Genomic DNA, 56383 nt, shown 5'->3' with positions numbered 1-56383 from the left:
TCTCCGCGCCATCGTCGGGCACAGGCAAGACCACGGTGATGCTGGGGCTGCTGCGTGCATTGGCCGAGGACGGGCTCAAGGTGCAGCCGTTCAAATCCGGCCCCGATTATATCGATCCGGCGTTTCACCGTGCCGCGTCCGGACGGGCGTCCTTCAATCTCGATACATGGGCGATGGATGAGAAGCTGTTGTCCGCGATTTCGGCCGAGGCGGATGGTGCGGATATTTGCGTCGCGGAAGGCTCTATGGGCCTGTTCGACGGGGTTGCCACGCGGGGGAGGACAGGGTTCGGCTCCAGCGCGGAGACGGCGCGGCGTTTTGGCTGGCCTGTGGTGCTTGTGCTTGATGTGGGCGGGCAGGCGCAAAGTGCGGCGGCCACGGCCTTGGGCTTTCGCAGCTATATGCCGGACCTGCCCTTTGCGGGGGTGATCCTCAACCGCGTGGCCTCTGCGCGCCATGAACGGCTGACGCGGCTGGGCATGGACCGTGCGGGCCTGCCGGTTCTGGGCGTTTTGCCTCGGCGCGGTGATCTGACCCTGCCGGAGCGGCATCTGGGGCTTATTCAGGCGGTGGAACATCCTGATCTGGAGGCGGCGATTGCGGGCTATGCGGAGTTTTTGCGCGAACATGTCGATCTGGAGGCGCTGAAAGCGGCAGCGCGAGGGGGAGAGCCGACAGGTGCGCGTCCACCGTTGCCGCGTCCGCCAGCGCAGAGGATCGCACTGGCGCAGGATGCGGCGTTTTCTTTTACCTACCCCCATCTGCTCGAAGGCTGGCGGCGGGCAGGGGCGGAGATCCTGCCGTTTTCTCCACTGGCCGACGAGCCGCCGGATGCGCAGGCCGATCTCATCTGGCTGCCCGGCGGGTATCCGGAGTTGCACGCCGGACGGCTGGCGGCGGCAGAGCGTTTCAAGGCGGGGCTGCGCCAACATGCCGAACGCGGGCCGGTGCATGGCGAATGCGGCGGCTACATGGCGCTGGGGGAGGCGCTGATCGACAAGAGCGGCGTGCGGCACCAGATGGCGGGGCTGTTGGGCTTGGTCACAAGCTATGAGAAACGCAAGTTCCATTTGGGCTACCGGCGGGCGGTGCTGAGTTCCTCGATGCCGGGACAGGCGGCGGGACAGGCTCTGCGCGGCCATGAGTTCCACTATTCGACCATCCTGAGCCAGCCCGACGCCCCTCTGGCCGAGGTGTTTGATGCGGATGGCGCCCCCGTGCCTGAGACCGGATCGAAACGCGGCGCGGTTACAGGCACGTTCTTTCACCTGATCGCAGCGGAGGAGGACAGCGCATGACCGAGCTTTGGTTGATCGGCATCGGGACGGGCAATCCCGACCATGTGACGCTTGAAGGGCAAAAGGCACTTCGGGACGCGGCCACGGTGCTGATCCCGCGCAAGGGGGCGGGCAAGGAAGATCTGGCCCATCTGCGCCTTGATATTCTCGTGGCTTCAAAGACGCAGGCACGGGTGGTCTATGTCGACATGCCCGAACGGGATGACAGCCTGCCGTATCAGACCCGCGTGGCGCTTTGGCATGACGAGATCGCCCGACGCTGGCAGGTGGCGCTTGAGGCGGTGCCAGAGGGGCCTGTCGCGCTTCTGGTCTGGGGTGATCCGGGCCTCTATGACAGCACCTTGCGGATTGCCGCTCGTCTTGATCCCGCGCCAAAGCTGCGCGTCGTTCCGGGGATCACCGCGCTTCAGGCGCTCACCGCCGCCCATGCGATCCCGTTCAATACGGTAAACGGCGCGGTGACGGTGACCACAGGGCGCAGGCTGCGCGATCACGGCTGGCCCGAGGGGGCGCAAACGGTGATCGTGATGCTGGACGGCGCGTGCAGTTTCCAGAGCCTTGATCCGACAGGTCTGCATATCTGGTGGGGGGCCTTTCTGGGCATGGCGGATCAGGTGCTCGACAGCGGCGCTTTGGCAGAGGCCGGACCGCGCATCGTGGAGCGCCGCGCAAATGCCCGCGCACGTCACGGCTGGATCATGGATACCTATTTGCTACGGCGGGACGCATAGCGACTTTGAAGCTTGGTCTGCGGAGAATTTCTAAATCCATTTTGATTCAAGGTGTTGCGGCGCATTCCTCAATTTATTGAGAGTGTGAATTGTTCGGGCCTCTGTGTTCCCCATGCGATGTTTTGCGCCTTTTTGCTAAAATATCGATATTTATTGACATGAGTTAAATATATCGCCAAAAGTGAGGAAAATTAAGAAAGGAACACGCATGAAACTTTTGGTTGGGACAGTGAACGGCACAACATCGGTCTATCGCGTGGACGGGGAGCAAGCGCTGAACCTGACCGAGGCGCTGGATGGCGTTGGCAGCGATTTGTCGGGATTGATTGCGTGCGACGCCCTGTGTAACGCGGCGCGAAAATTGTCGACAGGGGATGCGACGGTTCCTGTGGCTGACATTACGCCGGAACTTCCGGTCGAACGCCCCGACAAGATCCTGTGTCTTGGGCTGAACTATATCGAGCATATCAAGGAAGGTGGCTACGACATCCCCGATTATCCGGCGATGTTCATGCGCACGCGCCAGTCTGTTATGGCGGCTGGAGCGGCTTTGGTGCGTCCGGGCTGTTCGGAGACACTGGATTACGAAGCGGAACTGATGATTGTGATCGGAAAGGGCGGGCGGCATATCAGCGAAGCCGATGCGCTGGATCACGTCTTTGGCTACACGGTATTCAATGACGGGTCCGTGCGCGAATACCAGCGCAAGACGCATCAATGGACGCCGGGCAAGAATTTCGACCAGACCGGTGCCATCGGCCCCTATGTGGTCACGCCCGAAGACCTGCCCGAAGGGGCTAAGGGGCTCAAGATCGAGAGCCGTGTCGGGGCGGAGATTTTGCAACGGTCCAACACGTCCAACATGATCTGGGGTGTGGCGCAGACCATCGCGATCATGTCCGAATTTACCACGCTTGAGGCGGGAGACCTGATTGCCATGGGCACGCCGCCGGGGGTGGGGCATGCGAAGAAACCGGACCCGCGCTGGCTGCGTCCGGGAGAGGTGGTCGAGATCGAGATCGAAAAAATCGGCATCTGTGCCAGCCCGATTGTCGATGAGGCGGATTTGCCCGCAGCGGGGTAAGACCTTTCCTCTTTGCACGATGACTGTTGCGAGGGGGCAAAAACAAAAAGCGTAAGAGGAGACGCTTTGAAAACGCGACCGCATCCGGAGGAGGTTCGGGTGTGGCTCAACGCAAAACGCGCTGTCCCTGACGGTGCGTTCCATGTCTTTCTGGGAGGAAAATCATGACGAAAACAACATCAGCACTCACGGCAGCACTGGCTGCCCTGACCCTTGGCACGGCCACGGCTCCGGCAATGGCAGCGAATGTGGACGGGCCGTCGGTATTTTGGAAAATCTCGATGTATGGGAACCCCCGCGCTTTGACGTCGGGGATGGAGGCGCTGGCGGAGAAAGTGGCCGAAGAGACGGATGGCAAGTTCCAGATCCGTATTTTCTACGCCGAACAGCTTGGACCTGCGCGGGAAAATCTGGATGGGCTTAAGCTCAACGCTTTCGAGGGCGCGGGGATTTGCAATTTCTACCACCCCGGAAAAAATCCGGCATGGATGGTGTTTTCCCTGCCGTTCCTGCCTGTGCCCAATCCGCAGGCCGACCGATATATCCGCGAGCGCATGTTCGAGCATCCCGCCATTGTGGCCGATATGGAGAAGTGGAATGCGATCCCCTATGTCTCCGGTCTTTTGCCGCAATTCGAGATGATGGGCAAAGGCGAGCCGCCGCGCAGTCTGGAAGACTGGAAAGGGCTACAGGTGCGCGCGGGCGGCGGTCTGGGCGATGCGATGGAACTTCTGGGCGCGACGAAGCAAACCCTCTCGGCGGGTGAGACCCTCACAGCGTTCCAGAACGGCACGGTTGATGTCGCGGCCTTCCCATACACCTATGCGCATGTTGCCTTCAAAATCAACGAAGAGGCGGATTGGTATACGTCGAACATGTCACCGGGAAGCGCGGAATGTGGCTGGGTGCTCAACAAGACCGCTTTCGAGGCGTTGCCGGATCAATACAAGGCGCTGATCTGGGACAACCGCTCTCTGGTGCTGGACAAGCAACAGGAAGCCTATGCCGCGCAGGATGAAAAGAACATCGCGATGTTCCAGCAGACCCTGACCGAAGTCCGATATGACGAGGCGGCGCTGGAGGCCTTCCGCGAGATTGCGGGCAAGCCGGTCTGGGACAAATGGGTCGCGGACAATCCGGAGTTTGATGCGCAAGGCGTTCTGGATGCATTCCTCGGCTATGCCGAAGAAGCCACCAACCCGTAATCCCGTCCATGCTTTCCGGCAGGCGGCGCTCGTAAGGGTGCCGTCGCCGCCCAAAGGGAATTGAACCATGCCCCAAGATATGCCCGCGCGCGGCATTGTTGCCCGTGCCGATCGGTTGTTGTCCCCGGTCGAGGATGCAACAAACATGATTGCCGCGCTTTTCGTATTTGCGCTGATGTGTCTCGGCATTGCGCAGATTGTATTGCGCACGATTTTTGACACGCCTTTGACCGGCTATGTGGACCTTGTTGAACTGTCCATGGCGGGGATGGCCTTTCTCGGTGCGGCTTACACCCAGAGGATGGGGGCGCATATCCGGATGGAGCTTTTGTTGGGCACGCTGCGCGGGCGGGCCTTATGGGGCGCCGAGATTATCGGGGCGCTTCTGGGCATGGCCATTATCGCTGTGCTGATCTGGTATAGCGGGGAGCATTTCTGGCGCTCCTATCAGCTTGGCGATACCACGATGGATGCGGAATTTCCGGTCTGGCCCTCGAAGCTTCTGGTGCCCGTGGCCTTCGCCCTCTGGTTCCTGCGGCTCTCTATCCAGTTGGCAGGCTCCATTCGTCTCTTTGTCGATCCGACCCGCGCTCCGGAAGGGGTGTGCGTTATGAAACATGCTGCAGATGTCGCACGGGAAGAGGCCGTTTTGCCCGGTACGGAGGAGACATAACATGTTGATCGGACTCGGATTTCAACACCCGTTGGCCGTTGGGCTTATCGGTGTCGCCCTGCTGATTTTCCTCGTGGCGCTTGGCGTGCGTGTGGTGTTCGCCGCCGCGCTGGTCGGGCTGTTGGGACTGGTCGAACTGATCGGCTGGGGACCGGCTGCCGGTGTGATCGGGATCGTGCCTCACGCCAAATCCTCCACCTATGCGCTCTCGGTCCTGCCGATGTTTATCTTTATCGGCTTTGTCGCATTTCACGCGGGCATGACATCGCAACTGTTTTCCGCCGCGCGCAAATGGCTCGGGTGGTTGCCCGGCGGCTTGGCCGTGGCCACCGTTTTCGCCACGGCAGGTTTCGCCGCCGTTTCCGGCGCGTCCACGGCCACATCGGCGGTCTTTGCACGCACGGCCATTCCCGAGATGCTGGAGCATGGCTATAGTAAACGGCTGGCGGCGGGCGTGGTTGCGGCAGGAGGCACGCTGGCCACCCTGATCCCGCCGTCGGCCATTCTGGTCATCTATGCGATCATCGTCGAAGAATCCGTCGGGCGGCTTTTGCTGGCAGGGTTTTTGCCGGGTCTGGTCTCCGCGCTTGTCTACGCCGCGATCATCATCATCTGGGCCATGCTCAAGCCGGAACAGGCCCCTTCCGTTCCCATCGAGGAGCGCCCCGGCTGGGGAGAGCGTATCGCAGCACTTCCGCCGCTTTTGCCGATTATGGCCGTGGTCTTCATCATCGTCTCGGCGATCTATCAAGGCTGGGCCACACCGACCGAGGCGGGCTCTCTGGGCGCGGGGATCATCTTTGCCGTGGCTTTGCTGCGCGGGACGGGGATCAAGCCGATTGTGGACAGTCTCATGGAGACGGCCAAGCTCACCGTGATGATCTTTTCGCTGATTTGGGGCGTGACCATCTTTGTGCGTTTTCTGGGATTTTCCGGCCTTGCGGAAGCCTTCACCCAGCTTGTGGTTTCCATTGATGCACCGCCTATGGTGATCATTGTCTGCATCCTTCTGGCCTATGCGGTGCTTGGCATGTTCATGGATGCAATCGGGATGCTTCTGCTCACCTTGCCTGTGGTCTATCCGGCGGTGATTGCATTGGGATTTGACTCGATCTGGTTCGGGATCATCGTGGTGAAAATGGCGGAAATCTGTCTTGTGACCCCACCGATCGGATTGAACTGTTTCGTGGTGGCGGCGGTCAGGCCGGATATATCCCTACCGGATGTGTTTCGCGGTGTGACATGGTTCTTTGTGGCAGATGTCATCACCATTATCGTGCTGCTGATCTTCCCCGAGATCGTCACATGGCTTCCTGACATGATGAATTAACTGGAAAGGCAATCGCTATGAAACTCGCCTCGTCTTTGACCCTCTCTACGGCTGAAACCATTGTCGATGCAGTGCTCGACATCGGCAGGCGCGAGCAGATGAAGCCTCTGACCGTTGTTGTTCTGGACAGTGGCGGGCGGATGGTCTGTATGAAAATGTCGGATGGCTGCGGTTTGCTGCGGTTCGATATTGCCTTGGGCAAGGCCTATGGCGCGCTTGGTATGGGATTTTCCAGCCGCACTATCCGCGACTACCTGTCGGCGCGTCCGACCTTTCAGACCGCCATTTCGGCGGCCGCAGACGGCCGGTTTATTCCGGTGCCCGGCGGTGTTCTCATCGAAGATGATGCAGGTATGGTGATCGGGGCCGTGGGGGTGAGCGGTGATGCGTCGGATCGCGACGAATATTGCGCCATCCATGCCATCCGCGCGGCAGGTCTGACCTCTGATCCCGCAGAAGAATCGCCCGATTGGCGCGCTGCATCGCTTTCCGACAAGCACTAAGGCGCTGTCTCCAAGTCCCGATCCGCAGATCTACGGGCTGCGTAGGGGTATTCGTCAAAACCAAGGCCCGATGCAATGCGCGTCGGGCTTTTGCGGTTTGTGAAAACTGTCCGGTTTGGCGCGGCTTTTATTCACCTGTTTGTGACGAAGAAAAGAAATAAAATCGATATTATTTGTTGTGGTAAATAAATATCGTTGTTAATCTTTTGGCAGGGAGGAACTACAATGCGTAATCTTTTGAAAACTGTTTGCCTGGCAGCGGTGGTCGGCTCGGTGAGTGTCGCGGCCAATGCAGAGGAATACCGGATCGGAACGGCCAGTGTCGGCGGGGCTTTCTTCCCCGTGGGGCAGAGCATCTCCAATCTGGTCAACAAATATGCCGGTGATGATCTGAGCATGGTTCCGATTGTGACACAAGGGTCAGTGCAAAACCCGCGCCTTGTTGCAGCGGGGGAGGTCGAACTCGGCATCACCAGTGCCAATCTCGCCGCTGATGCGGTCAATGGCACGGGGCCATACAAAGACGATCCGATGGAGTTGAAGGCCCTCGGCCCACTGCATCCGAGCGTGCTGCACATGGTGGTGCCCGCAAATTCCGATATCAAAAGCTTTGCAGACCTGCGAGGCAAACGGATCGCGGTAGGTCCGGCCGGTGGCGGCACCTTGGGATTTCTCAACAATATCATGCCGGTCTATGACATGACGCTGGATGATATCACGCCGAGCTTTCTGAGCTATGGCGACGGGTTCAGCCAGCTGTCTGATGGCAATGTGGATGCGGCGCTGGCCCTGTCCGGCTATCCGGCTGCGGCGGTGATGCAGGCCGGGGCCTCGACAGATTTGCGGATGATCACGATGGATCCGGATAAACTGGCAACGATCCTTGAGCAAAATCCGGCCTATAGCACCTTCCAGATCCCTACGGATGTCTATGATATGCCGGAAGAGGCCACTGTGCTGGGGGTGACCAATATGCTGGTGGTGCGCTCTGACATGTCGGCGGATGTGGCCGAACGGATTGCGTCGGCTATCTACGACCATCTGGACGAATTTGCCGCAGAAAACGCCAATGCGGCGCAGATTGACAAGGCGCGGGCCGCAAGCCTCTCCATCGATCTGCACGAGGGTGCTGCGGCGTATTTCGCGCAATAAACCTATGCTCTCCGGCTCCGGTCCTGCGGCTTTCGCAGGGCAGGGGCCGCACAGCACACAGGTTTCTCTATCCTTTCATCCGGAGACCACTGATGCTCAAGTCGCACCGTCTTTTCCAATCCGAAAAGGTCCTTACCGTCGTCGCATTTCTGTTCGGGGCCTATCATTTGCTTGTGGTGTCAGGGGTGATTTCCGTCTCGACGATGGAAATGCGCCTCACCCATTTGATGTTGGCCTTTGTGCTGGTTTTCGCACGCAAACCGATTACGCCGTCTCTGGCGGCAAACCGGCTCGCGCAGGGGATCGACCTTGTGTTGATTACAGCCGGAGTTGTGGCCAGTATCTGGCTCCTGTCGCGCTGGAAAGCCATTGCCTTCAGCGGCGGGATGACCAATGACACCGACTATCTGGCGGGTATTGTCATTGTGGCTCTGGTGTTCGAGGCCGCACGGCGTGGCGTCGGGCTGATCCTTGCGGGGATCACGCTGCTGTTTTTCCTCTATCCTTTTGTCAGCCCCTATCTGCCCGGTATTCTGGAAAGCCGCGGCTACGGGTTTGAGCGGGTTGTGGCCTTTCTCACCACAGATACACAGGGGATATACGGCATCCCTGTCGGTGTTGCGGCGACCTATATCATCGTGTTCACGATTTTCGGCGCCTTGTTGTCGCGGCTGGGAGCAGGGGAGTTCTTTTTTGAAATCTCCTTTCGCCTGACGCGCGGGATGCGTGCGGCCTCTGCCAAGTCGGCGGTGCTGTTTTCGGCGCTGATCGGTATGGTTTCCGGCTCTGCAGCGGGCAATGTGGCTGTCACTGGCACGTTGACCATTCCGCTGATGAAACGCGAAGGCTACGCGCCGCATCAGGCCGCTGCGGTTGAAGCTGTGGCCTCCACGGGCGGACAGATCATGCCGCCGGTGATGGGGGCTGCGGCCTTTATCATGGCGGAGGTTGTGGGGGTCTCCTACACCGAAATCATGGCCACGGGTCTTTTGCCCGCGCTCTTGTTCTTTGCGACGGCTTTCATCGTTGTCCACCTGCGCGCACAGCGCAGCGGGATCGAGCCGCAAACGGAGCCGAGCAGCGACCCGCGCTCGACCGGACGGGTGCTGTTTGACGGGATGCCGTTCATCATCACCTTCGGGTTGCTCGTCGGGCTGATGCTGATCGGCTATTCCCCGTTCAAGGCATCGCTCTGGGCGATGGGGGCCATGATCGTCTCTGTCTGCCTGTGGAAACGCAGGATCGAGCGCGATTTGTTCCGCCAGATTTGCGGATCGATTGTGGACGGGGCCAATGGTGTCGTGACGATTTCTGCCGCCTGTGCCGCCGCAGGGATCATCGCCGGTGTGCTGGGGATGACGGGGCTGGGCTCCAAGATTGCCGTGCTGATCGATATGGGATCGGGCGGGAGCCTGATGATTGCTCTGGTGCTGACGATGGTGGTGTCCATCATCTTGGGCATGGGGCTACCGACCACGGCGGCCTATCTGATCCTTGCCACGGTGGTGGCACCGGCCTTGGTGAAAATGGGCGTGCCGGTCCTGACGGCGCATTTCTTTGTCTTCTACTTCGGTTGCATCTCCACCATCACGCCACCTGTGGCCTTGGCGGCCTATGTGGCGGGGGGGATTGCCAAGGCGGATATCAACAAATCCGGGTGGACTGCCGCCGCCTATGCCGCGCCGAGTTTCCTGCTGCCCTTTGCCTTCTGCTTCGGGCCGGGCCTGTTGCTTCAGGGCGGCTGGGTGGCCAACATCGCGGCGGTAATCACCGGCTTTCTGGGGGTTGCTGCCATCGCCATCGCGGTGATCGGCGTCATCCATGACCGGCTGCCGGTGCTGGCGCGGGTGGCAGCGGGGCTCGCGGGCGTGTTGCTCTTGTTTCAGGACATGACCAGTGCCGCAGCGGGGATCGCCGTGATGGCGATGCTGTGGATATTCTCGCACATGCGCTTGCGCAAAAACGCTTACTAATCAGAAAGGACATTCCATGAGAGAGTTCCGACGTGTTGTCACCGGACATGACGAAAACGGCAAAGCGATTATCGAGAGCGACCAGATTGCCGGCCAGTTTCTTGAGCGCCCGAACCGGCCCGGCGTGCGGCTGACGAATTTCTGGCTGTCTGACGGCACACCTGCCGAATATGACGGGCCAACAGAGACCTGCACGGGCGACTTCATCCTGCATCCGCCTGCCAATGGCAGCGTCTTTCGCTGCGTCGAGTTCCAGCCCGAAGATCCGGAGGTGATCAAGACGTTGGACGGGGCTTCGGCCTTTGCCGAAATGGGCGCGGCGGCCAATATTGTCGAAGGGGCGCGCCATCCCTTTATGCATCGCACCGACAGTGTCGATTATGCGATGGTGATCACCGGAGAAATCTGGATGCTTATGGATGACGAAAAAGACGATGTGCATCTCAAGGCAGGCGATGTCGTCATCCAGCGCGGCACCAACCATGCATGGTCCAATCGCGGCACGGAAACCTGTATCATCATGTTTGTGCTCAACGACGGGGTGACGCGTCGCGATGCGCAGGGGGCCGAACGTGTCGGCATTCCCCGCCGTCTGGAATGACAGGGGTGTGTGATCAAAGGCTGTGGCGGTTTCTCCGCCGCGGCGTTATACCGTTCACCGGTTTATTGGAGAGTTGTTGAGCACTATGAAATCCCTGAATGGTCCTTCTGCGACAGAGAACAGCCCGACCCCTGTCGCCTCGGCGACCCAGATCGCCTATGGCGCGATCCGTGACATGATCCTGACCGGAGAGTTGCGGCCGGGTGAAAAGCTGAAAATCGAGAGCCTGAAGGACAAGCTGCAAACCGGTGCCTCTCCGATACGCGAGGCGCTCAGCCTGTTGGTGTCCGACCAGTTGGTCGAGCGTCTGGACCAGCGCGGCTTTCGGGCCGCCTCTGCCGATCCCAAGGATTTCGAGGAAATTCTCAGGCTGCGATGTGCGCTGGAAGAAATGGCGCTGCGCCAGAGCATCGCGAATGCCGACGCGCAATGGGAGGACAATCTTGTGCTCGCGCATCACCGGATGGTGCGGATCGATCCCAAGGATATTTCGAGCTATGAGGACCAGCACCGCGCCTTTCACTTCGCGCTGTTGGAGAATTGCAATTCCCCGATCCTCTTGCGCTATTGCGCCCAGCTCTATGATCTGAACGTGCGCTATCGCTATCTGGCGGGGCGGTCGCAAAACTATGGCAAACGCGACGTGGCGCGGGAGCATCGGGAGATCATGGAAGCCGCCGTGGACCGCGATGCCGATCTGGCCGTCGAGCGGCTGTTGCATCACTATCAGGTCACGGGGTCTTTTCTGGGACAGGTCGCCCCCGAATAACGTGCCGTCTGCCGGTTGTGGCGCGCGTGGCCTGTGGATGGGGCGCAAAAGGGTGCGGGCCTGCCGCAATCAACCTGTGAGGCAGGCTGATTGCGAAAGGCGTCCGGTTTATGCGCTGGCGTCTTTATGCGCTCGCGTCGATGCGCGTTTTGACAATGGCGTTGAGCGCGGCGAGGCGGTTTTCGCTGCTGTCGGAGGCCACTTTTTCAAGGGCGTTGATGCCTGCTTCAAACACTTTGTAATTCTGCTCAAGCTCTTCGCTCGAAAGCGGCTGGCGGTCGTGCAGGTCGACGAAATTCTCCGCACTGGTGGCGAGGAAATAGAAGGCGGCGGCGTGGTCGGGTTCGCTCAGTGCCTTGGCATAGGCGGCTTTTGCGGCGGCGGAATAGGCGTGGATGCCACGGCCTTTTTCGTTGACGAGATCAAGAAGGAAGGTGAACATAACTGTCTCCTTTGAGTTAAAATTCGAGGCTGCGGGCACCGCCATGTGCGGCCGACCATGCCAGAGGATCTTGTAGAAACTCCGAGATAACGGCGCGGCCTTCGGCGGTGAAACGGTCGTGGGTCCGGGCGATGTCGAGAATGTCTTTCCATGTCGCCAGTGCATGAAGCCGGATGCCGGAGCGCGTCATGGCGGCGCGGGTTTCGGGGAAGATGTCATACTGGAACAGCATGAATACATCGCTGACCTGTAGTCCTGCGGCACGCAGGGCTTCGCAAAAGCGGATCTTGGAGGCCCCGTCGGTGGTCAGGTCTTCGACCAGCAACACCCGCTGGCCCTGTTCCCAGACGCCTTCGATATGCGCCTCCGGTCCGAACCCCTGTGCGCGTTTGCGGACGTATTGCAGCGGCAGGCCGGTGGTGGCGGCAATCCATGCCGCAAAGGGAATGCCCGCCGTTTCCGCACCGGCAATGGCATCAATCCGGTCGCGACCAATCTCCGCGTCGATCACCTCCGAGGCAAAGCCCATGAGCTTTTCGCGCACGGCGGGAAAGGAAATGACCTTGCGCACGTTGATATAGACCGGACTTGCCACGCCGGACGACAGGATAAAGGGCCGCTCTTTGGCCACTTCCACCGCGTGAATGTCGAGAAGCGCAAGCGCTGTGCGGCGGGCGAAATCGGCGCGGGTTTCGGGGCTGAGCGGCATCATCAGAGGCTCCTTCATGTGCTGGCCTCCATATAGGTCGAAAGGATGTCGACTCCCACCATGAAATCCGCGATCTCCATGGCTTCGTCCGGATTGTGCGATCCGTTGCGGTTGCGCACGAAAACCATGCCGGAAGGCACACCGGCCTGCGCGAACACGGCGGCGTCATGACCGCCGCCCGAGGCCATCGAGAAGGCCTCGCCCGTGACCTGCGCCATGGCCTTTTCCAGACCTGCGACCAGATCGGGGTCCATGAGGGCAGGGTCCACGGCGCTCTGTGTCCCCAGATCGAAACGCACGCCGCGGGCACGGGCAATGTCGGCCATTTCCGAGGCCAGATAGTCCCGCATCCGCTCAAGGGTTTCGGCATCTTGCGAGCGGATGTCGAGGGAAAAGGTGATTTCGTCGGGAATGCGCGAGATCGCGTGGCGGGTTGTGTCGGTGGCGACAATGCCGGAGGTGAGGACGAGATCCTGCCCCGTGTTCAACAGGTGCTGCCATGTGTTGTCCAGCCGGTGCATCAACTCGGCAAAGGCCAGAACCGGATCGTGGCGATAGGCCCGAGGCACGGCGCCCGAGTGCCCCGCCTGACCGATACAGTGAATTTCCCGATAGCGGAAATTGCCGCGAATACCTGTGACCACAGCGGCGGGAATGTTGCGCTCGACCAGTAGCGGGCCCTGTTCGATATGCAGTTCGATATAGGCGTCGATCTGGCGCAGGTCGCAGATCGGCTGACGGGCCTTGATCGGGGCGGTGTCGATGCCGAGGGCTTCGAGATGCGCCCAGAGCGGTTTCCCGTCGCCTTTGTGAACGGCGTTGTATTCCGTTTCCGGCAGGCTGCCCGTGAGCATCTTGGAGCCGAGGTAGCACGCCCCGAACCATGCGCTTTCCTCGCCACGCATGGCCAGAACCTTGACCGCGCGGGGCAGGGCGCGTTGCCCGCGTTTCGCTGCGATGAGGACGATCAAACCGGCAAGAACGCCCGCCAGACCGTCGTAATTTCCGCCCATCGGCACGCTGTCCACATGGCTGCCGATCACGGTGAAATGCGCGTCATCTGCGTGTTCGGGCAGACAGAACACCAGATTGCGGCCCGCGTCTTCGGTCACGCAAAGCCCTTCGGCCTCGGCGCGCTCGGACAGATAGGCCAGTGTTTCGCTTTCCTTGTCGGAAAAGGCCGGACGGCTCACCCCCGCGCTGTCGCGGGACAGGGCGCGGATGTCGTCGAACATGTCTGCGGCCAGTTCGGCCAAAGTGTCGCTGCGATGGTGTTTCATTCGAATACGCCTGCCTCCGGTGCCTGAACCGTGCCGATGATGTCATCGACCGAGCGGATGTTGTTTGCACCCATCCATGCGCCCAGTTCGCTCACAAGACGCGCCATGGTGGTCGGGGACTGGAAGGTGGCGGTGCCGATCTGGACCGCGCGTGCCCCTGCGATCAGGAATTCGAGCACATCCTCAAGGGTGGAAATTCCGCCGCAGCCGATCACCGGAATGTCGCAGGCCTGTGCGCATTGATAGGTCATCCGCAGGGCGATGGGTTTGATCGCCGGACCGGACATGCCGCCCATGACATTGCCCAGTCGCGGGGTGCGGGCCTTGATGTCGATGGACATGCCCAGCACGGTATTGGCCACGACCAGCGCATCGGCCCCTGACGCCTGAGCCGCGCGGGCCACGTCCACAGGTTCGCCCGTGTTGGGGGTGAGCTTTGCCCAGAGCGGCAGGTCGGTCTCGGCGCGCAGTCGTGTCATCACCTGTTCTGTCGTGTCGGGACGCATGGCAAAGGCCTTGCCGTCCGCTTCGATATTGGGGCACGAGATATTGGCCTCGATTGCCGCCACGCCGGGCAGGGAGACCTCGGCACAGAGCCGCGCGAAATCATCAAGGGAATGGGCCGAGATCGAGACGACCAGAGGCGCGCTGTAAGCGGACCAATAGGGCAGCATCTCGTCGCGGAAATAGGCAAACCCTTTGGACGGGATGCCGATGGCGTTCAACATGCCCGATTGCATGTCGCAGACCCGTGGTGTCGGATTGCCCGCGCGGGTGTCGTGCATGATGGTCTTGAGCACATGCGCGCCCAGCACATCGAGATCGAACACATCGCTGAGGTCTTCGGAAAAGGTGCCGGAGGCGGGCATGATCGGGTTCTTGAGGCGCAGACCGCCCAGAGATACGCTCAAATCCGTTGTGCTGTCGGTGATGAAATCCCGCATCAGACAATCGCCTCCTCAATGGGAAAAACAGGGCCTTCGCGGCAGACGCGGCGCTGGATGATCCGGTCGCCGACGCGGAACTGGCGCACACAGGCCTGACACATGCCAAGACCGCAGGCCATCTGCTGCTCCATGGCAATCTCGCCGGGAATGCCGTGTTTGGCGCCGAGGTCTTGCAAAAGCCGCAACAGCCGCGCGGAGCCGCAGGTGTAGAAGGCATCGACTTGGCTTGCGGAAATGCGGGCCTCGATCAGCGGGCGCAGGGCTTCGGGTGTGGAGCTTGCGTTCTGGTCATGGACGACGATCACCTCCGCGCCGTAGCTTTCGAACAGGTCGACGGACATGGCCAGTTCGGGCCGCCGCGCGGAACAGATCGCGGTAAGTTTGCGCCCTTTCTCCTGCGCCATCCGCGCCAGAGGGGCCAGCGTGGCAAGTCCCACGCCGCGGGCCACCAGCATCAGGTGCTGCCAGTCGTCCTGCATGGAAAACCCCTGACCCAAAGGGCCAAGCACATTGAACGCATCGTCAGGGCGTAGCGTGGCCAGCCCCCGCGTTCCGGCCCCTGTGACCTTGTAGAGAAATTCCAACCGGCCCTGTGCCGCGTCAAATCCGTAGATGCTCATCGGGCGGCGCAGAAAGGGCGTCTCGCCTTCGGGCTGGGGGCACAAAAGCTGGAAGAACTGGCCCGGCTGGCAGTCAAGCACCTCTGCGGGGGCATCCAGCACCAGCAAACGGTATTCCCCGTTCACCGGCGTGTTGGAGACCACGCGACAACGCGCTTCGAAACAGCGTAGAGACAGCCCCTGCGGCGCAGGGACAGGGAGAACTGATGGGGTGAGGGTCATGGAACTGCCTTTCAGCCGTAGATGAGCTTGGGGACAAAGAGCGAGATTTCGGGCACATATGTGACGAGCAACAGGACGATCAGGTTGACGATCACAAAGGGCCAGACACCCGCGATGATTTTGGTGACAGGCTTGTTCAGGGTCGAGGAGGCCACGAAGATATCAAGTCCGAAGGGCGGTGTAATCATCCCCAGACAGACGTTCAGCGTGACCAGCATCCCGAAATGTACCGGATCAATGCCAAAGCTCATCGCCACCGGATAGAGCGGCGGGACAAGGATCAGGAGTGTCGAGTTGGGGTCAATGAACATGCCTGCGATAAAGAAACAGATGTTCACCGCGATGAGGAAGGCAATCACACCTGCGTCTGCGGCGTCGAGAAAGGAGATGATCCCTGCGGGCACCTGCGCCAGCGTGACGAAAAAGGAGATCAATCCGCCGATGGCCAGCAGGACAAAGATGATCGAGGTGTTGATGGCGCTGTCTTCTGTGATCTTGGCCAGACCTTTGAGATCAAGCGCACGGAACACGAACATTTCGACCAGAATGGCATAGACCACGCTGACGGCGGCGGCTTCTGTAGGGGTGATGATGCCGGAATAGATACCGCCAAGAATGATGACGGGCATCCCGAGCGCCCATTTCGCGTCCCAGATGGTTTTGAACCGCTCGGACCAAGGCATGCGCGGCATGGGTTTGACGCCGTCGCGGATGGCTTGCAGCACCACATAGACAGAGAAGGCAATGCCCAGCACGACACCGATCCCGAGACCGCCGGCAAAGAGCTTCGCAATCGAGGTGCCCGTGATCCAGCCGTAGACGATCAGGGTGATCGAGGGCGGGATGAGCAGGGCGGTTTCTGCCGAAGAGACCAGAAGGCCGAGGCTGAATTTCTCGGAATAGCCGACTTTGCGCAATTCGGGATAGACCATCCGTCCCATCGCCGCGACCGTAGCGGGGGCCGAGCCGGAGACCGAGCCGAAGGCCATACTGCCACCGACCACCACATGCCCCATGCCGCCGCGAGTATGGCCGACAAGGGCTTTGACGACATTGATCAACTGGCGTGCGATCTGGCCGGAGCCCATCAGATTGGCGGCAAAGATAAAGAACGGGATGGCCAGAAGGGTCGAGTGGTCAATGCCGCCGACGATCTTTTGGACGACCGCCGCATCGGGCAGCCGCTCATAGAACATTTCCTTATAGGCCAGCGCCGGAACGCCGAGGACAAGCAACATCTCGAAACCCGCCACAAGCAGCAGCACGGCGAGACAGAGAATGAGCGCAAAAATCATTCTGCAGACTCCTCGGTTTGAAAGCGGTCAATGATGTTGAAAAAGCTCAAGCCATAGCGCAGGGCGAGCAGGAGAAAGCCGATGACGGGCGCGAGGTAGATATAGCCCATCTGGACGCCCAAGGTCGGGGACCGCTGGCCGCTTTTGAGGACGAATTGCACAAGATCGAGCGCGAGCCATGCCACATAGAGGCTGAAACAGACCCCGATGGCATCAACCGTTTTCAACAGCGCGCGCAGCATCGGTGCCGGCAGGCGTTCGCGCAGGTTTGTGATGCCCACATGTTTGCCACGCTCCAGCGCCAGCCCGAGGGCGAGAAACACCAGAAACAGGTTCATCATCCGCACGGCTTCTTCGATCCAGGCAAAGCGGCTGGCAAAAGAACCGCCGATCTCGCGGGTGATCACAGAGCCGGTGTAGAGCAGAACCATCGTCAGAAAGAGCGTAACGAGGAGGCTGCGCTCAACGGTCCTGAGAACATGGAGGGCTTTCATGGGACATCCTTCGGAATAGGAAAGGCGGGCCATTCTCGAACAGCCCGCCGGAACAGTGTGGGAGGAGCTTATTTCAAAGCGTCATAAGCGGCTGTGTATGTGTCCAGAAGCGCCTGACCCGCGTCGCCGGTTTTGGCGACATAGGCGGCAGAGGCCGGTGCGAACATCACGTCACGGAACTTGGCGCGTTCCTCTTCGTCCGCGATGCGCACATTGGTGCCGGACTCTTTGACGGTTTCGAGCGCAGCTTCGACTGCGGCGGCTTTATGCGCGGTCAGTTCGGGGATGACTTCGGCAAAAGCGTCCTTGATCACCGTCTGGTATTCGCCCGGCAGGCTGTCCCAGAACATCGGGTTGAAGAGGATCACATCCTCCATCGCGCCGTGATCGGACACCACGAGGTAGTTCTGCACCTCGTAGAATTTCATCGCCTTGATGGTGTCGAGCGGGTTTTCCTCGCCGTCGACAACGCCGGTTTGCAAGGATGTGTAGAGCTCGCCAAAGGGCAGGGCGATGGCCGAGGCTCCCAGAGCGTTGAACTGTTCGATCAGGATCGAGCTGTCCATGACGCGGAATTTCTGACCGGCGAAGTCCTCAAGCGAGTCGAGCGGCTCGTTGGAGGTGAACTGTTTCTTGCCGTTGGGCCACAGGTCGATGGCGACCATGCCCTTGTCTGAGAAACTGTCGAGCAGCGCCTGACCGAACGGCCCGTCGCGCAGTTCGGCGGCGGCATCGGCGTCTTCGGGGATCAGGTAGGGAATGTCGAGAATGGACACCAGCGGGTTGAAACCGCCAAGAAAGGCGGCAGGGGCGACCGTGGCCTCAAGCGTGCCGAGTTGCACGCCTTCGTTCATCTGGCGCTGGTTGCCAAGCTGGCCTTGGGGGAAAATCTGGAATTCCACATCGCCGTCCGTGCGTTCGGCAACAAGCTCGGCGACTTTTTCGAGGTGGATGTGGCGGCTTTGCTGCGTGCTTTCGAGGTGGCCGATCTTGGCCACATACTCTTGCGCAAGCGCAGGGGCGGCGAGCGTAAGGCTGGCCAGCAGGACGGAGGAGAGAAGAGGTGTGGTTCGCGACATGGAACGCTCCCGGTTGTTTCTTTGTATGAGCCTACCCTCCTGATCAGGTCGGGGAGGTCAATACAAAAAGTCTAAAAAATGAGACGAATATCTGTTTCGCCTAGGTGTTGCGCAAGACTGCACATTTTTTAATCGCCCGTTTGCGGCGATTTGATACCGTCTCGTGCGATGAGGTCTTCGATATGTTCGGCGGCCTCCCGACCTTTGAGGGATGTCGCCCAGAGTCGTTCGGCGATGCCTTCGTGAAGTTCGAGGGCTTCCGGCGCCGAGGTGATCATACCGACACCCACACGAATATTCGGATCATGGCCCAAACGGAAGGGGCTGATGGTCAAAACGGACCGTCCGGCCTTGCGCACGATCTGGAAGGAGGTGGAGGGGATGGGTTCCCGCGCCACGCCGATCTGCACGCCAATGTCGGGATTGCGCAGCATGTCGACGATGTGGCGCACTTCTTCCAGTGCCATATGGCGGCGCAAATCCCGTGTGCGGGTGTCGAGATCAGCCGAGCCTTGCAGCCCCTCGCGCAGGAATTTCCGGATGTCCGCATCCGAGATGATCGAGGCGAGAAGCGGGCGGGCCTGTTTGAATTTCTGCTTTCTGGCTTTGATAACAGACAGAATTCGGGCAATATTTTCGCCGTTCTCGTCTTGCGTGGATTCACGGAGCACATCGTGAAGCACCTGATCGTATCGCTCGGTGGTCACCAGATAGGAGATCGGGCTGAACAGGCCGATGATCTGGTCGCAATCTTCCTCGATCTGGCGCATCCGCTCAAAGAAGCTCAGGGCGTTGTCGACATATTCGATGCCGACCCCCAGAAGGCTGGGCAGGGAGATCTGAAGCTCGTCTGCAATGGCGGTGAGCATGTCGATTTTGGCGATTCCGCCCTTTTCGGCGCGGTAAAGCGCGGCCCGCGAGATGTTGAGTCGTGCGGCCAGTTCCTCCGGCGTGAGGTTGCGCCCGAGCCGGTAAGCCTTCAGGCGTGCGCCGATGTCTTTGAAGGTGTTTTCAGTATGTTCCACGGTGCGGTCTTGGAAATCCATGTGATCGTTGAAAGTCGGTCTGCGTGGTGAGCCGCAGGCTGACTTGTATCAATATTGAGACAATCACGGATTTCGCCCGCCTGCAATCCCTATTCGGGCGGGCGCTCCGGACGCACGGCCTGCGCGCGGCTGTCACTGTCGTGGGGTTGGAGGTGTCGGGTCAGTCGGTGCGGCGTTTCAGGTTGGACATCAGGCTGTGGAATTTCTCGCCCTGAATGGCCACATGGTTGCGCAGCGCGGTGACGGCCTCTTCCGGCTCGCCTTGCTCAAGGGCGTCCACAATCGCTTTGTGTTCGGCCATGGATTGCGCCATCCGCCCGCGCAGCTTCAACTGTTGCCGCCGGAAGGGTTTGAGGCGCCGGTGCAGGGCCCGCGCTTCGGAGGCGAGGAAACTGTTGCCGGATTGTTTGTAGATAATGTGGTGAAACCGTTCGTTTTCCGCGTAATAGCTGTCAACATCCTGACGGTCGACGGCGGCCTGACAGTTCTGGTTGGCCTCATGCAACTCCGTCAGCGCCTGATCCGAAATACGCATGGCCGCGAGACGGCCACAGACCGCTTCCAACTCGGCCATGACCTCGAACATTTCCAGAAGCTCGACAGGGCCGGGCTGGCTCACAAAAGCCCCGCGTCGCGGCACGAGCGTCACAAGACCGGACCGCGCAAGTCGCTGCAACGCCTCGCGCAAGGGTGTTCGGGACACGCCGAATTCCTTGGCCAGACGCACCTCGTCCAACCTGTCTCCATCGGGATAGGTGCCGTTGAAAATTCTCTCTTCCAACTCTTCTGCGATGATATCCGAGCGCCGTGTGTCCATGGTTTCCGAAATAGCACGGGGTGTTTAAGGGAACAAGAACACAATTCTTGTATACAAAAATATTGACTAAAAAAACATAACGCGCCTAGGCTGAGGCCGATCCCGAGGTGCCTCGGGGTCGATTCTAGGGAGGATAAAATGAAATCTATGCTTAAAACCGCCGTGGCGGTGATGGCTCTGGCTGCGGCATCAACGTCCGCACATGCGACAGAGCTGCGCCTGTCGCACCAGTGGTCCAACAGTGATGTGCGTCATCAGGTGGCGCAAATCGTGGCCGACGAAGTCGCCGCCGCTGATGTCGATCTGTCCGTCAAAATTTTCGGCTCCAGTTCCCTGTTCAAAGCGCGTGAACAATACAAACCGTTGAGCCGGGGCCAGCTTGATATGACTGTGTTGCCGCTGAGCTATGCCGGTGGCCAACAACCCGCCTACAATCTGACCTTGATGCCCGGTCTGGTGAAAAACCACGATCACGCGGCGCGTCTTTCCCATTCGCCCTTCATGCAATCGCTGGAAGACATCATGGCCGAGGATGACGTGATGGTTCTGGTGCATGGTTATCTGGCGGGCGGATTCGCTGGGACGGATAAATGCATCACCAATCCGGCTGATATGGAGGGCGTGCAAATCCGCGCTGCGGGCAAGGCCTTTGAACAGATGTTGGCCGGTGCGGGGGCGTCGATTGCCTCTATGGCATCGTCCGAAATTTATAACGCGATGCAAACCGGTGTTCTGCAAGCCGCAAATACGTCCTCGTCGTCTTTCGTCTCCTACCGGATTTACGAGCAGGTCAGCTGCTATACGCCGGCCGGAGATGTGGCGCTGTGGTTTATGTATCAGCCGCTGTTGATGAACAAATCGACCTTTGAGGATTTGAGCGAAGACCAGCAAAACGCGCTGCTCGCGGCGGCGGAAAAGGCCGAGGCTTTCTATCTTGAAGAAGCCAAGAAACAGGATGCGGCATCCGTGCAGGTGTTCCGCGATGCAGGCGTGGAAATTGCCGAGATGAGCCCTGAGGATTTCGAAGCTTGGCGCGCCGTTGCGCAGGACACGTCCTACAAGGCTTTCGTGGAAGAAGTTCCCAATGGCCAGGAGTTGCTCGATATGGCTCTGGCCGTCGAATGATCGCCAGACGGGGCGGTGTCCGAGATGCCGCCCCGTCCTACGCACTCTCACTTTATCAGGAGGCGCAATTGGCTGTTCATAGCTCTGCCCTTGTTTCCCAGACCGGAAACAATCCTTTTCTTCGCTTCGTTGCGGCTCTGTCGACTCTGGCGGGATGGTGTTCCGCCGGAATGATCGTGGCCGCCATCGTCATCACCTGCCAGATGATCGTCGTGCGTTTCGTGTTGAACGGTTCGACCGTCTGGCAAACAGAAGCGGTCGTCTATCTGGTCATTGCGGCCACGCTCGTCGGTCTGCCCTATGTCCAGCGCCTGCGCGGGCACGTCAATGTGGACCTTATCCCGCTCGCGCTGAGCCGCCGCCCGCGATTTTTCATGGCCCTGCTGACGCTGGCCCTTTCCATCGCCATTGTGACTGTCATGCTGTTCTACGGTTACGAGTATTGGCATTATGCGTGGTCGCGTGGCTGGAAATCCGACACGGTCTGGGGGGTGCCGCTCTGGATACCCTATCTCTCCATTCCTGTAGGCTTTGGCCTGCTTTTGTTGCAGCTGGTCGCCGATCTTGTGGCACTGCTGCTTGGTTATGACATGCCGTTTGGTCAGGAGGATCGCTGATGGACCCGCTTCTCCTTGGTGGAATTGTCGCGATTGTGACAATCCTTGTCCTGTTCTCGGGTGTTTCGGTCGCGATTGGCCTTTTGATCGTCTCTGCCGGTTTCCTGATCGTCTTTGATGGTCCGCGCTCTCTTGAGCTGATGCCGGAAATCCTTTTCGGAAAGCTCGACAATTTTGCCCTTCTCTCGATCCCGATGTTTATCATTATGGGATCATCCATTGCCTCGACGCGCGCCGGAGCTGATTTATACGAGGCGCTTGAGCGCTGGCTGACCCGAGTCCCCGGCGGTCTGGTGATCTCCAATCTGGGGGCCTGTGCCCTGTTTGCGGCGATGTCGGGGTCTTCGCCCGCAACCTGTGCTGCCATCGGAAAAATGGGCATCCCCGAAATGCGCAAGCGCGGTTACCCTGAAGGTGTCGCGGCCGGATCAATCGCGGCGGGCGGAACCCTCGGCATCCTGATCCCGCCCTCTGTCACGATGATCGTCTACGGGATTGCCACAGAATCCTCTATCGGGCGTTTGTTCCTTGCGGGTGTGATGCCGGGATTGATGCTGGTCGGTTTGTTCATGGTGTGGTCGCTCTATTCAACATGGAAGTCCGGCGATACTGCCCGTCTGGGAACCGGAAGCTATACATGGGCGGAACGGTTCGAGATCCTGCCGCGTGTTTTGCCGTTTATTGCGATCATTGTCGGTGTGCTCTACGCCATGTATGGCGGCATCGCGACGCCTTCGGAAACCGCTGCCGTCGGGGCGTTGCTTTGCCTTGTGATTGCAATTGTTATCTATCAGATGTGGAGCCCGCGTGCGATTTGGGTGGTCTTGCGGGACAGCACCAAAGAGTCCGTGATGATCCTCTTTATCACGGCAGCAGCAGGTGTGTTTTCCTACATGCTGTCCTCTCTGTTCATCACGCAATCCATTGCCGAATGGATCGGGACGCTTGAGGTGAACCGTTGGGTGCTGATGGGGGCTGTGAATGTCTTCCTGCTTATTGCAGGGTTCTTCCTGCCGCCGGTTGCGGTGATCCTGATGGCGGCACCGATCTTGTTGCCGATCATCACGACGGCAGGGTTTGACCCGATCTGGTTTGCGGTTGTGCTGACCATCAATATGGAAATCGGCCTGATCTCTCCGCCGGTTGGTTTGAACCTCTATGTGATCAACGGGATCGCGCCGGATATTGCGCTTAAAACCATTCTTTTCGGGTCTCTACCTTATGTTGCCTGCATGGTGATTGCGATCATCTTGCTGTGCATTTTTCCGGGGATCGCCACATGGCTTCCCGACTTGGTTATGGGAGCAGCAATATGACGATATTGGCAGAGCTTTTGTCGACGGTGTTCGAGCGACGCTATCGGCGGGAGTCTTCGAAACTGAAACTGGATGGCCGTCCGCTGATCGAACTGGCCACGGCGCTTGTTGGCACGGCGGGGGAGACCTCCGGTCTGGCTTTGGCGCGGGAAATCCTGTCGCGGTTTGCCGAGTTGGAGGATGAGGAGAAGCTCGCCTTCTTCCATGACATTGCGACGACGATGGACATTGATCCGGAGCTTGTGCGCACCACTTTGGAAGACTATGAGCGCGATCCTTCCAAGGCGAGCTATCGGGCGTTCTCCGAGGCGGTGGAGCCTGCGCGGCAAGAATTGATCCGGCGGCTCAATCAGGTGCCCGGTGCGACAGGGGCGCTGGTCAAGATGCGCGCGGACCTGTTGCGGCTTGGTGGCAAGGAGGCGGAGCTTCAGGCGCTTGATCTGGATTTCCGGCACCTGTTTGCCTCGTGGTTCAACCGCGGCTTTCTTGTACTGCGCCCGATCAATTGGGAAAGTCCGGCGCATATCCTCGAAAAAATCATTGCCTATGAGGCGGTGCATGCCATCGACAGCTGGACCGATCTGCGCGGGCGGCTGGAGCCTGCGGACCGTCGCTGTTTCGCGTTTTTCCATCCGGCCATGCCCGACGAGCCGCTGATCTTTGTCGAGGTGGCGCTGACACAAGGCATTCCCGGCTCTGTGCAGGCGCTACTGGCGGAGGATCGGGAGACGCTTGCGCCGGAGGAGGCCGACACGGCGGTGTTCTATTCGATTTCCAACTGTCAGGCGGGTCTGGCCAGTATTTCATTCGGAAACTCCCTGATCAAACAGGTGGCTGCCGATCTCTCTGCCGAACTGTCCGGTTTGCGCACCTTTGTGACCCTGTCGCCCATCCCCGGACTGATGCGCTGGCTGGAGCAGGAAGGGGTGAGCCGGGAAGGCAAGGATGCCGAGCAGATGAAGGCTTTGGCTGCCTATTATCTGCTGAACGCCAAATCCCGTGGCGGTCTGCCCTATGATCCGGTGGCGCGGTTCCATTTGGGCAACGGTGCCAAGATTCACGCCGTCCATGCCGATGCCGACACCTCTGAAAAGGGGATGGCCCAATCGGGCGGAACGATGGTGAATTATCTCTATGACCTCCAGCGGGTCGCACAAAATCACGAAAATTTTGCCAATACGCGCGAAGTCATCGCATCGGCCGAGGTCAAAGCCTTGGCCGGACCTGTCGCGTTGCCCAAAACTGAAGAAAGGTAACCTATGGCAAACCCCCTCTATGACCGTTTGTTCGGCGTCCATGCCGGAAAATCCACGCCGTTTCTGAAACGCCCCGACGGGCAGGTGCTGACGCATCAGGCGTTCCTCGAGATCGGGGCGCAGCTTGCCCATGTGATGACGGGGCTGGGCTTGCAGCCTGGAGATCGTGTGGCGGTGCAGGTTGAGAAATCCGCAGAAGCGCTGGCGCTCTACGCCGCGTGTGTGCAGGCCGGTCTTGTCTTTTTGCCGCTCAACACCGCCTATACCGTCGATGAATTGCGCTATTTCATCGAAAATAGCGGGGCATCCCTGATCGTGTGCAGCGACAAGAGCAAGGATCAGATGGTCGCGGTGGGCGAGAGCCTTGGCGCCAAGGTGGAGACGCTCAACGGCGATGGCAGCGGATCTTTGATGGCGCAGGCCAAGACCATGCCGGACACATTTTCCACTGTGGCGCGTGAGGCCGATGATCTGGCGGCGTTTCTCTACACTTCCGGCACAACCGGACGGTCGAAAGGCGCGATGCTGACGCAGAACAACCTGCTGTCCAATGCCGAGACCTTGGTCAAGGAATGGCGGTTTACGAGCAGTGATGTGTTGTTGCACGCCTTGCCGATTTTCCACACACACGGGTTGTTTGTGGCCACAAATATCGTGCTGGCCTCAGGCAGCAGCATGATTTTCCTGCCGAAATTCGATCTGGACCAGATCATCGCCTATCTGCCGGAAGCCACCACGATGATGGGGGTGCCGACGTTTTACACCCGTCTGCTTGATGATGCGCGATTTACAAAAGATCTGGCCTCACACATGCGGTTGTTCGTTTCCGGTTCCGCGCCCTTGCTGGCCGAAACCCATGTCCAGTTCGAGGAGCGGACCGGCCACCGTATTCTGGAACGCTATGGCATGACAGAAACCAATATGAACACCTCCAACCCCTATGACGGCGAGCGTCGTGCTGGCACGGTGGGCTTTCCGCTGCCGGGGGTGGAGTTGAAAGTCACCGATCCGGAGACCGGCAAGACCCTGCCCGATGGAGAGGTGGGACAGATCGAAGTGCGCGGCCCGAATGTGTTCAAGGGCTATTGGCAAATGCCGGAAAAGACCGCCGCCGAACTGCGTGAGGACGGGTTCTTTATCACTGGCGATCTCGGCAAAATCGATGAGGACGGCTACGTTCATATCGTCGGGCGCAACAAGGATCTGATTATTTCCGGCGGCTACAATATCTATCCCAAGGAAATCGAACTGGTGCTCGACGAGCAGCCGGGGGTCGTGGAAAGCGCCGTGATCGGCGTGCCGCATCCGGATTTCGGGGAGACCGTCGTCGGCGTGATTGTGCCGCAAAAAGACCGCGCACCGGATTTCGACGCGATCATGGAGGCCGTGGGGCAGTCCTTGGCCCGTTTCAAACACCCGCGCAAACTGGTCCTTGTGGATGAGTTGCCGCGCAATACGATGGGGAAGGTGCAAAAGAACATCCTGCGTGAGCAATATAAGGACTTGTTCGCTTCATGAGGGTCTGAAGCGGTGACGGGCGCGGATCATTCTGTGCCCGTCTTGCCATCGGGAGGTGGCCTGCGCGGGTCCTGTTGTTTCCCGCATCCTCGTGCGAGCGACAGGAACAGGTCAGGCGAGGTCTTTCGGGCGCTTTTGGTTGTCTTGGCGGGGCAAGCTGATTAACGTAACGTCAACAATCTTACAAGGAGCGCGCCGATGGGCAAATCCAGTTTCCCTCTCGCCGGTGTGATCGCAGCAATTGCGATTGCCGGTGCCGTTGATATTGCTCGGGCGCAGCCCGCAGGGCCGCCTCCGGGGGGCGGAGAGCCGCATGAAAATGATCCGCGCTTGATGGAGGAAAACATCAATATCGGTGCGGTCGAACTGCCCGACACAATCGAGGCTTGTGGTGATGAGCCGGGGTTCGCGCGACTGTTGTGCCTGAGCGAATTGCTCAAAACAGATGTTTCCGATGATATGCTTGAGCTTCTGGAGCTGCCCTATTCCGTAGAAACGGCCCAGAAGTGGAGCAACCTGCCCGCAGGGGGCTATCCGGATCGTCCGGGTGTGCTTTTGGGGGAGTTTTCGGAGGAACAGCTTGGCCTTGTCAAAGCGATCTTGATGGAAGCGGGGAGCCTGCGTGAGAACGAAGGTTATGACGAGATCGAACAGAATCTCAATCTGGATGATTTCATTTATACCGTGGCCACGGATCAGGCCGGATATTCGTCTTCGAATTTCTATTTCGCTTTTCTCGGAACGCCAGCCGAAACAGGGACTTGGGAATTGTATTACGGCGGGCACCACTTTGCCTTTGCCAACACCTACACCGATGGTGCTCTGGTCGGGGCCACGCCGTCTTTCCGCGGGGTCGAGCCGTTTCGTCCTGTCGAATTTAACGACCGCCTGAACCTGCCGATGGCGCAGGAACGTGACGCGTTCGCACGCTTGTTGCAATCGCTGACAGAGGAGCAGCGCGAGGTCGCTTTGCTCGAAGGCACCTACCGCGATATTCTCGCAGGTCCGCAGGCCGATGATGCGATCCCCGAAGAAAAAGAAGGGTTGAGCGTTTCGGAACTCAGTGACGAGCAAGTGTATCTGTTGATCGCCGCGCTGGAGACCTATGTGGGCGACATCAATGATGCGGGGGCCGCAGCCTATATGGAGAAATACGAGGCCGAGTTTGCCGACACCTATCTCGGGTTTTCCGGCACGACCGATCTGGACAGCGAAGACGACTATGTGCGCCTGCATGGCCCGTCGCTCTGGCTGGAGTTCTCGATGCAGTCCAACAAATCCACGGGCGAAGAGGGCAATCATCCACATTCTGTCTGGCGTGACCAGCAGGATGACTACGGTGGCAACACCCTATGAGGCTGAAAACATGTATGCGCGCGGCCTGTCTGGCCGTGTCGCTGGTGTTGGGCGGGGCAGGGGCCGTGTTGGCGCATGCCTTGCCGGGCAGCGTCCTGATATTTTCGCACAAAGACGAGGACCTGCGTCTGGTTATTTCCTTTCCTCTCGAAGACCTGATGGTGGCCTCATCCGAGTTTGAGACGTGGGAGGGTGCTTTGGTGAACGAAAACCTGACACCGGCGCAACTCGCACAGATCACGGATTATTTCGCGCAGCATGTCGCCATCACCCATGCGGGAGAGGCCCTGCCGTTGATGCTGACAGATGCGGTTTTGCGCTATGACCAGAACGCAGATGTCGGTCTCTACGTGTGCCTTGTCGCGACGATGGCAGCGCCGCTCGCTCAGGGTGAGCCAGTCTTTCCGCTTGTTCTGACCTATGATGCGCTGATGCATGAAATTCGCAGCCACCGTGCCGATGTCTATTGGCGGGACAGCGCAGGCATGGACAAACATTTGGCGAATTTCGGGTTCCGGCGGGTTGACGGACAGCCGCGCCCTATCGAATTGCTTGCCCCGTAAGGTATTGTTTGTCTCGTAAAGTGAAGAGATCCAAGGCGGGGTAAGCCGTGGGGCACGTGAGTGGTGCTTGGCGAGGACAAGGCTCTATATTCCTATTTCGCCCCCTATGAGCAAAAAAGTTGCGTCCCCTCCGCATCTGCGCGCAATTTTGGCGCAATTTTGGGTGTGTTTCCCCCTTCAATCTTCCGGAGGCCCTCACTATGGTGCGCGCGATTTGGTGAGGGGAGTCCCTTACGCACATTTGGAGGATACTTATATGGATCGCCGTTCTTTTCTGAAAACATCCGCGCTCGGTGGCGCTTCTGCTGCGGCCGCGTCCACGCTGGCCGCGCCGATGTATGCGCAAGGCAAGCGCACCCTGACCATGGTCTGCTCCTGGCCGCGCGGTCTTGCGGGGGTCTGGGAAGCTGTTGAGCGTTTCGTGGACAGTGTCCAGACCATGTCCGACGGTCAGCTTACCATCGAGGCCCGCGCCGCTGGCGAACTGGTGGGCGGTCTTGAAGTGTTCGACGCCGTGACCTCCGGTCAGGCCGACATTTACCACTCCGCTGAATACTATTTCACCGGCCAGCACCCCGCGATGGCGTTTTTCACCACCTCTCCCTTCGGCATGACTGCGCCGGAAATGATGGTTTGGTATTACGGTCAGGGCGGGCAGAAGCTGCACCGCGATCTGGGCGAAATCTTCGGGTTGCGCGCCAACATCGGCGGCCAGACCGGCGCGCAGGGTGGCGGCTGGTTCCGTAAGGAAATCACCTCTGTCTCCGACTTCCAGGGCCTCAAGCTGCGGATGCCGGGCTTGGGCGGCGAAGTGGTCGGCAAACTGGGCGCTTCGGTTCAGGTGATGCCGGCGGGTGACATCTATCAGGCGCTCTCCTCGGGTGCTTTGGACGGGACGGAATGGGTCGGCCCGTGGTCGGACGAACGTCTGGGCCTGCAAGAGGTTTGTGACTATTTCTATCCGGCCGGTTTCCACGAGCCGGGCTCGGCACTGTCGGTCAACACCAACCTCGAAGTGTTCCAGTCGCTGACACCGGCACAACAGCGGATCATCGACAATGCCGCCGCCGAATGTAACCAGTTCGACTACGCGCTGTTCCTCGCCAACAACGGTCCGGCGCTTCAACGTCTGATCTCGGGCGGCACGCAGATCAAGCAATTCCCTGATGATGTGTGGGAAGCTTTGGGCCGCGCCTCCAAAGAGGTTCTGGATCAATATATGGACGACGATCTCTTTGTCGAAATCCGCACCGCTGTCGAAGAGTCGATGAAGGCCACATCGGCATGGATGGGTCAGTCCGACACGTTCTACAGCACCCAGCGCAACCGTGTTCTGGCGATGATGGGAGACTGATCTTTCCTGATCGGTGAGAAATCAGAGACGCGCGGGGGAGGGATCCCCTGCGCGTTTTTGTTGAAGCGTGAGGGCGCGCCCTTTGCGGTCTTGCGTGATGGGGTCAGAGTGTGGGGCCAGCGATGAGATGTGTGATCTTGCCCTCAAACAGCAGGACACTGATCTGAGCGGAACATCCGTTTGTGCGCCATCTGAACGGGAATTTTCGGGGCAGGCAAAAGACCAGCCCCCGATCAGCTCGATAACTGTCTGCGCCCGAGCCAAAGCCCGTGTCAAAGGATGCCCCGTCAACAGAGGTCCTGCGCAGGAGAGACCAGGAATGTCTTTCAAACCAGTGAATTATCTCGTCTTCTTCACACGCTAACCCATGTAGCGCGCCGCCCGATTGGTCCGAGTTCAAATGGCGATATTGCTCTGTGCCGTCGAGTGTCCATGACAGATCCGACAGGGTATCCACGCAGCGTGTCGGCTCTTCTGCGTGGGACATCACAGGGCCGAACAGGAGAAAGCCGGACATGAGGACTGTAAGAATTTTGGTGGCGGGCTTGATGGCGGGCATGGGGATCATGCTTCAGGTTTAGCCGGATTTATGGCCGCAGGCTATGTCTATTGCCTGATGAATATTGCTTGCGCGCGACAAGCGGTCAGGGAGTTCGCTTTCAGCAGCGGCCCTTTAGAACCGTCCTGTGCCTTGCAAAACCCCGTGTTCCAAAGCATAGCGCGTCAGTCCGGCGGTGGAGGAAATCCCCAGCTTGCGCTTGATGTTCTTGCGGTGGGTCTCGACCGTGCGCACGGAGATGTCGAGGGCGGCGGCGACTTCCTTGTTCGATTTGCCCTGCGCCAGTTCCAGCAGGATCGTCTGTTCGCGCTCGGTCAAAGGTTCCCGCCCGTCGCGGATTTTCGGCCCCATTGCGGCCTGCGCACCGGTGCAGAGGAATTTCTCCCCGCGCATCACCGCCTCGATCGCCTCTTTTACATCCTCGGTCGGCACGTCTTTGAGCACATAGCCCATCGCCCCGTGCGAAAGTGCGGCTCCGATATATTCGGGGCTGTCGTGCATGGACAGGATCAGGATGCGGGTTTCGGGGCGGCGCTCCAGAAGTAGCTCTGTCGCCGTCAGCCCGCCCATACAGGGCATGTTCAGATCCAGCAGCACAACGTCCGGCGCCAGCGTGTCGATCTGGTCCACCGCCTCGCGCCCGTTGCTCAGCGTACCCACCACGTCGATATCCTCGAAACTTTCCAGCAACGCACGGATGCCCTCGGCCACCAACGGATGATCGTCCACGATCAGAACGCGGGTTCGGGTCATGTCATTCATCGGGCGTTTCCTATGTGGGAGCGGGGGCGGTTGGAGCCTGCGGGAGGCAGGATATGCTTCAACGGCACGGTGGCGTCAATGGCCGTGCCGGGGGAGAGATGTGTGATGGTCAATGTGCCGTCGAGCTGTTCCATCCGCTCGACCATATTGCGCAGCCCGATGCCACGACCGGTCTTGCTGGTCTCGGAAGGGTCGAAACCTTGCCCGTTGTCACTGACCAGAAGCGTTGCGCCTGTGCGGTGGCCTGCGAGTTTGATGGAGACCTCGGTGGCCTCGGCGTGGCGCTCGATATTGGTGAGGGCCTCTTGTGCGATGCGAAACAGGGCGATCCGTGCCTCTTCGTCGAGCCGGTTGCGAAAGACGACGGTTTCCAGCCCTGTCTTGATCCCTGTGCGTTTCTCGAATTCTTCGGCCAGAGCCTGAAGCGCGGGGCCAAGACCCAGATCATCCAGCACACCGGGGCGCAGGTCGCGGGAGATGCGGCGCACCTCGGTGAGCGCACCGCCCAGCATGTCGAAACTGCGGTCGAGACTGGCCGGAGCTTTCGGATCGCCCGCCTTCAACTGCCGCCGCGCCAGTTCCATCGCATAGCGCACACCGACAAGGATCTGGCTGATCCCGTCATGCAATTCACGGGCGACGCGGCCACGCTCTTCTTCTTGCGTGTCGAAAATACGCTGGGTCAGTTCCTTGAGCTTGGCATCTGCGAGACGGCGCTCGCGGATCGTGATCGAGACACCTGTCATAAAGACCAGAAGCACAGCGGCCATGGTGATCGCACCGATATAGCCGAAGGTCCGGCGCACACGGGCGTTGACCTCTGCGCGCGCGGCGGCAACAGAGGTCAGCACATCGTCGATAAACACGCCTGTGCCGATGGCCCATTGCCAGTCCTGCAAGCCGATCACATAGCTGATCATGCGGGCCTCCTCGCCGGTGGAGGGTTTGGGCCAGAGAAATTCGTGATAGCCGCCGCCCTGACGGGCCAGCCGGATCAACTCGTCGACCACGGGCGTGCCTTCGCTGTCGGTGCGTCCCGCCCAGTTGTGGGTGATCAGTTCGGTCTGGCGCGGGGCGACGAGGTTGGTCCCTTGATAGTCATAGACAAAGAAATAGCCCTCGCTCCCGTAGGTCATGGCGGCAAGAGTCTGTGTCACCTTGGTCTTGGCCACTTCGTCATCGGGCGGGGCGGGGTTGTAATCGGCGCTGATCGAGGTGCGCGCCAGTTGCAGGTAGTTTTGCAACTCCTGCTTTTTGGCGCTGATCAACTGGGCTTCGAGATCGGCGATCTCGCGTTCCGACATGGTTTTCGACTGATGCGCCACGACAAAGGCAATCGCCGCGACAGAGAGGATCAGCGGCAGAGTGGCGAGCAAATAGAGTTTGCGCGCATAGGTCATCTCGGGCAGCAGCCGCGTCATGTCGAGGGTCCGGTCTTTGGGTCGAATGCAGGATAGCGGCGTTCCGCAGCGGGTCAATCGGAGGTTTGCATCCGCAATATGGTAGGAAAGTTACCAATTTTCATCAGAAAAAGTTACAAAATGAGGCCTCTGCGTAATGTTGGGTATTTCCTCGCGCCTTTGTGACCGCTAACCTCTTTGAACGATCCGGCCCGCATGTGGCCCGTCAGATGATCTGCCCGTTTCTGGTGCGAAGGCGAGAGGACCTTTGCGCCGCTGCTTGAAAGGGGGGAAGGGGCTGACTGGTGTCGCGTGGGTCGGGGTTAAAATTCGCCATAGACTATTTTGGGAGGAAACCATCTATGGATCGTCGTTCTTTTTTGAAAACATCCGCTCTGGGCGGGGCATCTGCTGCCGCTGCGTCCACTCTGGCCGCGCCGGTATATGCACAGGGCAAGCGCACGCTGACTATGGTCACCACATGGCCGCGCGGACTTGCGGGCGTCTGGGATTCCGTTGAACGCTTTGCCGCCAATGTCGGCGCACTCACCGACGGGCAGCTGACCGTCGAGCCGAAAGCCGCAGGCGAGCTTGTTGGCGGGTTGGAAGTCTTTGACGCTGTGACCGCCGGTCAGGCCGATATGTATCACGGCTGCGAATATTATTTCACCGGGCAACACCCTGCGCTGGCGTATTTCACAACCGTGCCCTTCGGCATGACCGCGCCGGAAATGATGGTGTGGTATTATTCCATGGGCGGTATGGAGCTTCACCACAAGCTGGGCGAAATCTTCGGCCTCAAGGGCTTTATCGCCGGTCAGACCGGTGGTCAGGGCGGGGGCTGGTTCCGCAAGGAAATGAAGTCGCCTTCCGATTTCCAGGGTCTGAAATTCCGTATGCCGGGGCTTGGCGGGGAAACCGTGTCCAAACTCGGCGCTTCCGTGCAGGTGCTTCCGGGTGGCGAGATTTATCAAGCCCTGTCTTCCGGCGCGCTGGACGGCACCGAATGGATCGGCCCGTGGTCGGACGAGAAGCTCGGCCTGCAAGAGGTCTGTGACTACTACTATCCGGCGGGCTTCCACGAACCAGGTGCCGCGCTTTGTGTCACCACCAACCTCGAAGTGTTCGAAGGTCTGACCCCGACACAGCAGAAGGCCATCGAGATTGCCGCGGGCGAGTGCCATCAGCACAACTACGCGCTGTTCGTCGCCAACAACGGTCCGGCGCTGCAACGCCTGATTCAGGGCGGCACACAGCTCAAGGAATTCTCCGACGACATCTGGACCGCCTTCGGGACCGCCGCCAAGGAGGTGCTCGACGGGTATATGGATGACGAGATCTTCGCGGAGATCCGCACCTCTTATGAGGCGGCGATGTCTGCGACCTCCGGCTGGATGGGACGCTCTGACGGCAAATATACGCCGCAGCGCGACCGTGTGATCGCGGCCCAGTCGGAATGATGTCTTGAAAGACTGAAAAACAGGAAATGCGCGCGGTTTTCGCGCGCATTTTCGTCCTTTTCGCGTTGTCGTCCGTGTTCCAGAAGCGTAAAGCAACGCCATTACACACATAGAATAACATGACACTGGGAACGGGCCGCGCGGATGCGGGCCGGGAAGGGGACAGACGAGATGGAAGAACAGGCCGGTACGTCTTTTCTGGGACTTGTGGTGGACGCGGTGGTGAGCCTCGTTGTCAACCTCGGTCTCGGGTTCTGGCACATCATTTATGCGCTTACACATCCGGGGCTTTGGCTCGATTGGTCGGATAAGGAAAGCCTTTTGCGCTTTGTTTATTACGGTGGATCAAAAGAGCTTCTGTTCGTCTTTCTGGATGTGGTGATCGTGCTCTCCGTGATCGGCTTTGTCCATCGCCCCTTCCTGTGGGCGCTGGTGCGCGGGCTTGAGAAGATCGCCAATACCACAGGACGCGTGGCCGCATGGTTCGGCCTTCTGATGGTGCTACAGCAGATCATCGTGGTGTTCTTGCAGTCGATCTTCCGTCAGGGCGAGATTTCGATTTCGCCGTTCGGCGGCGGGTTCACGGAATCTGTTGGCTGGTTCTCCGAAAGCCTCAAATTCGAGAACGCCCTCGTTGTGGCGCTCTGTGTGTCCTATGCCTTTGTGCAAGGCAGCCACGTCCGCGTGGATCTGATCTATGCCGGCGTCAAACACCGCACCAAACGCGCCATCGACATGTTCGGGTCGCTGTTCTTCATGCTGCCTGTCGCGCTTCTGACATGGATGTATGCGTGGTTCTTCCTCTGGCGGCACCTGATCACGCCGAAAGTCTCGGCCTCTGACGCGCTGGACCGGATGCTGATGAAGGCGCGGATCGTGAAATGGAACGTGGAAACCGTGTCCTTTTCCGCCAACGGGTTCAACGGCTATTTCCTGTTCAAAATCCTGATGCTGTGCTTTCTCTCGCTGGTGATTTTGCAGGCGCTGGCCTTTTTCTACCGCTCCTTCCTCGAATTCGTCGAGGGCGAAGAGAGCGCAGGTAAATATCTCGACAAAGACACGCTCGGCGAAGGTGAAGAAACCTTTGAAGGCACGTATTAATTCGAGCGAAGGAACAAACACATGCTTTTCGGACTTGATGGCGTAGAAATCGGCCTCATCATCGTATTCCTTTGCCTCTTCGGCGGTATTCTCACGGGCTTTCCGGTGGCGTTTGCCATCGGGGGTGCGGGGCTTATGTCATTTGGCATCATCGCCGCTCTGGACAGCGCGGGCATCCTTGTGCACGAGGCGCTGGATACCGGCTCGCAGGCGTACCGCGATCTTGTGAATTCAGGCGTCAATCCCGCCAATATTTCGCATTTCAGGTATCCCGACCTACCGGTTTATCCCGAAGCACTCTTCCCCGGCGGATGGGAGCAGGCGGTGGATCGCAACCTGTCCTTTATCGTCAACCGGATGAACGAGCGCGTCTTTGCAGGGGCTTCTATTGAGACGCTTCTGGCGGTGCTGATGTTCGTGATGATGGGGATCGTTCTTGAACGCTCCAAGATCGCCAACGACCTTTTGACGACCATGGCGCGGGTCTTTGGTCCGCTGCCTGGTGGTCTGGCCGTGTCCGTGGTGATCGTGGGTGCCTTCCTCGCGGCCTCCACTGGCATCGTCGGGGCGACCGTTGTGACCATGGGCTTGCTGTCCTTGCCGACCATGTTGCGTCACGGCTATTCGCCGCAGCTTGCCACAGGGGTGATCGCCGCGTCGGGCACCTTGGGGCAGATCATTCCGCCTTCCATCGTCATCGTGCTTTTGGGCACGCTGGCGGGCGATCTCTATTCCGCCGCCCAAGAGGCGCGGGCTCAGGCCGTGGGCTGCACAGATGCGTTGACCTATCTTGGCGAACCCGCAGTGGTCTCCGTCGGCACGCTGTTCCAAGCGGCCATGTTGCCGGGGATTTTCCTCGCCAGCCTCTATGCGCTTTATGCCTTCGGTTACGCTTTGTTCAACCCGTCCAAGGCTCCGCCGGTTCATCTGGAACACACCAGCCATTCCACCATCACGCGCCGCGAAGGTGTGTTGTGGTTCATCGCCGTGCCGGTGATCTTGATCGGTGGCGCGATTGCCTCTGGTCAGATGGGAATTGCCGGTTCGCAACAGATCGTGGTGTCCGAATTCTCCGAAGCGGGCGCGCGGGCCTCTTTGCGCACTGCGGTGTCGGATCAATGTCAGGCGGCCATGATTGAATTGCACGGTCAGGACGCATGGGACAAGGCCGTGGCCGAACAAGCCGCGATCGAGGCGTCTGGTGGGTCGCAAGGCTCTGTGCAGCGCACACCGGAAGAGATCGAAGCCCTCACTACCGATGCGGTGACGAACGCGCCGAAACTGGGCAACGGGCTGCTGACGGTTATGGTGCTTTTGTCCCTGATGCTGTCCTTTGGCCGTGGTGTGGCGCCGACCGGTGATCCGCGTCCGCTTCTGATCGGTGCGGCAGGGATCGTGGGTGTGCTGGTTCTGGATGCGCTCTTTGTAGGGCCGCTGACCACTTCGGGCACGGCCTTTGTGATCTACCTGATCCCCTTTGCAGCACTGGCATACGGGCTGAAAGCCGCTGCGGCAAATCTGGCCAAGAACGAGTTGTTCCGTGTGGTCTTCCCGCCCTTGGTTCTGATCGTGGCGGTGCTTGGCTCCATCCTTGGCGGTGTGACCAACCCGACACCGGCGGCAGCACTTGGGGCAGGGGGCGCACTTTTGCTCGCCGCTTACCGCAAGCTGTCGGATCATCACAAGTCGGGCAAGATCATTCTTGGTGCCGCCTTTGCTGTAATTGTCATGATCCTGATCGGGTCGAATTTCGACCTGCGTCTGGGCCGTGGCGATGTGCCGTTCGAGGATTGGGTGGCTTACATCGTCGCGCTTGGGGCCTATTACTACGCCATGTTCGGCATTCTCTATGCCTGCTGGGTGCTGTTCTCCGATGGCACGTTGGGCATCGTGGTGCGGGAAACAGCGAAGGTCACGTCGATGGTCTTCACCATCCTCATCGGGTCGCAGCTTTTGAACCTCGTGGTGATTTCCTTCGGTGGCGAACACTATATCCAGAGCTTCCTGCGCAGCTTTGACAATGAGTTCACCGTCTTCCTTCTGGTGATGCTGGTGCTCTTCATCCTCGGGTTTGTGCTCGATTTCCTCGAGATTATCTACATCGTTGTGCCCATCGTCGGGCCGGTGATTTACGGCGGCACGATGGACCCGAAATGGGTGACGATCATGATTGCTGTGAACCTCCAGACCTCCTTCCTGACACCGCCCTTCGGTTTCGCGCTGTTCTACCTGCGCGGGGTGGCGCCGAAAGAGGTGACGACGGGGCACATCTACAAAGGCATCATTCCCTTTGTGCTCATTCAGATGCTCGGTTTGGGGATTCTCTGGGTCTTCCCCGATATTGTGACGATTGTGCCGAACCTCTTGTCGAACTGACCTGAGGCACATTGAGAGACACGCAAAACCCCGCCGGTTTCGGCGGGGTTTTCTTTTGGCTGCGAAAAACTTCTTGCTTTGCGATGCAAGTCTTATAAAAACACTAAGGTATTTAGCGCAGTTTCGCGTCCACAAGGAGCCCGATCATGTCTTTCCAATCTGCCCGTGCCCTCGACCAGCTTACCGAAGACGCGTTAGAGGGGGCGCAACCGGTAGGAAAGCTCTCGCAACTGGGCGAGCAGGGGCGCGTGGTTGTGACGCTCTTTCGCGGCTCGGACGCGCTGCGCCGCTCAAGTGATATGGGCAAGATTTTCGAACAGATGATGATGGTGTTCCGGCGTCACGGGCGGCGCCAGTTGGTCAGCCACGGGATGAGCTGTGATTGCCTTGGGGCGGACGAAGCGGTGCTGGCGCAATTCGTGCGTATGGCGGCCCGTGGCAAGCGCGAGGATGCCTGTCTTATGGCCATGCTGATCGTGCGTGCGGATGTGGCCCCTCTGGCGGTGTCACTGGCCGAACAGTTGGGCTTGCTGGTCGACGCCACGCTGCGCACAGATCCGCGCGCGATGATGGGCGCGGAAACGGGCAAGAGTGCCGTGCATTAAAGCCTGAACGCGCGATGTCGGACTCGCTGTGCGACGGGCAGCGCCGCTGCGTATCCCATTCGGTGACATGTAAACCTGCCGCGACAGGGCTCAAAACAGCGGCTTGTCCGGTTTTGTGCTCTGCATATCCGGCAGGTCGATCTTGGCCACCTGCTGCGCAATCGGTTCGTTTTCCAGCGGATGACTGTCCGGCGAGAAATCATCGGGATCTTCGACCTCGACCCATTGCCCGTCCTGATAGACCTCAAGCGCCGAGAACCGCGCCTTGTAGCCCATTTTCGGAGACCCCGGCACCCAGTAGCCGAGATAGACATAGGGCAGGCCGGCATCCCGCGCGATCTCGATATGATCAAGGATCACATAGGTGCCGAGGCTGTCCTTGGTCAGTTCCGGTTTGTAAAAGGAATAGACCATCGACACCCCGTCATCGAGAAGGTCTGTCAGACAGGTTGCCGCCAGTTCGCGGGGCGTGCCGTTCTCGCCGGGGATGTAATATTCGATCACACGGGTGCGGATCGGCGTCTCTTCGATCATCGCGGCAAATTCGAACACATCCATATCCGCCATGCCGCCGTCGGCGTGTCGCGTCTCCAAATACTCGCGGAACAGTTCGTATTGCGCTTCCGTGGCCCAAGGCGAGGTGGCCCCGCGTTTGAGGTATTTGTTCTTGTTCATCGCGCGGCGCTGGGATTTCGACGGTTTGAAATCCGCCACCCGGATACGGGCGGAGAGACAGGCGTTGCAGCCCGCACAGGTCGGGCGGTAGAGCACGTTTTGCGAGCGCCGGAACCCCTGTTTCGAGAGGCTGTCATTGAGCGCGATGGCATTCTCCCCCTGCAGCGACGTGAACAGTTTGCGCTCCATCCGGCCCTCCAGATAGGGGCAGGGTTGCGGGGCCGTCACATAGAATTGCGGCGCGAGGGGGAGGGAATGGCGCATGGGTTAAACTTGGGGTGTATGACAAAATGTCGGGTTACATGTTGAGGAAAAGGTAGCAATTCACAGCCCCTTCGCCAAGTGGTTCAAACCGCAAATCTCCGGCTTGCAGCGAAAAAGGGGACTGACGCGCCCCCTTTTGTCCGGAATTTCGCCATCAGTAGCGCGACGGGCGGTTGATCGCGGCAGTGCCGAGGATCCAGTCCGAGAGGCCTTGTCCGCGTGCGGTGGTGGCTATGAGAATAACCGATATGACTTGCAAAAATCCGGTAGAGCACCAGACGGTGAACAGCGTGGTGTGCAGCACGGCCATGCCAAGATCAAACCGTGCGCCCTTGCGGTCACGGAACTCGATCCCCATCAGGCGCATCCCCCATGTGGCCGATCCATTGGCAATGGTGATGACCCGATAGGCAAAGCTCACCACGGCAACGAGAAACGGGAAAAAGAAAATCCCTGTGAAGGCGGTGAAGGGGACAATGAGGGCGGCGATCAGCACGCCTGCGATCAGGTCGACCACAAAGGCCAAGGCGCGTTTTGTGGGGACCGAGGCGTAAAAATCGGGCTGGCGGTCGGGGTCGGGCAGGCCCCAGAGATCATCTTCGTCATATATCATGCTGCGCATTCTCGTTTCTCCAAGGGAAAGAGGCAAGCCCCGCGTGTGCCGCAGGACTTGTCTTGAGGCTCAGGCCCCCTCTGTCTTACCGGCATCCGGCGTTTCGACCTCTGCCGTGTTATGTCCTTCGGCGGCGCGTTTGGCGCGGTCTTCCATGAACTGGTCGAACTCGGCCTTGTCTTTCGCCGCGCGCAGACGTTCGAGGAAGGTCTCGAACTGCTCCTGCTCGTCCTGAAGCCGGCGCAGGGTCTCTTCCTTATAGGCATCAAAGGCGGAGTTGCCGGAGGGGCGGGCAGCGGCATGGGCGGTATAAGCCCGTGCGCGGTGCATGTGGCGACCACGGGGGCCGTGGTGCGGGCGGTGTTTGCAAGCGAACATTCTTTTGCTCCAGATCATATAGGCGAGAAGGGCGAGGCCGACCGGCCAGACAAAGATAAAACTGAGGACCATGACGGCGATCCAGGCGCCTTTGCCCTTGTCGTCAAGCCATGTCTCAGCCCGTCGAAGCCAGCCCTGCGCGGACTCGGCGGGCGCGTAAGTGTAGGTGGCGTGGGGCATGGGGTTCCCTTTCGAACTGAGTGTTGCGTGTTTCTGTGGATGTGAATGCTTTTCACATTAAAGAGATGGGGTGCGGATACCCGTCTCGCAAGAGGTTATGTGAATGTTTTTTACATTAAGTTAAAAAAATATTTTATTGCAGTGGTTTATATGTGTTTATTGATCTTATTTTGGAATGTTTTAGGAGACAGAAAAGGCCGGCCCCTCATGTGAGGAACCAGCCTGCAGGTCAAAACATCTGTGATCTCGGACGCTTTCCGCCCGCGTTTTAGCCGTCCTGTGCCTCCGTGTCGGCGGCAAGGCTGGCCAGTTCCAGACAGAGCTTTGTCGCCACGGCCATGTCCTGCACCGAAATCCATTCCAGAGGTCCGTGGATGTTCTGCATTCCCGTAAACAGGTTCGGCGTCGGCACGCCCATCTCCGTCAGGCGCGAGCCGTCGGTGCCGCCACGGATCGGCACGGAGACAGGTTCAATCCCCAGTTTGCGGCAGGCAGTGCGCGCCAGATCGACCGGCGTCATGTCCTTTTCCAGCCAGTAGCGCATGTTGCGATATTGTGGTGTGATCTCACAGGTGATCTCGGCACGCGGCTCTGTTGCGGCCACGGCGTCACAGACCTTGCGCACGATTGCACCTTTCTCGGCTAGTCCCTCGCGTTCAAAATCGCGCAGGATCAGCGTGATCTTCATTTCCGAAGACCCGCCGACCATATCCGTGGCGTGGATAAACCCTTCGGTGCCGTCCGTGACTTCCGGCGTCATCACGGATTGGGGCAGGGTCTGGATGATTTTGGAAGCCAGATGGATGGCGTTGACCAGCTTGTCCTTGGCCTGTCCTGGATGGATCGAAACGCCTTTCACGGTGATCTCGGCCCCGTCGGCGGAGAAAGTCTCATAGACAATCTCGCCCACCTCGCCGCCGTCGAATGTATAGGCGAAATCGGCGGCCAGATCCTTGGGCAGGGCCTTGGCCACGCCGCGCCCGATTTCCTCGTCAGGGGTAAAGGCGATGCGGATCGGCCCGTGTTTGATGTCGGGGTTTTGCAAAAGATGTTTCGCAGCGGTCATGATGATCGCTACACCGGCCTTGTCATCGCCTCCCAGAAGCGTGGTGCCCGATGCGGTGATGATGTCATGGCCCTGCTTCTCGGCCAGATAGGGATATTCGACAGGCGAGAGAACAAGCGCCGGATTGTCGGGATAGGTGATGTCGCCGCCGTTATAGCCCTTGATGACACGCGGTTTGACGCCGGTGGCATTGAATTGCGGGGCGGTATCCACATGGGCGAGAAAGCCGATGGTCGGGCCTTCTGCCGTGGCGAGGATGGTAGCCAGAACCGTGCCGTATTCGGTGAGTTCCACATCCTGCGCGCCAATCTCCTTCAACTCCGCCTCCAGAAGCCGCAACATGTCGAACTGACAGGTCGTGCTGGGAGATGTGGGCGAGTTTGCATCGCTCTGGCTGTCAATCGCCGCATAGCGGACGAGGCGGGTTTCCAATTCCTGATCGAAGCTTGCTGGGGTATCCTGTGGCATCTGTGATCCTCTTTCTTTGCGCTAAATGGGCGCGCGCTGAGCGCCAGAGTCAAGATGCGCGCGTGCATGCCCCCTTTGCGCGCGGGGCGTGTGCCGGTTTGGGCTTGCACTTCGGTTGGAAAATCCGCTCTTTTGGGGGCGTTGGAGGATATGCCCATGAGTTTTGACAGTCGCATCACCCGTTGCCCGCGCGCCTATGAACCGGAGCGTGGCGCAGAAGCCCGCGATGCTGTGCCGGATCTGTCGGGTGCGGTGGCCGAGTTGATCGAAGGGGCGGCTGGCTCTGCGCCCTATCTGCATGGGCTGATCCTCAAGGAGGCCGACTGGCTGCCCGAGGCGCTTGATGATCCCGAGGCGGCGCTGGCGGCGGAAATCGCACGGATCGAGGCGCTGCCCTTTGACCGGATCAACCCTGGTCTGCGTCAGGCCAAGCGCCGCGTCGCGCTTTTGGCCGCGCTCTGTGATCTGGGCGGGGTCTGGGGCCTGTTCGAAGTGACGGGTGCGCTGTCCTTGCTCGCGGATCGGGCGACGCATGTCGCGCTTAGGGCCCATGTGGGTCGCGAGATCACCAGAGGCAAAATCCCCGGCCAGACCGAGGCGGATATCGAAAGCTGTGGCGGGGTCTTCGCGCTGGCCATGGGCAAGCACGGGGCAGGGGAGTTGAACTATTCCTCGGATATCGACCTGATCTGCCTGTTCGACGAAAGCCGCTTTGACGGCATTGATCGCATGGAGGCGCGCGCCGGATTCATTCGGGCCACGCGCAAGGCGATGGCGAGCCTGTCGGACCTCACCGGCGACGGCTATGTGTTCCGCACCGATCTGCGCCTGCGGCCCGATCCTTCGGTCACGCCCGTCTGTTTTGCGATGGAGGCGGCCGAGCGCTATTACGAAAGCGTCGGGCGCACATGGGAGCGCGCCGCCTATATCAAGGCCCGCGCCTGTGCGGGAGATACGGCGGCCGGAGAGCGGTTTCTGGAGCATCTGACGCCGTTTGTCTGGCGCAAGCATCTCGATTTCAATGCCATTCGCGAAACCCATGAGATGCGGCTGAAAATCCGTGCGCATAAGGGGCTGGGCGGGGCGTTGACGCTGGAAGGTCACAATATGAAGCTGGGCTATGGTGGCATTCGGGAGATCGAATTTTTCGCCCAGACCCGACAGCTGATTGCCGGCGGGCGCGATCCTGACCTGCGTCTGCGCGAGACGGTGCCGGCCTTGGGTAAACTGGCCGAAAAAGGCTGGGTCGAGGCGGAGGTGGCCGAGACCTTGAGCGCGGATTACATCGCCCATCGGGAGGTGGAGCACCGCCTGCAAATGCTGCGCGATCAACAGACCCACAGCCTGCCGACCGCGCCCGAGGAATTCGACCGTCTGGCCGCGCTTATGGGCACGGACACAGAGACTATGCGCGCCGAGATTGCGCAGCGTTGCGAACGCGTCAATGCGCTGACCGAGGATTTCTTCGCCCCCGCCGATGCCGCCCCCGCGCCGGAACTGCCCCCTGAACAGGCGGAAATCACCGCGCGCTGGTCCACCTATCCCTGTCTGCGCACCGCCCGCGCACAGGAGATTTTCGGGCGTCTCAAACCGGAACTTCTGAGCCGCATCCAAAACCTCGACAAACCCACAGAGGCGCTGACCCATCTGGACGGGTTTCTCAAAGGGCTCCCAGCAGGCGTTCAGCTTTTCGCCCTGTTTGAAGCCAATCCGCAGCTTATCGACCTGATCCTCGACATTGTCTCCACCGCGCCGCATCTGGCCCGTCACCTGTCGCGCAATGCGGGGGTTCTGGATGCGGTGATCGGCGGCGGGTTCTTTGCGCCGTGGCCGGGACGTGCGGCTCTGACAGTGGAGCTTGCCACCCATCTTGAAGAGGCGGGCGATTACGAGCGCCAGCTTGACACCTGTCGTCGCTGGGCCAAGGAATGGCACTTCCGCGTCGGCGTCCACCAGTTGCGCGATCTGATCACGGCGGATGAGGCGGGCTCGCAATATTGCGACATCGCCGCCGCCTGTGTCGCCGCCCTCTATCCGCAGGTTGTGGCCGAGTTCTCCTGCAAACACGGCCCGCCACCGGGGCGTGGTGCGATGGTTCTGGGTATGGGGTCTTTGGGCGCGGGGCGTCTGACCGCGGCGTCGGATCTGGATATGATCGTGATCTATGATGCGGCCGGGGTCGATGCATCCGAAGGGCGGCGGCCTTTGCCGTCTCGCACATATTATGCGCGGTTCACCCAAGCCCTGATCACCGCCATGACCGCCCAGACCGCCGAAGGGCGTCTCTACGAGGTCGATATGCGCCTGCGCCCCTCGGGCAAGCAGGGGCCGGTCGCCACGTCTTTCGAGAGTTTCCAGAGCTATCAGTTGAACGAGGCTTGGGTCTGGGAACATCTTGCACTCACACGCGGGCAGGCGGTGGCAGGGGACGCGGGGCTGATGGCGGATGTCGAGCGTTTCCGCGCCACGCTGATCTCCGGTGCACAGGATGAGGCCCGCATCCGTCAGGAAACCCGCGAGATGCGCGCCCGTCTGGCGCAGGCGAAACCCGGCGGCCCGTGGGATCCGAAAAACGGTGCGGGACGGATGATGGACATCGAATTGCTGGCCGAATCCGCGGCCTTGCTGGCGGGCTCTGCCGCGCAGGACATCTACGCCCAGCTTGGCTCGGGTGGCGAGAGCGGCTGGCTGACACGTGATGAGCAGATGCTGTTGACCGAGACCTACCGGCTGATGTGGCGGCTGCAATCGGCAGCGCGGCTTCTGACCGGAGAAAAGCTCGATCCGCAAGCCGTGGGCGCGGGCGGGCGAGCGTTTTTGCTGCGCTCTAACGGGGCGGTGAGCATGGAAGCCCTGTCCGAGGAGTTGCGCCAGCGGGCCGAAAGCGCGGCACAGGTGATTGCCACCGTGTTGGAGCGCCCCGCACCGACTGCTTAGCCGGAGCAGGGTGTCAGCGTTCAAGGATTAGCGCGGCAGGGCGGCCGCCTCGCGGGCCAGTTCCTCGATGGCTTTCCAGTCGCCTTTTTCCACAAGCCCCGCAGGCGCGACCCATGAGCCGCCCACGCAGAGCGTGTTGGAGAGCGACAGGTAGTCATTTGCGTTTTTCAGGGACACGCCGCCAGTCGGGCAGAATTTCATTTGCGGCAAGGGTGCGCCGATAGCCTTGAGCGCAGGGGCGCCGCCATTGGCTTCGGCGGGGAAGAACTTCGCCACCGTGTAGCCGCGTTCCAGAAGGCGCATCACGTCGGAGGCGGTGGAGGTGCCTGCCAAAAGCGGCAGGTCGGCGGCTTCGCAGGCGTCCAGAAGCGTGTCGGTTGCCCCCGGAGAGACGCCAAATTTCGCACCGGCCGCGACCGCGTTTTTCACATCTTCCGGCGTCAGCAGCGTGCCGGCCCCGACCACACCGCCCTCGACCTGTGCCATCTCGCGGATCACATCCAGCGCCACCGGCGTGCGCAAGGTGACCTCAAGCGCGGGCAAGCCGCCAGCAACCAGTGCCTCGGCTAGAGGGCGGGCGTGGGCGACGTCATTGACGACAAGCACGGGAACAACGGGGGCGAGGCCACAAACCTCGGCGCATTTCAAACTGGCGTCTTGCGGTGTCATTTCTAGCTCCTGAATGTGCTCTGCTGTCTCTGCGGCCCATGTGTGCCGCGTGTTAGGGGAAAGTTAGCGCTAAATCGCCTTTAGTGAAACCCCGAAGCGTGACCCTGCTTCGTTTCACAACCGGCCTGATCACCATAGACACATGCGCATTTTTGTCATCTCCCCCCTGCATGGATTTCTGCATCGCAGAGGTTGTCGGATGTTTGCGCCACCATAGATGAAGATCAAAGAGACACAGGAGCGCAGAATGACTGCCCAGATCGACAATAAAACCGCCACGCTTTTTCGCCCGTTTTCCTACAAAGGGCTGGAGCTGAAAAACCGCATCGTTATGGCCCCGATGACGCGTGGTATGGCGCCTGATGGCATTCCGGGTCCGGAGAATGCGGCCTATTACGCCCGTCGCGCGGCGCATGAGGTAGGGTTGATCCTGTCGGAAGGTACTGTGATCGACCGTCCGGCATCGCGCAACCTGCCGGGGATTCCGTTTTTTCATGGCGAGGAAGCGCTGTCCGGCTGGAACCGTGTGATCGCGGCGGTCCATGCCGAGGGCGGCAAGATGGGGCCGCAAATCTGGCACACCGGATCGACCCGCGCGGGCGCTTGGGAGCCGGATGCGCCGGTCGAGAGCCCTTCGGGTCTGGTCGGTCCGGATGAGCCGCGTGGCGTTGCCATGAGCGAAGACGATATTCAGGCCACCATTGCCGCCTTTGCCAAGGCTGCGAAAGCCGCGAAAGATCTCGGTTTTGATGTCGCGGAACTGCACGGTGCGCATGGCTATCTGATCGACCAGTTTTTCTGGGAGGGCACGAACAAGCGCGAGGACCACTGGGGCGGCGAGACCATCGAGGAACGGTCGCGTTTCGCGGTCGAAGTGGTCAAGGCGGTGCGCGCCGCTGTAGGGCCGGACTTTCCGATCATCCTGCGCCTGAGCCAGTGGAAACAGCAGGATTACACCGCGCGTCTGGCCAATAATCCCGAAGAAATGGAACGCTGGCTTGTGCCGCTGGTCGAGGCCGGTGTGGATATTCTCCATTGTTCCCAACGCCGATTCTGGGAGCCGGAATTCCCTGAAGTTGATGGTGAGAACGGGTTGAACTTTGCCGGTTGGGCCAAGAAACTCACGGGCGTGCCGACGATTTCTGTGGGCTCTGTCGGGTTGTCCGGCGAGTTTTTGGCGGCGTTTGGCGGGCAGGGCTCCGAAGTGACGCCGCTGGACAAGCTGTTGACGCGGATGGAGGCCGACGAGTTCGACCTGATCGCCGTGGGGCGTGCGCTTTTGTCGGATTATGCTTGGGTCGAAAAGGTCAAGCGCGGGGCGACGGATGAGTTGAAAGGTTTTGATGCTGCCTCGCTCGGTGAGTTGCGTTGAGCGCTGCCGGTTGGGCATAGCATACTGAAAATAAAGTAACGCCCGCCGGTTCTGGCGGGCGTTTTTTGATATGTTGCATCTTGGCCTGTGCCCCAGACACACAGGGTCTCTGACACTGAGACACAGGACCGGTTCAGTAGAGCGAACAGGCGCCTTCTGTGGCGGGGCCTGCATTGCGGCGGAAGGTTTCGAACAGCTCGCGGCCCATGCCGACCGTATTGGCGGAGAGATCCGCGGTCACAACCTCACGCGCTTCGAACCCGTCTTCAAGCACCTGCAATGTGCCATTTATCGCATCGACTCGCACCAGATCCCCATCGCGGAGTTTGGCGATCGGGCCGCCTGTGGCCGCTTCGGGGGAGACATGGATACAGGCGGGCACCTTGCCAGAGGCACCGGACATGCGGCCATCGGTGACAAGCGCAACTTTGAGGCCGCGATCCTGCAACACGGCCAGGGTTGGGGTCAGCGAGTGCAGTTCCGGCATGCCGTTGGCACGCGGGCCTTGGAAGCGGACCACAACCACGGTGTTTTCGGTAAATTCGCCTTTCTGGAAGGCGGTTTTGACATCGTGCTGGTCGTGGAAAATGCGGGCTTTGGCCTCGACCACATGGTGTTCTGGTTTCACGGCGGAGACTTTCATCACGCCACGGCCGATATTGCCTTTGAGTTCCTTGAGGCCACCGCTTTTCTGGAACGGGTCGGAGGCGGGACGCACGATCCGGTCGTTCACGGTCTCGCGGTCCGCATCGACAAAGGTCAACACGCCGTCGTGTAGTTTCGGCTCTTTGGTATAGAGCGACAGTCCCGTGCCCGCGACGGTTTTGACATCCTCGTGCAGAAGCCCCGCAGAGAGAAGTTCGCCCACAAGATAGCCAAGCCCGCCAGCCGCATGGAAATGGTTCACATCGGCCAGACCGTTGGGGTAGACCTTGGCCAGAAGCGGAACGACATCGGAAATGTCGGAGAAGTCCTGCAAGTCCAGAATGATCCCCGCCGCGCGTGCCATCGCCGGAAGGTGCAGCACAAGGTTGGTCGAACCACCTGTCGCCATCAGCCCGACAATGCCGTTTACAAAGGCCTTCTCGTTCAGGATCGACCCCACGGGCGTATATTCATTGCCAAAAGCGGTGATCTGGAGGGCGCGTTTGGTGGCTTCGCGGGTCAAGGCATCGCGCAGCTCGGTGCCCGGATTGACGAAAGACGCGCCCGGCAGGTGCATCCCCATGATCTCCATCAGCATCTGGTTCGAGTTGGCGGTGCCGTAGAAGGTGCAGGTGCCTTGGCCGTGATAGGCTTTCATCTCGCTTTCCATCAATTCGCGGCGGGAGATTTCTCCGGTGGCGAATTTCTGGCGGACCTTGGATTTTTCGTCATTGGTGATGCCGGAGGTCATGGGCCCTGCGGGAATAAAGACCGTCGGGACATGGCCATAAGCGGCGGCGGCCATGATCAGGCCGGGAACGATCTTGTCGCATACGCCCATGTAAAGCGCGGCGTCAAAGCAGTTGTGCGACATGCCGATGGCGGCGGCCAGTGCGATGGTGTCACGGGAGAACAGCGACAGCTCCATGCCGGGTTGGCCTTGTGTCACCCCGTCACACATGGCGGGCACGCCGCCTGCGACCTGTGCCGTGGCACCCTGTGCGCGGGCGACCTCGCGGATGATGTCGGGGTAGTGCTCATAGGGTTTATGCGCGGAGAGCATGTCATTATAGGCAGAGATTATGCCGATATTGGGCGCCCGCCCGTCGGCCAACGTGCCTTTGTCATCGCCCATAGCGGCATAGGCGTGGGCCTGATTGCCACAGGACAGATGCGCCCGCACCGGTCCCTGATCTGCAGCCTCGGATATCCGGGCGAGATAGGCCTCGCGGGTCGGTTTCGAGCGTTCGATGATGCGTTGGGTGACGGCTAGGATCTGGCTGTTCACGGGTCTGGCCTTTGCTTGTGTTGCTGGCTGTGAAACGAGTTGTCTCAAGTTAGCGCTAACTTAGCGTGTTTCGGACCGAATGTCCATCTGCGCGGGGCAGGAAGGGCCGGAATGGCCCTGTTCCTATGCTGCACATGCATGAGGGTTGCTGCAAGTGCATAGCGGGTCTTCCGGTTCAGTACTCGCTAGGTCAGGATTTGTGACCTATATTGAAAACATCGGGAGGATCGATGCAACAGGGTTTGCGTGAACAAGCCCGACTGCGTGAGAGGCTTTCCGGCAAGGTGCCCGGCCTCGACGCTCAACAGACAAGCAAAGGTGATCCTATGAAAGACTCTTCTGCAAGCTACATCGACATGACTGAAATCGAAACCGAAGCCCGCCTGATGCGTGCCCAGATGGCGCGTTATATGCTGCGTGCGGCAGGTGAATGGTTCCGTGGTCGCGCCCATAACGCGCACCGTGCGAAAACCGTCTGAGCCAAGGGCTTCAGTCCTGCGCCGCCTTTGAGAAACTGTGCGGCACCTAATTGTATCGGATTCATCACCCGTTTTGAAAAGCCCCGGAAAAGCTCCGGGGTTTTCGCATTCTGGCCTTATTTCAATGAGAAATTAACCAGGAATTGAGGGAAGAATCCCCGGAGAGTGTGATGAAAAATACTAGTAAACTGGCAATTGCCCTTTTGATTGCAGCCGCAACCAGCGCCTGCACAACCGAAACCACGTCCCGCGCTACGCCGATGACGGGCAGCCTGAGTGCTGTTGCCGCCGGAGAAAATGTGCGGATCGCGTCGGATTTTCGCGTCACCAAAGTGAATGTGGTTGTGCCGGAGACGCTTACGGTGTCCGAGGCCAATGGTATCAAGCCGCGCGCTGATATCGTCTGGCGTGAAGACGCCTATGGTGATCGCCATGCGCAGGTGAAAGCCATTATGGAAGCGGGCCTCAAACGCGGTGCGAAAGCTCTGAGCGGGCAACGACCGGTTGTTCTTGATGTGCAGGTGGTGCGTTTCCATGCCCAAACGGAGCGGGTGCGTTACTCCAGCCTTCCTTCGGAGCACGAGATTGAATTCATGCTGACCGTGCGTGATGCGAACACCGGTGAGGTGCTTGTGCCGTCGCATATGGTCAATGCCACCTTCCATGCCTATGGCGGTGATGAGGCCGTGGCCGCCGATCGCGCTGGCATTACACAGAAACAGCGGATCTCTGGACATCTGGCAGGTGTGATTGCCGCCGAGCTGTCGAAATCGGCAACGCTCTGATCCCTCTTTCTAAGAGATCAAAAGACCGTTAAGAGGGCTCTCATGACAGAGCCCTCTTTTTCCATTCCGACCATTCGCCTGAAACCCAAATCCAATGCGCGGGCCATTCGCCACGGCGCACCTTGGGTCTATGACAATGAACTGGTCACGGACCGACGCACGAAATCTCTTGCGCCCGGTTCTCTTGCGCGTCTCGAAGATGCCGAGCGCAATTTCCTCGCCCTTGTGGCGGTCAATCCCAATTCGCGCATTTTTGCCCGCGTTCTGGATCACTCGGAAACGGCCGAAGTGGATCAGGACTGGTTCGCCGCACGAATTGCCACCGCGCTTGCACATCGCGAGACGCTGTTCGATGCGCCGTTTTACCGTTTGATCCATGCTGAATCCGATGGTCTTCCGGGGGTGGTGGTCGACCGGTTCGGAGACACCTGCGTGGTGCAGCCCAATGCCGCATGGGCCGATGTCCTGATTGCCCCGCTCTCCGCCGCCCTGCGCGAAGTCACCGGCGTAAGCACCGTGGTCATGAACGGCACCGGACGGGCGCGTGGCCTCGAAGGGCTTGAAGAAAAAACAGAAATTCTTTCCGGAAAGGTCGAGGGGCCGCTCCCCGTGCCGATGAATGGCGCGACCTATATGGCCGATCTTCTGGGGGGGCAGAAGACCGGTCTCTTTTACGACCAGCGCCCGAACCATGCTTTTGCGCAACGTCTGGTGGCGGGCAAGCGGGTGTTGGACATCTTCTCCCATGTGGGCGGGTTTGCCTTGGCCTCTCTGGCGGGGGGCGCGTCTTCTGCGCTTTCGGTGGACAGTTCCGCCCCCGCGTTGGATCTGGCCGAACAAGGCGCCGCAGCAATGGGCAAATCGGACGCCTTCTCGACCCGCAAAGGCGATGCTTTCGACGTTCTGACGGCTTTGGCCGAAGAGGGCGAGACATTCGATGTGGTGATCTGTGATCCGCCCGCCTTCGCGCCGAATAAATCCTCTCTGGAGAAGGGCTTACGCGCCTACGAACGTGTCGCACGTCTGGCCGCGCCGCTGGTGCGGGAGGGCGGATATCTTGGCCTGTGCTCCTGTTCTCATGCGGCGGATCTGGACCGGTTTCGGGGGGCTTGTAACCGCGGGATCGGGCGGGGTGTCGGGCATCTGGGACGCTCGGCGCAGCTCATCCACACGGGCTTTGCCGGTGCCGACCACCCGCTCATGCCGCAGCTTGCGGAAAGCGGCTATCTCAAGGCGCTGTTCTACCGGATTGTCGCATGAAAGTGCTTCTCGACGCCTGCGTGCTCTACCCGACAGTGATGCGGGAAGTGCTTTTGGGCGTCGCCAAGCGCGGGCTTTACACGCCTTTGTGGTCGGCGCGTATCCTTGAGGAATGGGCCCGTGCTGCACGCAAGATCGGCCCGACGGGAGAGATTCAGGCGCGTGCCGAAGTGGCGCTGGTGCGTGCGGCCTTTCCGCAGGCAGAAGTCAAGGAACACAAGGGCTTGGAAGCGCGTCTTTATCTAAAGGATGAAAACGACATCCACGTTCTGGCCGCCGCCATCGCGGGACATGCCGAGGCGATTGTCACGATGAACGCGCAGGATTTTCCCCGCAATGTTCTGGCCGAAGAAGGGCTGGAACGCTGGGATCCGGACGGGTTCCTCTGGCGGCTCTGGTCGGATCATCCGCAGGCCGTGGGCGAGGTCATCGAAGAGGTGCGCCAAGAGGCGGAGCGGCTCTCCGGCGAACCGTGGGACGTGCGGCGGTTGCTGAAAAAGGCGCGTCTGCCGCGTCTGGGCAAGGCGCTCTCCTGACCTCCTGAAAATACGCTAAACGGCTGTCAGACTTGTGTCGGATATCTGTCGGACTTCTGTCGGGCTGTTTTGCGAGTGGTTGTGTGCGTAATGATCGGGCGTGCGTGAGCCGCCCGAGATGGTCGGATGTGAGTATTTGGGCCATCAGAAAGCCGCCAATGGCCGCAACTGTCAGGTGCGTTTGAGCGCGGCTGGCCTCAGGACCATTTGGCTTCGTTGGCCTCGATGGCTTTGATCCGTTCTTCGGTTTTCGGGTGGCTCAGGAGCCATGCGGGCATGGAGGCCCCATGTGCGCCGGTCAGATGTGGCAGTTTCTCGAACAGCGACTTTTGTGGCCCCGTGCCGATCCCCGCTTTGATGAGCAGCGCGGTGGCATAGGCGTCGGCCTCGTATTCGTCCGAGCGCGAGAGTTTGGCGGCGAGCATCTGGGTGAGCCAGTTGGCGATATAGGCGCCGATCACGGGGATAAAGCGCGAGAAGATCATCACCAGCGCGGTGCGCAGCGCATTCTGACCAGAAAAATCGATCATCCGGCGTTTGGAATGGCCAAGCGCGACATGGCCCAACTCATGGGCGATGACGGAGGCCATTTCCTCGTCGGTGATCTGGCCCGTGCGGAATTTCTCGTAAAAGCCGCGGGTGATGTAGACCTTGCCGTCAGGGGCGGCGAGGCCGTTGACGGGGTCAATCTCGTAGAGAAACACTTTCACACGGGGCAGATCGAGGGCACGCGCCAGTCGGGTGAACACGGGCGCGAGTTTCGGATCGACCAGTTCGGTCGAGCGCGCTTCGAGTTCGCGCACGGTGCGCCATGCGGAAAAGCGATACATCGCGAGGCCCCAGAGCAGGGCAAGGAGCAGGGGGGTGAATCTCAACATGGTTTGAATATGGGGGCTGGGGGCGGTTTGACCAAGCTCTATCGCGCTTTATCGCCCGAGAAGTTTCATGCCGCGGTCCAGCCCTTCGAGCGTCATGGGGACCATGCGGCCTTCGAAAATCTCGTCGATCATGGCAATCGACTGCGTATAGGGCCAATGCGCCTCCGGCACGGGGTTGAGCCAGAGGTGGTCGGGCCAAGTGTTGCGGGCACGGGCGAGCCATGTGGCACCGGATTCTTCGTTCCAGTGTTCATTGGCCCCGCCGGGCAGCGCGATCTCGTAGGGGCTCATGGAGGCATCGCCCACGAAGATCACTTTGTAATCCTTGCCATAGGTGTTCATCACATCGCGGGTCGGGATGTTTTCGCCCCAGCGCCGCGCATTGTCGCGCCAGACGCTTTCATAGAGGCAGTTGTGGAAGTAATAATATTCGAGATGTTTGAACTCGGAGCGGGCGGCGGAGAACAGTTCCTCGACCACTTTGATATGGTCGTCCATCGAGCCGCCGACATCGAAGAACATCAGCACTTTCACCGCGTTGCGCCGTTCGGGGCGGGTTTGCACGTCGAGATAGCCATGTTCGGCGGTGGCGCGGATGGTGCCGTCCAGATCAAGCTCCTCATGCGCCCCGTCACGCGCCCATTTGCGCAGGCGCTTCATGGCGAGTTTGATGTTGCGCGTGCCGATCTCGACCGTGTCATCGAGGTTGCGGAATTCTCTTTTGTCCCAGACTTTTACAGCGCGACGATGACGTGACTCTTTCTGGCCGATCCGCACGCCTTCGGGGTTGTAGCCATAAGCGCCAAAGGGCGATGTGCCGCCGGTGCCGATCCATTTGTTGCCGCCCTGATGGCGACCTTTTTGCTCTTCGAGCCGCTTTTTGAGCGTCTCCATCAGCTTGTCGAACCCGCCCAGAGCCTCGATTTCGGCCATTTCCTCAGGCGAGAGGTGTTTTTCCATCTCCTTGCGCAGCCAGTCTTCGGGCAGGTCGAGCGCATTTAAGACCTGATCTGAGGGAATCTCGTCAAGTCCTTGAAATGTTTTTGAAAAGGCGCGGTCGAAGCGGTCGAGGTGGCGTTCGTCCTTGACCATGGTGACGCGGGCGAGGATGTAGAACTCCTCGATGTCATAGCGGGCCAGTCCGGCTTTCATGGCCTTAAGGAAGGACAGGAACTCCCTCAAGGAGACGGGCACGCCTTCGTGGCGCAATGTCTCGAAGAAGGGCAGAAACATGTCAGATCATCCGGTCTGCAATGACGCCCAGAAACAGGCCGATAATGCCGAAGATGAGTGCGAAGACGGCCATATATTGCAGCTTGTCGGCGCGGTTCCCGCCGCGTTTTGCGGCCAGTCGCCAGCCCCAGACCCCGCCGAGCAGGGTGAGTATGAACCCGATCATGATGTTGCTCCCTCAGGCCGTGTGGCCGGTGTCGCGGGCCGGTCGTTATCGCGCCAGAGCGGCGATTTCGGCGGCACGGATCCGGACCTCTTCATCCGAACCAAAGCCATAGCGTGCCCAGCCCAGACTGTCGAGACGCAGGGCGCGGGCGTCGCTGCTGCGTCCGAGGTTTTCCAGCGCCTCGGCCTCTGTCAGCATGAGTGAGGCCAGAAGCGCGGCGTTTTCGGCGTCGCGGGCGGCATCAATGGCGCTGGCAGAGAGGGTATAGGCGTCCTCATAGCGGTGCTCTGACAGGGCGAGTGCGGCAAGCTGCATGGCAACATGGGCGGCATGGAAGCGGGTTTCGGGATTCGCGCCGTAGATCTCGGCGGCCCGTGTGAGCGCGAGATAGGCGGCAGGGCGGTCTGTGGCGATGGAGAGGCGACCCAGCAAGAACCACGAGAAACCGGCGCGGGTGTCGTCCCAGCCTTCGGCCTGTGCGATGGCGACGGCATTATGGGCGGCGAGGAGGCGCTCTTTCAGCGGCGCGCGTCCCATCGCGGTCAGAGCGGACTGCGTCCAGAGGCGCGGCGTCGGTTTGGCGGGCGTATCGGGCAGGGTTTCCCCGACGGGATTGATCCGCGCGAGGATATCGGGCAGGGCGCGGGCCACCTCGTCGCGGCTCATGCCGGAGCGCAATTCCGGCGCATAGGTGAGGCGCAGCATCAGCATGTCGAAGGGGGTCAGCACGGAGTGGATATTGTCGTCGTTGAAGACAGAATCGGGCAGGCGGTAGAGGTCATTGAGCGGGCCGAGGGCCTGCGCCAGTTCCTCGTGCAGGCAGTCGCGGATTTCCTGCGGGGCGACATCGACGGGAATGAAGATCGACAGGCGCTCGCGGGTGTTCACCTCTGTCCAGCTCAGGGCAGCCCGTCGGGCGCGTTTGAATTCGGCCCAGCTTGAGACATTGGGCACAACGATACAGGCAGTGTTCGGCGCACGGCGGGAAAGTTCGGCCAGCGTGAGGGTTTCAAGCGTGATCGCGGCGTCGGCTTGCGGCTGCACACGGGTGATTTTGACACCGGCCTCGCGCTCCAGACGGGTCAGCAGCTTGGTGAGGTCATGGTTCAGCGACGGCGGGATGGTGTCGCCGGTGACACGCAGGGTGATCGGGTCTTCGAAACGGGTGAACTGCGTCAGCTCCGCGCCGGTTTCCAGTGCGAAGGTCAGGTCTAGGAAATCGCGGGCGAGAGAGGCGTTGGAGCGGTGGCTCTGCGCCGGTTGTCTGTCGTCAAACAGTTTCATCGGCGGCAGGGCAAGCATTTCGGAGGCGGCGCGGGCGGAATCCGGTGAACTGACGGGCGTGGGGGAGACGCAGGCCGAGAGCACGACCAGCCCGCACAGAGCCGTTGCCAGCCGCGCACTTGCCAGCCGCGTCGTGTCACGCAGGCGGGGCATCGCAAAGGGGGATCGGAGCCATGTCATCAGGGTAGCCTTATGCGTGTTCTTTTACGTGTTCTACTGTGTGCGTCTTGTGTGTGCGTCTTGAGGGCATCTTGTCCGTCGCGCCGGATTTAATCCGCCTTGCGTGGCGATTTTAAGGCAAACTGTCGCAGCGGCATAGGGATTTGCTCCGCGAGACGTTCGCACCAAAGACGCCCGTCCGCGCCGTCACCACTTGCGCTGGTATTTGATATAGGGTGTCAATTCCCCGATCCGGTCGTAGAGCTTGCGTGCCTCTGTGTTGAAATGCTGGGTGGTCCAGTAGACCTGCGGCGTGCCGTGGGCATCGGCCAGATCATAGACGCTCTGGATCAGGGCCCGCCCTGCGCCGGTGCCGCGCGCGGCTTCGGTGACAAAGAGATCCTGAAGGTAGCAGACATCCTCGATGCGCCAGTTATGGGCATGGAACAGGTAATGCACCAACCCGATCAACGCCCCGTCCTTTTCGGCCACCAACGCGCCGCGCTCCTTGGCCTCGGGGTCCACCAGACGCGCGAAGGTGGCGTCATAGATTTCGGGGGCCAACTCCGTTTCAAAGAACGTCAGATAGCCGCGCCAGAGCACTTCCCATTCGGCGCGATCTTCGGGGGTGAGGGGGCGGATAACGGGCAATGGAACCTCCATGAAAAACTGCGACATCAATGCTTTGCGGGCAGTTTTTCGCCAAATTTCAAAGGGGTTCAACGGAAAACGACCGTTTCGGCACTGGTAAGCCGCCCGGAGGGCGCGAGAGGACCAAGACGCGCGAGGGGATTGCCGGATTTCTGTCCGCAGCGCCTAAATTGCGGGCGGAAAACCCGCGCGACTGCGACGAATACGCTCATCGCTGAAGAATTTACATCCTTGAGTTGTCATCGCACTGTTAGATTTGAGGAAGAAGATGCGCGAACGACAGATATGGAGTTCAAGATGAGCAAATCCTCCCCCGACGAGGCACAGATCAGCGAAGCGGCCTATTTTATCTGGCTGGCCGAGGGCAAGCCGGAAGGCCGCGACGAAGTGCATTGGCAGATGGCGATTGAAGCCTTGAGCGTGCCTGTGAAAAAGCCCCGCAAAAAAGCCGCGCCGAAGAAAGCCGCCACCAAGACGGCGACAAAACCGGCGAGCAAGGCCGCTGCGAAAACCGCGACAACGAAACCGGCGACGAAAACTGCGGCGAAAAAGACCACAACCGCCCGAAAGCCGCGCACGACCAAGGCGAAAGCGGCCCCGAAGGCCGAGTGATCAGCGCCGCTGACCGCGTGCCAGAAAGGCGAGACGCTCGAACAGGGCCACGTCCTGTTCGTTCTTCAAAAGCGCGCCGTGCAGTTTCGGCAGGGCATTGACCCCGTCGCGCTTGAGATCTTCGGGCGAGAGATCCTCGGCCAGCAG

General features: G+C 59.9%; 55 protein-coding genes (2 of these 55 running past the window's edge). 30 read left to right on the top strand and 25 right to left on the bottom strand.

Annotated features, from left to right (window positions below):
• The 11 genes from KO492_RS13480 to KO492_RS13430 form a co-directional block, all read left to right on the top strand.
• Positions 1 to 1298 carry the 3' portion of a cobyrinate a,c-diamide synthase gene (locus KO492_RS13480; protein ID WP_216045929.1) on the top strand. It extends 16 nt beyond the left edge of the window, so the window shows 1298 of its 1314 coding nt (coding positions 17–1314); its start codon lies off the left edge, out of view; the stop codon is at positions 1296 to 1298.
• The gene (cobF, locus tag KO492_RS13475; protein WP_216045431.1) at positions 1295 to 2029 is read left to right on the top strand and encodes a precorrin-6A synthase (deacetylating); all 735 of its coding nucleotides are present in this window, start codon (positions 1295 to 1297) and stop codon (positions 2027 to 2029) included. The genes KO492_RS13480 and cobF overlap by 4 nt, the downstream gene beginning before the upstream one ends.
• A 208-nt stretch (positions 2030 to 2237) precedes the next feature.
• Entirely contained in the window at positions 2238 to 3113 is an 876-nt protein-coding gene (locus KO492_RS13470) for a fumarylacetoacetate hydrolase family protein (RefSeq protein WP_216045430.1), read from the top strand.
• Between the two features lie 164 nt (positions 3114 to 3277).
• Positions 3278 to 4318, top strand: coding sequence for a TRAP transporter substrate-binding protein DctP (gene dctP / locus KO492_RS13465; protein WP_216045429.1), 1041 nt, complete (start codon positions 3278 to 3280; stop codon positions 4316 to 4318).
• 67 nt (positions 4319 to 4385) lie between these two features.
• Entirely contained in the window at positions 4386 to 4991 is a 606-nt protein-coding gene (locus KO492_RS13460) for a TRAP transporter small permease subunit (protein WP_216045428.1), read from the top strand.
• 1 nt (position 4992) lies between these two features.
• A complete protein-coding gene (locus KO492_RS13455; RefSeq protein ID WP_216045427.1) occupies positions 4993 to 6321 on the top strand; it encodes a TRAP transporter large permease in 1329 nt (442 codons plus the stop codon).
• A 17-nt stretch (positions 6322 to 6338) separates the two neighbouring features.
• Positions 6339 to 6824, top strand: a complete 486-nt coding sequence (locus KO492_RS13450) for a GlcG/HbpS family heme-binding protein (RefSeq protein ID WP_216045426.1) — start codon at positions 6339 to 6341, stop codon at positions 6822 to 6824.
• 225 nt (positions 6825 to 7049) lie between these two features.
• Positions 7050 to 7976, top strand: coding sequence for a TAXI family TRAP transporter solute-binding subunit (locus tag KO492_RS13445; protein WP_216045425.1), 927 nt, complete (start codon positions 7050 to 7052; stop codon positions 7974 to 7976).
• A gap of 92 nt (positions 7977 to 8068) precedes the next feature.
• Entirely contained in the window at positions 8069 to 9949 is a 1881-nt protein-coding gene (locus KO492_RS13440) for a TRAP transporter permease (protein ID WP_216045424.1), read from the top strand.
• Between the two features lie 16 nt (positions 9950 to 9965).
• Positions 9966 to 10550, top strand: a complete 585-nt coding sequence (locus tag KO492_RS13435; protein ID WP_252735525.1) for a cupin domain-containing protein — start codon at positions 9966 to 9968, stop codon at positions 10548 to 10550.
• 85 nt (positions 10551 to 10635) lie between these two features.
• Complete coding sequence (locus KO492_RS13430) at positions 10636 to 11319, top strand: GntR family transcriptional regulator (protein WP_216045927.1); 684 nt, start codon at positions 10636 to 10638, stop codon at positions 11317 to 11319.
• A gap of 124 nt (positions 11320 to 11443) precedes the next feature.
• On the opposite strand, the gene KO492_RS13425 is transcribed toward KO492_RS13430, so the two are convergent.
• The 10 genes from KO492_RS13425 to KO492_RS13380 form a co-directional block, all read right to left on the bottom strand.
• The gene (locus tag KO492_RS13425) at positions 11444 to 11761 is read right to left on the bottom strand and encodes a hypothetical protein (protein WP_216045423.1); all 318 of its coding nucleotides are present in this window, start codon (positions 11759 to 11761) and stop codon (positions 11444 to 11446) included.
• A gap of 16 nt (positions 11762 to 11777) precedes the next feature.
• Complete coding sequence (locus KO492_RS13420) at positions 11778 to 12488, bottom strand: orotate phosphoribosyltransferase (protein ID WP_216045422.1); 711 nt, start codon at positions 12486 to 12488, stop codon at positions 11778 to 11780.
• The gene (locus tag KO492_RS13415) at positions 12485 to 13750 is read right to left on the bottom strand and encodes a Zn-dependent hydrolase (RefSeq protein ID WP_216045421.1); all 1266 of its coding nucleotides are present in this window, start codon (positions 13748 to 13750) and stop codon (positions 12485 to 12487) included. The genes KO492_RS13420 and KO492_RS13415 overlap by 4 nt, the downstream gene beginning before the upstream one ends.
• Positions 13747 to 14694, bottom strand: a complete 948-nt coding sequence (locus tag KO492_RS13410) for a dihydroorotate dehydrogenase (RefSeq protein ID WP_216045420.1) — start codon at positions 14692 to 14694, stop codon at positions 13747 to 13749. Before KO492_RS13410 ends, KO492_RS13415 begins: the two co-directional genes overlap by 4 nt.
• The gene (locus KO492_RS13405) at positions 14694 to 15539 is read right to left on the bottom strand and encodes a dihydroorotate dehydrogenase electron transfer subunit (RefSeq protein ID WP_216045419.1); all 846 of its coding nucleotides are present in this window, start codon (positions 15537 to 15539) and stop codon (positions 14694 to 14696) included. Before KO492_RS13405 ends, KO492_RS13410 begins: the two co-directional genes overlap by 1 nt.
• Before the next feature lie 11 nt (positions 15540 to 15550).
• Positions 15551 to 16834 (bottom strand): TRAP transporter large permease, encoded by a 1284-nt coding sequence (locus tag KO492_RS13400; protein ID WP_216045418.1) that lies wholly within the window; start codon positions 16832 to 16834, stop codon positions 15551 to 15553.
• Positions 16831 to 17328: a TRAP transporter small permease gene (locus KO492_RS13395; RefSeq protein ID WP_216045417.1), complete on the bottom strand. Its 498-nt coding sequence runs from the start codon at positions 17326 to 17328 to the stop codon at positions 16831 to 16833. The genes KO492_RS13400 and KO492_RS13395 overlap by 4 nt, the downstream gene beginning before the upstream one ends.
• A 68-nt stretch (positions 17329 to 17396) precedes the next feature.
• Positions 17397 to 18407, bottom strand: a complete 1011-nt coding sequence (locus KO492_RS13390) for a TRAP transporter substrate-binding protein (protein ID WP_066607834.1) — start codon at positions 18405 to 18407, stop codon at positions 17397 to 17399.
• Between the two features lie 128 nt (positions 18408 to 18535).
• A complete protein-coding gene (locus KO492_RS13385; protein WP_216045416.1) occupies positions 18536 to 19453 on the bottom strand; it encodes a helix-turn-helix domain-containing protein in 918 nt (305 codons plus the stop codon).
• Positions 19454 to 19613: 160 nt separating this feature from the next.
• A complete protein-coding gene (locus KO492_RS13380; RefSeq protein ID WP_216045415.1) occupies positions 19614 to 20270 on the bottom strand; it encodes a GntR family transcriptional regulator in 657 nt (218 codons plus the stop codon).
• A gap of 138 nt (positions 20271 to 20408) precedes the next feature.
• Between KO492_RS13380 and dctP (KO492_RS13375) the strand changes: the two genes are divergently transcribed.
• From dctP (KO492_RS13375) to KO492_RS13340, 8 genes are all read left to right on the top strand, one after another.
• On the top strand, positions 20409 to 21395 hold the full coding sequence (dctP, locus tag KO492_RS13375) for a TRAP transporter substrate-binding protein DctP (protein WP_216045414.1): 987 nt from the start codon (positions 20409 to 20411) through the stop codon (positions 21393 to 21395).
• A 68-nt stretch (positions 21396 to 21463) separates the two neighbouring features.
• Positions 21464 to 22012 carry a TRAP transporter small permease gene (locus KO492_RS13370; protein WP_216045413.1) on the top strand — a complete coding sequence of 183 codons (549 nt, stop codon included), beginning with the start codon at positions 21464 to 21466 and terminating at the stop codon, positions 22010 to 22012.
• Complete coding sequence (locus tag KO492_RS13365; protein ID WP_216045412.1) at positions 22012 to 23328, top strand: TRAP transporter large permease; 1317 nt, start codon at positions 22012 to 22014, stop codon at positions 23326 to 23328. The genes KO492_RS13370 and KO492_RS13365 overlap by 1 nt, the downstream gene beginning before the upstream one ends.
• Positions 23325 to 24584 (top strand): malonyl-CoA decarboxylase, encoded by a 1260-nt coding sequence (locus KO492_RS13360; protein ID WP_216045411.1) that lies wholly within the window; start codon positions 23325 to 23327, stop codon positions 24582 to 24584. The genes KO492_RS13365 and KO492_RS13360 overlap by 4 nt, the downstream gene beginning before the upstream one ends.
• A gap of 3 nt (positions 24585 to 24587) precedes the next feature.
• The gene (locus tag KO492_RS13355; protein WP_216045410.1) at positions 24588 to 26102 is read left to right on the top strand and encodes a malonate--CoA ligase; all 1515 of its coding nucleotides are present in this window, start codon (positions 24588 to 24590) and stop codon (positions 26100 to 26102) included.
• A 198-nt stretch (positions 26103 to 26300) separates the two neighbouring features.
• Positions 26301 to 27458: a DUF3500 domain-containing protein gene (locus tag KO492_RS13350; protein ID WP_252735524.1), complete on the top strand. Its 1158-nt coding sequence runs from the start codon at positions 26301 to 26303 to the stop codon at positions 27456 to 27458.
• A complete protein-coding gene (locus KO492_RS13345) occupies positions 27455 to 28021 on the top strand; it encodes a hypothetical protein (RefSeq protein ID WP_216045409.1) in 567 nt (188 codons plus the stop codon). The genes KO492_RS13350 and KO492_RS13345 overlap by 4 nt, the downstream gene beginning before the upstream one ends.
• A 256-nt stretch (positions 28022 to 28277) precedes the next feature.
• A complete protein-coding gene (locus tag KO492_RS13340) occupies positions 28278 to 29375 on the top strand; it encodes a TRAP transporter substrate-binding protein (protein ID WP_216045408.1) in 1098 nt (365 codons plus the stop codon).
• A gap of 103 nt (positions 29376 to 29478) precedes the next feature.
• Here KO492_RS13340 and KO492_RS13335 read toward each other — a convergent pair whose 3' ends face one another.
• From KO492_RS13335 to KO492_RS13325, 3 genes are all read right to left on the bottom strand, one after another.
• Complete coding sequence (locus tag KO492_RS13335) at positions 29479 to 29934, bottom strand: hypothetical protein (RefSeq protein ID WP_216045407.1); 456 nt, start codon at positions 29932 to 29934, stop codon at positions 29479 to 29481.
• A 114-nt stretch (positions 29935 to 30048) separates the two neighbouring features.
• Positions 30049 to 30696, bottom strand: coding sequence for a response regulator transcription factor (locus KO492_RS13330; protein ID WP_216045406.1), 648 nt, complete (start codon positions 30694 to 30696; stop codon positions 30049 to 30051).
• Positions 30693 to 32117 (bottom strand): cache domain-containing protein, encoded by a 1425-nt coding sequence (locus KO492_RS13325; protein WP_216045405.1) that lies wholly within the window; start codon positions 32115 to 32117, stop codon positions 30693 to 30695. The genes KO492_RS13330 and KO492_RS13325 overlap by 4 nt, the downstream gene beginning before the upstream one ends.
• Before the next feature lie 341 nt (positions 32118 to 32458).
• On the opposite strand from KO492_RS13325, the gene KO492_RS13320 reads away from it, so the two are divergent.
• From KO492_RS13320 to KO492_RS13305, 4 genes are all read left to right on the top strand, one after another.
• On the top strand, positions 32459 to 33556 hold the full coding sequence (locus tag KO492_RS13320; protein ID WP_066607862.1) for a TRAP transporter substrate-binding protein: 1098 nt from the start codon (positions 32459 to 32461) through the stop codon (positions 33554 to 33556).
• Positions 33557 to 33727: 171 nt separating this feature from the next.
• The gene (locus KO492_RS13315; protein ID WP_066608155.1) at positions 33728 to 34657 is read left to right on the top strand and encodes a TRAP transporter small permease subunit; all 930 of its coding nucleotides are present in this window, start codon (positions 33728 to 33730) and stop codon (positions 34655 to 34657) included.
• Between the two features lie 21 nt (positions 34658 to 34678).
• Positions 34679 to 37033 (top strand): TRAP transporter large permease, encoded by a 2355-nt coding sequence (locus KO492_RS13310; protein WP_216045404.1) that lies wholly within the window; start codon positions 34679 to 34681, stop codon positions 37031 to 37033.
• A 146-nt stretch (positions 37034 to 37179) separates the two neighbouring features.
• Entirely contained in the window at positions 37180 to 37638 is a 459-nt protein-coding gene (locus KO492_RS13305; protein WP_216045403.1) for a hypothetical protein, read from the top strand.
• A 90-nt stretch (positions 37639 to 37728) separates the two neighbouring features.
• Here KO492_RS13305 and KO492_RS13300 read toward each other — a convergent pair whose 3' ends face one another.
• From KO492_RS13300 to pepT, 4 genes are all read right to left on the bottom strand, one after another.
• Entirely contained in the window at positions 37729 to 38577 is an 849-nt protein-coding gene (locus KO492_RS13300; RefSeq protein ID WP_216045402.1) for an arginyltransferase, read from the bottom strand.
• Positions 38578 to 38731: 154 nt separating this feature from the next.
• Positions 38732 to 39199, bottom strand: a complete 468-nt coding sequence (locus KO492_RS13295; RefSeq protein WP_416351231.1) for an RDD family protein — start codon at positions 39197 to 39199, stop codon at positions 38732 to 38734.
• A 60-nt stretch (positions 39200 to 39259) separates the two neighbouring features.
• Complete coding sequence (locus tag KO492_RS13290; RefSeq protein ID WP_216045401.1) at positions 39260 to 39748, bottom strand: DUF2852 domain-containing protein; 489 nt, start codon at positions 39746 to 39748, stop codon at positions 39260 to 39262.
• 268 nt (positions 39749 to 40016) lie between these two features.
• A complete protein-coding gene (pepT, locus tag KO492_RS13285) occupies positions 40017 to 41282 on the bottom strand; it encodes a peptidase T (protein WP_216045400.1) in 1266 nt (421 codons plus the stop codon).
• A 156-nt stretch (positions 41283 to 41438) separates the two neighbouring features.
• Between pepT and KO492_RS13280 the strand changes: the two genes are divergently transcribed.
• A complete protein-coding gene (locus tag KO492_RS13280) occupies positions 41439 to 44219 on the top strand; it encodes a glutamine-synthetase adenylyltransferase (protein ID WP_216045399.1) in 2781 nt (926 codons plus the stop codon).
• Between the two features lie 27 nt (positions 44220 to 44246).
• Here the strand turns inward: KO492_RS13280 and eda are convergent, their stop codons facing one another.
• The gene (gene eda, locus KO492_RS13275; protein ID WP_216045398.1) at positions 44247 to 44888 is read right to left on the bottom strand and encodes a bifunctional 4-hydroxy-2-oxoglutarate aldolase/2-dehydro-3-deoxy-phosphogluconate aldolase; all 642 of its coding nucleotides are present in this window, start codon (positions 44886 to 44888) and stop codon (positions 44247 to 44249) included.
• Positions 44889 to 45135: 247 nt separating this feature from the next.
• On the opposite strand from eda, the gene KO492_RS13270 reads away from it, so the two are divergent.
• Positions 45136 to 46260 (top strand): NADH:flavin oxidoreductase, encoded by a 1125-nt coding sequence (locus tag KO492_RS13270; protein WP_216045397.1) that lies wholly within the window; start codon positions 45136 to 45138, stop codon positions 46258 to 46260.
• Positions 46261 to 46393: 133 nt separating this feature from the next.
• On the opposite strand, the gene edd is transcribed toward KO492_RS13270, so the two are convergent.
• On the bottom strand, positions 46394 to 48193 hold the full coding sequence (gene edd, locus KO492_RS13265; RefSeq protein ID WP_216045396.1) for a phosphogluconate dehydratase: 1800 nt from the start codon (positions 48191 to 48193) through the stop codon (positions 46394 to 46396).
• A gap of 326 nt (positions 48194 to 48519) precedes the next feature.
• Between edd and KO492_RS13260 the strand changes: the two genes are divergently transcribed.
• The 4 genes from KO492_RS13260 to KO492_RS13245 all read left to right on the top strand — a co-directional run bounded on the left by KO492_RS13260 (position 48520) and on the right by KO492_RS13245 (position 51253).
• Entirely contained in the window at positions 48520 to 48672 is a 153-nt protein-coding gene (locus KO492_RS13260; RefSeq protein WP_216045395.1) for an RSP_7527 family protein, read from the top strand.
• Positions 48673 to 48842: 170 nt separating this feature from the next.
• Positions 48843 to 49457, top strand: coding sequence for a DUF6778 family protein (locus KO492_RS13255; RefSeq protein WP_216045394.1), 615 nt, complete (start codon positions 48843 to 48845; stop codon positions 49455 to 49457).
• A gap of 42 nt (positions 49458 to 49499) precedes the next feature.
• Positions 49500 to 50717 (top strand): RSP_2647 family RNA methyltransferase, encoded by a 1218-nt coding sequence (locus tag KO492_RS13250; protein ID WP_216045393.1) that lies wholly within the window; start codon positions 49500 to 49502, stop codon positions 50715 to 50717.
• Complete coding sequence (locus KO492_RS13245) at positions 50714 to 51253, top strand: RSP_2648 family PIN domain-containing protein (RefSeq protein ID WP_216045392.1); 540 nt, start codon at positions 50714 to 50716, stop codon at positions 51251 to 51253. The genes KO492_RS13250 and KO492_RS13245 overlap by 4 nt, the downstream gene beginning before the upstream one ends.
• Positions 51254 to 51450: 197 nt before the next feature.
• Here KO492_RS13245 and KO492_RS13240 read toward each other — a convergent pair whose 3' ends face one another.
• The 5 genes from KO492_RS13240 to KO492_RS13220 all read right to left on the bottom strand — a co-directional run bounded on the left by KO492_RS13240 (position 51451) and on the right by KO492_RS13220 (position 55636).
• Positions 51451 to 52131 carry a M48 family metallopeptidase gene (locus tag KO492_RS13240; protein ID WP_216045391.1) on the bottom strand — a complete coding sequence of 227 codons (681 nt, stop codon included), beginning with the start codon at positions 52129 to 52131 and terminating at the stop codon, positions 51451 to 51453.
• 48 nt (positions 52132 to 52179) lie between these two features.
• Positions 52180 to 53364: a vWA domain-containing protein gene (locus KO492_RS13235; protein WP_216045390.1), complete on the bottom strand. Its 1185-nt coding sequence runs from the start codon at positions 53362 to 53364 to the stop codon at positions 52180 to 52182.
• A gap of 1 nt (position 53365) precedes the next feature.
• Positions 53366 to 53530, bottom strand: a complete 165-nt coding sequence (locus KO492_RS13230) for an apolipoprotein acyltransferase (RefSeq protein WP_066607906.1) — start codon at positions 53528 to 53530, stop codon at positions 53366 to 53368.
• 45 nt (positions 53531 to 53575) lie between these two features.
• A complete protein-coding gene (locus KO492_RS13225) occupies positions 53576 to 54994 on the bottom strand; it encodes a DUF2927 domain-containing protein (RefSeq protein WP_252735522.1) in 1419 nt (472 codons plus the stop codon).
• Between the two features lie 186 nt (positions 54995 to 55180).
• Positions 55181 to 55636 carry a GNAT family N-acetyltransferase gene (locus KO492_RS13220; RefSeq protein WP_216045923.1) on the bottom strand — a complete coding sequence of 152 codons (456 nt, stop codon included), beginning with the start codon at positions 55634 to 55636 and terminating at the stop codon, positions 55181 to 55183.
• Between the two features lie 285 nt (positions 55637 to 55921).
• Here KO492_RS13220 and KO492_RS13215 point away from each other — a divergent pair, with 285 nt between their 5' ends.
• Positions 55922 to 56236, top strand: a complete 315-nt coding sequence (locus KO492_RS13215) for a DUF2934 domain-containing protein (protein ID WP_216045389.1) — start codon at positions 55922 to 55924, stop codon at positions 56234 to 56236.
• Here KO492_RS13215 and KO492_RS13210 read toward each other — a convergent pair whose 3' ends face one another.
• Positions 56237 to 56383, bottom strand: partial view of an AAA family ATPase gene (locus tag KO492_RS13210; protein WP_216045922.1) — the 3' portion only. Its footprint extends 696 nt past the window's final position; only the last 147 of its 843 coding nucleotides appear in the window; its start codon lies off the right edge, out of view; the stop codon is at positions 56237 to 56239.

The organism is Celeribacter halophilus (assembly GCF_018860305.1).
Lineage (GTDB): Bacteria > Pseudomonadota > Alphaproteobacteria > Rhodobacterales > Rhodobacteraceae > Celeribacter > Celeribacter halophilus_A.
This window is presented reverse-complemented; position numbering and strand designations above follow the sequence as displayed.

Coding starts and splice junctions, on each gene's coding strand:
- KO492_RS13400 (WP_216045418.1), bottom strand. CDS start 16,834: ATGATTTTTGCGCTCATTCTCTGTCTCGCCGTGCTGCTGCTTGTGGCG.
- KO492_RS13290 (WP_216045401.1), bottom strand. CDS start 39,748: ATGCCCCACGCCACCTACACTTACGCGCCCGCCGAGTCCGCGCAGGGC.
- KO492_RS13425 (WP_216045423.1), bottom strand. CDS start 11,761: ATGTTCACCTTCCTTCTTGATCTCGTCAACGAAAAAGGCCGTGGCATC.
- KO492_RS13340 (WP_216045408.1), top strand. CDS start 28,278: ATGGATCGCCGTTCTTTTCTGAAAACATCCGCGCTCGGTGGCGCTTCT.
- KO492_RS13360 (WP_216045411.1), top strand. CDS start 23,325: ATGACGATATTGGCAGAGCTTTTGTCGACGGTGTTCGAGCGACGCTAT.
- KO492_RS13435 (WP_252735525.1), top strand. CDS start 9,966: ATGAGAGAGTTCCGACGTGTTGTCACCGGACATGACGAAAACGGCAAA.
- KO492_RS13230 (WP_066607906.1), bottom strand. CDS start 53,530: ATGATCGGGTTCATACTCACCCTGCTCGGCGGGGTCTGGGGCTGGCGA.
- KO492_RS13440 (WP_216045424.1), top strand. CDS start 8,069: ATGCTCAAGTCGCACCGTCTTTTCCAATCCGAAAAGGTCCTTACCGTC.
- KO492_RS13460 (WP_216045428.1), top strand. CDS start 4,386: ATGCCCCAAGATATGCCCGCGCGCGGCATTGTTGCCCGTGCCGATCGG.
- KO492_RS13335 (WP_216045407.1), bottom strand. CDS start 29,934: ATGCCCGCCATCAAGCCCGCCACCAAAATTCTTACAGTCCTCATGTCC.
- dctP (WP_216045429.1), top strand. CDS start 3,278: ATGACGAAAACAACATCAGCACTCACGGCAGCACTGGCTGCCCTGACC.
- KO492_RS13405 (WP_216045419.1), bottom strand. CDS start 15,539: ATGACCCTCACCCCATCAGTTCTCCCTGTCCCTGCGCCGCAGGGGCTG.
- KO492_RS13445 (WP_216045425.1), top strand. CDS start 7,050: ATGCGTAATCTTTTGAAAACTGTTTGCCTGGCAGCGGTGGTCGGCTCG.
- KO492_RS13220 (WP_216045923.1), bottom strand. CDS start 55,636: ATGGAGGTTCCATTGCCCGTTATCCGCCCCCTCACCCCCGAAGATCGC.
- pepT (WP_216045400.1), bottom strand. CDS start 41,282: ATGCCACAGGATACCCCAGCAAGCTTCGATCAGGAATTGGAAACCCGC.
- KO492_RS13365 (WP_216045412.1), top strand. CDS start 22,012: ATGGACCCGCTTCTCCTTGGTGGAATTGTCGCGATTGTGACAATCCTT.
- KO492_RS13355 (WP_216045410.1), top strand. CDS start 24,588: ATGGCAAACCCCCTCTATGACCGTTTGTTCGGCGTCCATGCCGGAAAA.
- KO492_RS13450 (WP_216045426.1), top strand. CDS start 6,339: ATGAAACTCGCCTCGTCTTTGACCCTCTCTACGGCTGAAACCATTGTC.
- KO492_RS13345 (WP_216045409.1), top strand. CDS start 27,455: ATGAGGCTGAAAACATGTATGCGCGCGGCCTGTCTGGCCGTGTCGCTG.
- KO492_RS13300 (WP_216045402.1), bottom strand. CDS start 38,577: ATGCGCCATTCCCTCCCCCTCGCGCCGCAATTCTATGTGACGGCCCCG.
- KO492_RS13325 (WP_216045405.1), bottom strand. CDS start 32,117: ATGACGCGGCTGCTGCCCGAGATGACCTATGCGCGCAAACTCTATTTG.
- KO492_RS13240 (WP_216045391.1), bottom strand. CDS start 52,131: ATGTTGAGATTCACCCCCCTGCTCCTTGCCCTGCTCTGGGGCCTCGCG.
- KO492_RS13470 (WP_216045430.1), top strand. CDS start 2,238: ATGAAACTTTTGGTTGGGACAGTGAACGGCACAACATCGGTCTATCGC.
- KO492_RS13350 (WP_252735524.1), top strand. CDS start 26,301: ATGGGCAAATCCAGTTTCCCTCTCGCCGGTGTGATCGCAGCAATTGCG.
- KO492_RS13305 (WP_216045403.1), top strand. CDS start 37,180: ATGTCTTTCCAATCTGCCCGTGCCCTCGACCAGCTTACCGAAGACGCG.
- KO492_RS13415 (WP_216045421.1), bottom strand. CDS start 13,750: ATGAAACACCATCGCAGCGACACTTTGGCCGAACTGGCCGCAGACATG.
- dctP (WP_216045414.1), top strand. CDS start 20,409: ATGAAATCTATGCTTAAAACCGCCGTGGCGGTGATGGCTCTGGCTGCG.
- KO492_RS13215 (WP_216045389.1), top strand. CDS start 55,922: ATGAGCAAATCCTCCCCCGACGAGGCACAGATCAGCGAAGCGGCCTAT.
- KO492_RS13260 (WP_216045395.1), top strand. CDS start 48,520: ATGAAAGACTCTTCTGCAAGCTACATCGACATGACTGAAATCGAAACC.
- KO492_RS13245 (WP_216045392.1), top strand. CDS start 50,714: ATGAAAGTGCTTCTCGACGCCTGCGTGCTCTACCCGACAGTGATGCGG.
- KO492_RS13225 (WP_252735522.1), bottom strand. CDS start 54,994: ATGACATGGCTCCGATCCCCCTTTGCGATGCCCCGCCTGCGTGACACG.
- KO492_RS13250 (WP_216045393.1), top strand. CDS start 49,500: ATGACAGAGCCCTCTTTTTCCATTCCGACCATTCGCCTGAAACCCAAA.
- eda (WP_216045398.1), bottom strand. CDS start 44,888: ATGACACCGCAAGACGCCAGTTTGAAATGCGCCGAGGTTTGTGGCCTC.
- KO492_RS13430 (WP_216045927.1), top strand. CDS start 10,636: ATGAAATCCCTGAATGGTCCTTCTGCGACAGAGAACAGCCCGACCCCT.
- KO492_RS13315 (WP_066608155.1), top strand. CDS start 33,728: ATGGAAGAACAGGCCGGTACGTCTTTTCTGGGACTTGTGGTGGACGCG.
- KO492_RS13295 (WP_416351231.1), bottom strand. CDS start 39,199: ATGCGCAGCATGATATATGACGAAGATGATCTCTGGGGCCTGCCCGAC.
- KO492_RS13280 (WP_216045399.1), top strand. CDS start 41,439: ATGAGTTTTGACAGTCGCATCACCCGTTGCCCGCGCGCCTATGAACCG.
- KO492_RS13380 (WP_216045415.1), bottom strand. CDS start 20,270: ATGGACACACGGCGCTCGGATATCATCGCAGAAGAGTTGGAAGAGAGA.
- KO492_RS13330 (WP_216045406.1), bottom strand. CDS start 30,696: ATGAATGACATGACCCGAACCCGCGTTCTGATCGTGGACGATCATCCG.
- KO492_RS13455 (WP_216045427.1), top strand. CDS start 4,993: ATGTTGATCGGACTCGGATTTCAACACCCGTTGGCCGTTGGGCTTATC.
- KO492_RS13385 (WP_216045416.1), bottom strand. CDS start 19,453: ATGGATTTCCAAGACCGCACCGTGGAACATACTGAAAACACCTTCAAA.
- KO492_RS13320 (WP_066607862.1), top strand. CDS start 32,459: ATGGATCGTCGTTCTTTTTTGAAAACATCCGCTCTGGGCGGGGCATCT.
- KO492_RS13395 (WP_216045417.1), bottom strand. CDS start 17,328: ATGAAAGCCCTCCATGTTCTCAGGACCGTTGAGCGCAGCCTCCTCGTT.
- KO492_RS13310 (WP_216045404.1), top strand. CDS start 34,679: ATGCTTTTCGGACTTGATGGCGTAGAAATCGGCCTCATCATCGTATTC.
- KO492_RS13255 (WP_216045394.1), top strand. CDS start 48,843: ATGAAAAATACTAGTAAACTGGCAATTGCCCTTTTGATTGCAGCCGCA.
- KO492_RS13410 (WP_216045420.1), bottom strand. CDS start 14,694: ATGCGGGATTTCATCACCGACAGCACAACGGATTTGAGCGTATCTCTG.
- KO492_RS13270 (WP_216045397.1), top strand. CDS start 45,136: ATGACTGCCCAGATCGACAATAAAACCGCCACGCTTTTTCGCCCGTTT.
- KO492_RS13390 (WP_066607834.1), bottom strand. CDS start 18,407: ATGTCGCGAACCACACCTCTTCTCTCCTCCGTCCTGCTGGCCAGCCTT.
- cobF (WP_216045431.1), top strand. CDS start 1,295: ATGACCGAGCTTTGGTTGATCGGCATCGGGACGGGCAATCCCGACCAT.
- KO492_RS13420 (WP_216045422.1), bottom strand. CDS start 12,488: ATGAAGGAGCCTCTGATGATGCCGCTCAGCCCCGAAACCCGCGCCGAT.
- KO492_RS13235 (WP_216045390.1), bottom strand. CDS start 53,364: ATGTTTCTGCCCTTCTTCGAGACATTGCGCCACGAAGGCGTGCCCGTC.